We start from the raw sequence: 57,671 nt of genomic DNA on the forward strand, positions 1-57,671 counted from the left end.
GTAACCAACCCGGTTTGGGCTCCTCCCCGTTCGCTCGCCACTACTGGGGGAATCATATGTTATTTTCTTTTCCTCCGGGTACTTAGATGTTTCAGTTCCCCGGGTTTGCCTCTGTCCTCTAAAAGAGCACAGATCCTTGGTCTTCAACCAAGGGGGTTGCCCCATTCGGATATCTACGGATCACCTGGTATGTGCCCATCCCCGTAGCTTTTCGCAGCTTATCACGTCCTTCATCGCCTCTGAGAGCCTAGGCATCCCCCGTGTGCCCTTGTCTACTTCTCGTAGAGGTGCAGTCCGTAGACTACACCGGCTCGGGTGACCAACCATAGGTTAATCACGCGTTTGTTCTCTTCTTTTTCTTAAACTCTGTTTTCCTCTATGTCAAAGAACGTATGCAACCCCAATTGGGCTACAGTGAGAATGATGGAAAAGACGTATTCGGTAAGGAATACAGATTTTAACGAAATCGTGGGAGGAGAGCCCCAACTTGTCAACCGAGTCGAACAAGCTCCAGAAAGGAGGTGATCCAGCCGCACCTTCCGGTACGGCTACCTTGTTACGACTTAGCCCCAGTTACCTGTTCTACCCTAACTGGCTTCGTTGCGGAGCACCAGCTTCAGGTCTACCAGACTTCCATGGCTTGACGGGCGGTGTGTACAAGGCCCGGGAACGTATTCACCGCGTCATTGCTGATACGCGATTACTAGTGATTCCAGCTTCACGAAGTCGAGTTGCAGACTTCGATCCGAACTGAGAACGGCTTTGTGAGATTGGCATCACATCACTGTGTAGCGACCCTCTGTACCGTCCATTGTAGCACGTGTGTAGCCCTAGGCGTAAGGGCCATGATGACCTGACGTCGTCCCCGCCTTCCTCACTGCTTGCGCAGGCAGTCCATCTAGAGTCCCCAGCTTAACCTGATGGCAACTAAATGTAGGGGTTGCGCTCGTTGCGGGACTTAACCCAACACCTCACGGCACGAGCTGACGACGGCCATGCAGCACCTTGCTTTGTGTCCCGAAGGAAAAGTTCATCTCTGAACCGGTCACGCGCATTCTAGCCTAGGTAAGGTTCCTCGCGTATCATCGAATTAAACCACATGCTCCACCACTTGTGCGGGCCCCCGTCAATTCCTTTGAGTTTCACTCTTGCGAGCGTACTCCCCAGGTGGGATACTTACCGCTTTCGCTAAGCCAGTGACTGTCTATCGCCACCAGCGAGTATCCATCGTTTACGGCGTGGACTACCAGGGTATCTAATCCTGTTCGCTCCCCACGCTTTCGTGCCTCAGCGTCAGTACCAGCCTAGTCAGCTGCCTACGCAATCGGGGTTCTGGAAGGTATCTATGCATTTCACCGCTACACCTTCCATTCCGCCAACCTCGTCTGGACTCAAGCCCGCCAGTATCCAGGGCAGTTCCACAGTTGAGCTGTGGGCTTTCACCCCGGACTTAACGGGCCGCCTACGCACCCTTTAAACCCAATAAATCCGGACAACGCTTGCACCCTCCGTATTACCGCGGCTGCTGGCACGGAGTTAGCCGGTGCTTATTCCTCAGGTACCGTCAGTTTAGGACGCATCCTCTTTTTCTTCCCTGAGAAAAGCCGTTTACAACCCAGAAGGCCTTCATCCGGCACGCGGCATGGCTGGGTCAGGCTCTCGCCCATTGCCCAATATTCCCTACTGCTGCCTCCCGTAGGAGTCTGGCCCGTATCTCAGTGCCAGTGTGGGGGATCACCCTCTCAGGTCCCCTAGACATCGTCGCCTTGGTGGGCCGTTACCCCGCCAACTAGCTAATGTCACGCAACCCCATCCTTGACCAATAAATCTTTACCAATTGTGTGATGCCACACTGTTGGTTTATGCGGTATTAATCCGCCTTTCGGCGGGCTATCCCCCAGTCAAGGGCAGGTTGGTTACGCGTTACGCACCCGTGCGCCACTAGTGTATTGCTACACCCGTTCGACTTGCATGTATTAGGCCTGCCGCTAGCGTTCATCCTGAGCCAGGATCAAACTCTCCATTGTAAGAAATTCTCTTCACCAGTTCGAAAACTGGCTGATGTCAAGTGCTGATCCGACCCGGTATATTTGACGAGCTGTTTGTGGGCTCATCCCATGATTCGCTTGAAAACCTGTAATCTCAACTTCTTCCCTGATTGCTCAGAAGCGAAGTTGCTTACCGTTTTTGTCTTTTCCAGTCATTCAAAGAACGTGTGCAGCGCCCCGTTGGACCCTACCGTGTGCCGCTCGTAAGCGGCGAAGTATTCGTGTTGTAAGCCCCTTCCGATCGAAGCGGGTTGCAAAGGTAAGCAGCTTTTTTCATCCTGCAAGCCTTTTCCGAAAAACTTTTTTCGAGGCGTGATTCGAAAGTGATTCGTTTTTCAGCAGCAGCTTCCGGTTGAAGCGGGGTGCAAAGGTAGCACTTTCTCGCTGCCATTTGCAATCCCGCAGGCGAACTTTTTTTCAACTCGCTTTTTCGAAGGAAGGCTGCGAGCTGTAGAAAAGAGCCGGGAGGCAAAGAAGAACTTGCGCGCTGGTGGCCCGAAGATTGGCAGCGGCCCGCTCCGCGTCTCGGATTGGGAGTGCAAAAGTGGGGTATTACGGCAGAACTTCCAAACCCGAGCGCGAAAAACCCGTCTAAGGTCCGTCAAGAATTCTGCTGTCCGCTGTGACACAACTGCTTAGATCGGATAAAAAGTTCGTGAACTCGTTAAAAAAGCTAAGCTTTTCGTTTGAATAGAACAAGAAACCCCACCTACGGAGTTGTAGGTGGGGTTTCTTGTTCTAGTTAGCTGTTTGAAAATATGGTTAGCTCATATGCAACGTGCTCACCCGATCAGGACCGACGCTTACGATACTTACGGGCACTTCCAGATGCTGCTCCAGAAACTGTACGTAGTCTTTCAGTTGCTGGGGCAGGGCCTGCGGATCGGTGATAGATTGCAGGTCGGTGCGCCAACCGGGCAGACTCTTATATATAGGAGTCAATTTCTCCAGGTCGCCGTGGTCAGGCAGATGGTCGGTTTGCTCGCCGTTTGGGAGCTGGTAGTGGGTGCAGACCTGGATTTCATCAAACTCATCCAGCACATCGGCTTTCATGAGGTGAATCTCGGTTACTCCGTTCAACATAATGCTGTAGCGCAGCGCGGGCAAATCAATCCAGCCGCAGCGACGGGGGCGGCCAGTGGTGGAGCCAAACTCGCGGCCGGCCTGGCGGATCTGCTCCCCCACTGCATCGTGCAGTTCAGTGGGAAACGGGCCACTGCCCACCCGCGTGCAATAGGCTTTACTGATGCCGTACACCTTATCGATATGGCGAGGCGCAATGCCGAGGCCTGTGCAGGCTCCGGCTACGATGGTGCTGGAAGAGGTAACGTAGGGATACGTACCGAAATCAATATCCAGCATAGAGCCCTGGGCACCTTCAGCCAGTACGTTTTTGCCTTGGCGCAGCAGATCATTCAGCAGATACTCAGTATCCGTGAGCTTGAGGGTGCGCAGGAACTCAACGGCGGAAAAGAAATCGGCCTCGAATTCTTCAATTTCGAGGCCGCGGCCGTGGAATTCAGCGAGGGTGGTATGGCGGGAAACAGCTTGCTGGTACCGCTCCTGAAAATCGGGCAGTAGAATGTCGCCGACGCGCAGGCCGGTACGGCCGATTTTATCCTGATACGTTGGGCCAATACCTTTCAGAGTAGAGCCAATCTTGCTGCCACCGCGCGCTTCCTCATTGATTCGGTCGAGGGCGCGATGCGAAGGCAGGATAAGTTGGGCCTTGCGGGAGATATAGAGATTCTTCTCCCAGTTAACACCCCGATCCGTGAGTTTCTGCAACTCCTGGCGGAATACCACGGGGTCGAGGACCACGCCATTACCCACCACATTGATGATATGCGGGTGGAAAATACCGGAGGGCACTTGGTGCAGTACGTGCTTGGTACCACCAAAGGTGAGAGTGTGACCGGCATTGGGTCCGCCCTGGAAGCGGGCTACTACATCGTAGGTGGGGGCCAGCACATCGACAATCTTACCTTTGCCTTCATCCCCCCACTGTAATCCTACTAGTACGTCAACAGGCATTAGTTCGCGGCTTTCAGTTGTTGAGCGGCCGACTGTTCATCGTCCGCAATGGAAAAAATAGCGTTCAGTTTGGTTAGCGCCAGCATTTTACGCGGATGGTCGGCCGGGTTAATCAGCACTAGTTCGCCGCCGCGGCTGCGGAATTTGGTCAGCAACGACACCAGTACGCCGATGCCGGTGCTGTTGATGTAGCGGATACCTGACAAATCAACGGCGCAGTGGCGCAGTTCTTCGCCTAGGTGCTGGTCGACGCTTTGCAGGAGCTGCTGGGTATCGGGGCTGCCGATCAGGTCGCCGGAGAGGCGCACGAAGAGGATACCGTCCTGGACGGCAGAATCAGTTTTCATTCGGCTAGAGAGCGGGCGGCGGCTTTAGCACGACAGTCGCCGCACACGCCGTAAAGGTTCAAAGAGTGATGCAAGATATGGAAGTTGAGTAACTCCCCGACCATCGTCTGGATGCCGTGAATCCGCGGGTCGCAGAATTCCACCACTTTGTGGCATTCCGTGCAGATGACGTGGTCGTGCTGGCGGTAGCCGTAGCTTTTCTCGTACTGCGCCAAGTTGCGGCCGAACTGGTGCTTGCTCACCAAGCCGTGCTCTACCAACAGGTCGAGGGTATTGTACACGGTGGCCCGGCTCACCTGCAGGCCCTGTTCCTTCATGCCGGCGTACAGTTCCTCCACATCGAAATGGCCGGTGCGGGAGTAAATTTCCTCCAGAATGGCATACCGCTCGGACGTCTTACGCAGGCCTTTATTTTCGAGGTAAGCGGTGAAGATCTTCTTCACCTCCTCGTACTTTTCTTTATCTAGATGCTTCTCAGGAAGGGGCATTGGATGAGGCCTTATATATAAGGAGTAAAAACTGAAAAAGTCGGCAGAAGTTACTGGCTGAAGTTACCGCTGAAGAGGAGTAGCCGGGGAACTTCTTATGCTGTTTTGTACTGCACCTTTTCAGGAAGACTTTTTAGAGCTACTCAGGAGTCGAACCGCTCCACTAGCAGCACGCCGTTCACCTTCAACAGCCGCTGAATGAGCTTATCGAGGTGTGCGGTGTCGTTGACGAAGACCATGATCTGACCTTCGAACATACCGTCGTTGGAGTCGATGGTAATGGAGCGCATGTTAACCTTTAGGCTGGTGCTAATGATGCGGGTCACATCGTTCACCAGTCCTACCCTATCGGAACCTTTGATGCGGATACCAGCCAGGAAGGCCAGTTCCAACTGCTCCGTCCATTTGGCACGCACAATCCGGTTGCCGTAGTTCGACATCATCTGCACGGCTTTCGGGCAGGACGTGCGGTGAATCTCGATGCCGTGGCCGGTTTCGAAACCGAACACGTCGTCGCCGGGAATGGGGTTGCAGCAGGGCGCAATGGTGTAGTCGAACTTATCGGTCCGCTCCCCAATCACCAGCATATTGGCATTCACCCCGCGTATTTTCTGCACCTCGTGGTCGAAGGCTTTCGGCTCCAGGCGGGAAGGCAGGCGCGGCGCTTCCATGTTCGGGTCGAACAGGTCCTTGAGGATTTCGCGACCGTCGATCTGCCCAATGGCGATGCGGTAGAAAAAATCGGGGGCGTTGCTGGTGTTGAAGTGTGCCAGCAAACGGTTGAGATTATCAGGCGTGTATTCTACGCCCAGAAGCTCCAACCGCTTTTCTACCAAGTAGCGGCCATCCTCGGACTTATTGCGCTTGTCGTCGCGCAGCCAGTCCTTGATGCGGGTGCGGGCCTTGGAGGTGGTTACGTATTGCAGCCATTCTTCCGTGGGCTTTTGCTTCTGCGAGGTCAGGATTTCTACCTGGTCGCCGTTGCGCAACTGGTAGCTCAGGGGCTGCAGCTTCTGGTTGACTTTGGCCCCGAGGCACTGCAGGCCGATATGAGTGTGGATTTCAAAGGCAAAGTCGAGGGCCGTGGCCTTGTCGGGCAGAATCACCAGCTTGCCTTTGGGCGTAAAGGCGTACACCTCCTTCACGAACAGATTCTGGCGGAACTCGTCCATAAACTCCAACGCGCTGGAGTTATTAGATTCGAGCATTTCGCGCACTTTGTTAATCCAGGCTTCCAGCGTTGATTCCGACTGGGCAGTGGCAGCGTCCTTGTACTTCCAGTGGGCGGCGTAGCCCTTCTCGGCAATATCGTCCATGCGGCGGCTGCGGATCTGCACTTCCACCCACTGGCCGGTGCGCGACATGACGGTGGTGTGCAGGCTCTCATAGCCATTGGCTTTGGGCGTGCTCACCCAGTCGCGCAGGCGGTCGGGGTTGGGCTGGTAGAAGTCGGTGACTACGCTGTACACCTGCCAGCAGGCCGCTTTTTCCTGCTCCGGCGGCACATCCAGAATAATGCGGATGGCAAACAGGTCATACACCTCATCGAAGGTAATGTTCTGCTTGCGCATCTTCCGCAGAATAGAATAGATACTCTTGGGCCGCCCCTTCACCTCGTAGTGAAAGCCTTGGGCCTTCAACTCCTCATCTATGGGCTGCACAAACTCCTTGATAAAGCGGTTGCGCGAGGCCCGGCTCTGCCGCACCCGGTTCACCAGTTCGGCGTAGATTTCGGTGTCCGTGTACTTCAGGTACAGATCCTCCAGTTCGGTTTTGATGCTGTACAGACCCAGTCGGTGGGCCAGCGGCGCGTAGAGGTAAATGGTTTCGGACGCAATTTTAAGCTGCTTGTGGCGCGGCATTGAGTCCAGGGTCCGCATGTTGTGCAGGCGGTCGGCGAGCTTGATGAGAATCACGCGCACGTCGTCGCTGAGCGTGAGCAGCATTTTGCGGAAGTTCTCGGCCTGCTCGGAAGTGCCATAGTCGAACACGCCCGAGATTTTGGTGAGCCCGTCCACGATGCGCGCCACCTTGGGACCGAACTCGCGCTCCACGTCGGCCACCTCCCAGGGCGTATCCTCCACCACATCATGCAGCAGGGCCGCCACAATGCTGGTAGTACCCAGCCCGATTTCCTCCACCACAATCTGGGCCACGGCCAGCGGGTGCAGAATGTAGGGCTCCCCCGATTTGCGGCGCATTTCCTTGTGCGCTTCCAGCGAGGTATTGAAGGCCTTTTTGATGAGCTTGGCATCTTCGCCTTTCAGGTACGGCTTGGCCGTGCGAAGCAAGCGGCGGTAGTGACGTAGAATTTCCTGACGCTCTACCTCAGGATCGATGACAGTAGACATGGTACGCGGTGAGTGCCGGCTGGCACCGGAATAGAGATGGCTAAGGTACGGCTTACGGCGCAAGCTTGAACAGGCCCCGGGCGCCTTTCGGCCGCGAAGTCCGCTTTACCATATACAACAACGAGCTGGCAGGGTTGGTGCAGGATAGCTATTGTGTCACGAAAAACCCATCCTGCATCAGCCAAAGCCACTATTCTACGCTTAAAATCCGGCTTCGCCCCGATAAATTGGTAACAAACCTTGGGCTTAGTTGGATAACGCGTTTGTTTTTCCGATTCGCTTCCGTAGTTTTGCGCCCCCGAGGCAGTTGGCTTCGTGACGCGGATGTGGCGAAATTGGTAGACGTGCCAGACTTAGGATCTGGTGCCGCAAGGCGTGTGGGTTCGAGTCCCTCCATCCGCACTTTTTAGGTTTTTGACGATAAAAACCACTTTTAAACCCTCAACCCACCCGTTGGGGGTTTCTTTTTACCCGGGTTTTGGCCCGCTATTTACCCAACGTAGTACCCTTAACCGACCCCCGTTTTGGACATTACCCTCGACAAAAAAGACGACCAGCTCCATGCCATCCTGACAGTGAACCTCACGGAGGCTGATTACGCCCCCACCGTGGAGAGCAAGCTGAAGGAGTACAGCAAAAAAGCGCAGATCAAAGGGTTCCGCCCGGGCAAGGTACCGGTTGGGCTGGTGCGCAAAATGTACGGCAAAGGCATCCTGGTGGAAGAAATCAACGGCCTGCTCAGCAAGTCGGTGGATGAGTACATCAAGGAGAACAACCTGAAAATTCTGGGCGAGCCCCTGCCCGTACCGACCGATATCGACTTCGACAACCAGAAGGACTACTCCTTCCAGTTTGAGCTGGGCCTGCTGCCCGAGTTCGATCTGCCCGCCGATCAGGCCGTGAGCGTTGATCGTCATAAAGTAGAACTCGACGAGAACACCCTGAAAGAAACTTACGAGCAGCTGGAGCGTCAGTTTGGCGAAACGTCGGAGCCCGAGGTTTCAGAAGCCAATGACTTCATCTACGGCAAGCTGAAGAAAGTCGGTGAGGAAGGCGAAGGCCGCGTCGTGTTGCTGCCCACCAACAAGCTGAAGGCCGATGCGGACAAGTTTGTAGGCGTGAAAAGCGGCGACGAAGTAGCCTTCGACCTGAAGAACGCTTTCGGCGGCGATGTAGCAGCTATCCGGGGCTTCTCGGGCCTGAGCAAGGAAGAAGCGGAAGGCGTAGAGGGCGAGTATACCCTGGCCGTGGAGAAAATCCAGCGTTCGGCTCCGGCTGAATTCAACCAGGAGCTGTTCGATAAAGTATTCGGCAAAGACATCGTAACATCGAAGGAAGACTTCGACGAGAAAGTGCGCTCGACGGTACAGGAGAACTACGACCGGGAGTCGGACAATTTGGTGAACCGCCAGATCATCGACAAGATGCTGGAAAACACCACCATCGAGCTGCCAACGGAGTTCTTCAAAAAGTGGCTGGTACGTGCTAACCAGGGCAAACTGACCCAGGAGCAGGTAGAGGAGCACTTCGAGGATTACGCCAAGGAGCTGAAATGGTCGCTGATCCGCAACAAAGTGGTGGAAGCACAGGAGCTGAAGGTATCGAACGAGGAAATCGTGGACCGTACCGTACAGAAAATCCTGGGCCAGTTCAATATGGAGATGACGCCCGAGCTGGAAGAATCGGTACGTGGCTTTGCTGACAACTTCCTGCGTCAGGAGAACGGCAAAAACTACGTGGACGAGTATGAGGCCATTATGGCAGAGAAAGTGCTGGAAAACCTGCGCGGCAAAGTTGTTGTTAACGACAACCCGATTACGGCCGAGGACTTCCGCAATCAGAATGCCGGCTAACCGCTGACATTTTTCGGTTTTCGAACCAACGAAAAAGCCCTTACTTGCCGTAGGGGCTTTTTTGTTTAGTGCCTAGCTGATAGTATCCGGTGACTATATTCCTGTGTATCACCGAGCTATCTGCTAAGCACTACGCCCAAAGCACCAAGCACTAACCCAACTCCTTTTTTCTCCCATGTTGAATAAACAAGAGTTCCGCAAGTTCGCCGTGAAAGGCCAGGGCCTGAGCGGCCTGGGCGTTGACCAATTCATCCAGCACGTAGAAGGCCAGACCCGCAACGGCCTGATTATGCCCACCGGCATGACCCGTTCGGTAATTGAGGAGCGCCCGACGCGCTTTGCTGAAATTGACGTTTTCTCCCGCCTGATCATGGACCGCATCGTGTTCCTGGGCACGGCCGTGGATGACTACGTAGCCAACATTCTGACGGCGCAGATGCTGTTTCTGGAGTCGGTGGATGCCAAGAAGGACATTCTGCTCTACATCAACTCGCCCGGTGGCTCGGTGTATGCCGGCCTGGGTATCTATGACACGATGCAGTACGTGAACCCCGACGTGGCTACCATCTGCACCGGCCTGGCCGCCTCGATGGGCGCCGTACTGCTGGCGGGTGGTGCCAAGGACAAACGTTCGGCCCTCCCCCACGCCCGCGTGATGATTCACCAGCCTTCGGGCGGCGCACAAGGCCAATCGACGGACATTGAAATTACGGCCCGCGAAATCCTGAAGCTGAAGAAGGAGTTGTATGACATTCTGGCTCAGCACACCGGCAAAAGCTACCAGGAAATCTACGACAACTCGGAGCGTGACTACTGGATGCGCGCCGATGAAGCCAAGGAGTACGGCCTCATCGACGAGGTGCTGGAAAAGAAAAAGGCTGCGTAAGCCAGCAGTTTTTTAGCAGTTCGAACGGAGTGAGGTTGCTGAGTCAGCTTCCTGGTTATAAGCTAGATTCCTTACTTCACTCGGAATGACACACAAAAAAGCCCGCTTCGGCGGGCTTTTTTGTTATACTAGAAGCCTGATCGGGCGGCACTTTTTCGGCCGGCCGGGGCGTTAGCCTTTTCGTACCTTTGCGGTGGGTGCGCCTAGCGTTTCCTATCCTCCCCTTTTTCAGCGAGTTCCTTTGGCAATGGCAGATATTACGTGCTCCTTCTGCGGCAAGAGCAAGAAAGACGTTACCGTGATGATTTCGGGCATTAACGCGCACATCTGCGAACGGTGCGTGGGACAGGCCCAGCAGATTCTCAACGAGGAAAATAAGATCCGAGCCAACTCCAAGGCTCCCAAGTTCAACCTCGTGAAGCCCCGCGAGATGAAGGAGTACCTCGACCAGTACGTGGTAGGCCAGGACGAAGCCAAAAAGGTAATGTCGGTGGCCGTGTACAACCACTACAAGCGCCTGATGCAGACGCCGCAGAAAGACGATGTGGTGATTGAGAAGTCGAACATCATTATGGTGGGCGAAACCGGCACGGGTAAAACCTTCCTCACGCGCATGCTGGCCAACATTCTGCAGGTGCCCTTCTGCATTGCCGATGCCACCGTACTCACGGAAGCCGGCTACGTGGGTGAGGACGTGGAAAGCATCCTGACCCGCCTGCTGCAGGCCGCCGACTACAATGTGGAAGCGGCGGAGCGCGGCATCGTGTACATTGACGAAATCGACAAGATTGCCCGCAAGAGCGACAACCCCAGCATCACGCGCGACGTGAGCGGCGAAGGCGTGCAGCAGGCCATGCTGAAGCTGCTGGAAGGCACCACGGTGAACGTGCCCCCGCACGGCGGCCGCAAGCATCCCGAGCAGAAGATGATTACAGTGAACACCGAAAACATCCTGTTCATCTGCGGGGGGGCTTTCGTGGGTATTGAGCGCATCATCAAGAACCGCCTCAACACCAAGCCTATCGGCTTTGCCAAAACGCAGATGGAGGAAAAGGTAGACACCAACAACTTCCTGCGCTACGTGACGGCCCAGGACCTGAAAGCCTTCGGCCTGATTCCGGAGCTGATTGGCCGCCTGCCGGTGCTCACCCACCTCAACCCACTCGACCACGCCACCCTGCGCAAAATCCTAACGGAGCCCAAAAACTCCATCGTGAAGCAGTACCAGCGCCTGTTTGATATGGAGAACATTCAACTCAGCTTCTCGGAAGGCGCGCTGGAATACATTGTGGTACGCGCCGATGAGTACCGCCTCGGGGCCCGGGGCCTGCGCAGCATCTGTGAAGCCATCATGACCGACGCCATGTTCGATATGCCCTCGGAAGAAGGCACCACCGAGCTGGTTATAGACGAGGAATACGCCCGGAGCAAGTTTGAGCAAACGGCTCTTAAGCAACTACGCGCGGCGTAAGTAATTAGTCAAAAGATCAAATAAAAAGGAAGGCTTGCACACGCAGGCCTTCCTTTTTGTTTACGCAGACGCAACTAAAGACAATCAAGACACAGATTCATCTGAATGCCTCCTGCTTATTCTTCAGTAGTACTATCAGCTGTCAAGACAAAATCTGCTTCATCAGCTTCCGAAAATATCACAGCAATTGAGTCACCCTCATGCATTTTTTTGCTAAAATTCATCCTTCTTAGATATATACTATCATCATGATCTATTACAACTTTTCCTATCCAGCCTTTTGTATAATTCACATCTGCTATAATTGCTTTTTTAAAAACTCCGTTTTCCTTAATAAAATTTATTTGCCGCTGAATTTCAGAATACTTCCAAAACCCAAAAGAAATTATACATATCCCTCCGATACATTCTAAAACAATTCTTTTCCTAGTCATAGTAAGTATCTATAAACAAATACTCTACCCTTTTAAATATTCGACCATCAGCCTAGCAGCTTTTTCAGCGGACTTCTGCTGGCCTAGCTTCTCGCGGATTTCAGCGTAGCCGGCTTTCTGCTTGGCAATGAAGGCGTCGTCGGCGGTAACTTTTTTGAGTTCGGTGACGAGGTTACGGGCGTTGAAGTCGCTCTGGATGAGCTCTTTCACGACTTCGCGGCCGGCAATGAGGTTCACCAGGGAGATGTAGGGCACCTTGATAACAGCCTTGCTGATGGCGTACGATACGGAGCTGGTGCGGTAGCACACCACCTGCGGCACATCGAACAGCGCGGTTTCGAGGGTGGCGGTGCCGCTGGTGACCAGCGCGGCGGTGGCGTGGGCCAGCAGGTCGTAGGTCTGATCGAAGAGGATGCGGACGTTGTTGCGCTCGAAGTTGGCGTAGTAGTTCCGGTCGAGGTTATCCACGCCGGCTACGATGAACTGGTAATCGAGGAAAGGCGGCAGAATGGCGACCATTTCGTAGAGCATCTCCTCGATTTCCTGCTTGCGCGAGCCGGGCAGCACCGCAATAATGGGCCGCAGCGGGTCCAGGTTGTTCCGTTCGTAGAAATCGGCTGATTTCGGATGTTCAGCTACGGCGTCGGACGTTGGGTTGCCAATGTAATCGACCTTGTAATCGAAACGTTGGTAAAACTCCTCCTCGAAAGGCAGAATCACGAACATCTTATCCACCCGCTCCTTTACCTGGTGCACGCGGCTCTGGTTCCAGGCCCAGATTTTGGGCGAGATGTAGTAGAATACCTTCAGGCCGTTGGTCTTGGCGAACTTGGCGATGCGCATGTTGAAGCCGGCATAATCAACCAGAATCACCACGTCGGGCTGCCAGGCCAGCAGGTCCTGCTGGGCCTCCTTAAGGTAGCCCCGGAATTTGAGGATGCTGGTGGCCGCTTCCCAGAAGCCCATAATGGCCATTTCCTGGTAGTGGTGCACCAGCTCCCCGCCGGCCGCCTGCATCATGTCGCCGCCCCAGCAGCGGAACTCGGCTGCAGGGTCTTGCTGGCGCAGCTCCCGCATGAGGTTGGCCGCGTGAAAGTCGCCGGACCGCTCGCCCGCTATCAGGTAATACTTCATTTCTTTTTAGTTATGAATGATGAGAGCTGAATGATGAAGTAAACTGAGTCGATGACGACATCAATCCATCATTCAGCTCTCATAACTCAACATTCATTATTCCTCGCCCAAGTATTCCACGAAGTTGCGTGGCGTTTCGTAGAGTTTGATGCTGTGCAGCTTGGCCGCGGAAATCCGCTCGATTTCGGGCTGGAGGATTTTCCAGAAGGCAATGACCAGGTTTTCAGTACTGGCCAGCTGTCCCTGCATGAACGGCACGTCGAGGTTCAGGTTCTTGTGGTCCACTTCGTCCACAACGTAGGTGCGGATGACGGTGCTGAGCTGCTTGAGGTCGATGACGAAGCCGGTTTCAGCGTCGGGGCGGCCTTTGACGGTGACGATGAGGTCGTAGTTGTGGCCGTGCCAGTTGGCATTGGCGCAGGGGCCGAAGACTTCACGGTTGCGCTCTTCGCTCCAGTTGGGGTTGTGAAGCTTGTGGGCCGCGTTGAAGTGTTCCTGTCGGCTGATGTAAACCATTTTGGTAAGGGACTTAGGGACTTGGGAATTTCGGAACCTGGCTGGCGGCTATGGAAGACGCCCCGCACGACCACATGTCCCGCTGGATTTCGACCAAGTTCCGCAGTGCCGGAGGCCCTACGTTCCCTGTTTTCGCAGCAAATATACAAAGAACGGTACGCCAAACAGGGCTGTAACCAAGCCCACGGGCAAGCCGGCCGGCGGATACAGCAAACGGGCCAGCAGGTCGCAGAACACCAGGAACGTACCGCCCAGCAGCGCGCAGAACACCAGATTGCCCCGGCCCACGGCCCCCAGCAGCCAGCGCGTGATGTGCGGCACCACCAGCCCCACAAACCCTACCGGGCCGCACAGGGCCACCACCGTGCCCGTAAGGCCCGAGGCAATGAGCAGCAGCAGCCACCGCGTGCGGGCCACCGGCAGCCCCAAGGCCGTGGCCCGTTCCTCGCCCAGCAGCAGCAGATTGAGGTTGTTGCGCAGCAGCAATACTGCCAGCAACCCCAACAACACCGCCGCCGCCGGGTACGGCAGCACCGCCCAGCTGGCACGCTCGAAGCCGCCCAGTGCCCAGAACGTGATGGTGCGCAGCTTTTCCTCAGTAGCTGCCAGAAACGTGAGCAGCCCGCTCAGGGCTGTGGTGAGCGAGCCCACGGCCACCCCGGCCAGCAGCAGCTGCGCCGGAACGACCCGCCCGCGCCGGCTCCCGATAACCACCACCACCAGCGTAGTGCCCAGGGCTCCGGCCAAAGCGGCCAGCGGCGGCAGATACAAGCCCCCCAACACCAGCACCGGTACAAAGGCAAACGTGACACTGGCCCCCAGCGCGCCCCCCGAAGCCATGCCCAGCAGGTAGGGGTCGGCCAGCGGGTTGTTTACCATGAGCTGCATGAGGTAGCCACTCAGGGCCAGCGCCGCCCCGGCCAGCAAGGCCAGCAGCAGGCGCGGCAGGCGCAGTTCCACCAGCACCAGTTGGGCAGGGTCCTGAGGATTGTAGTGCAGCAGCGTGCGGCCCAGCAGGGCGAAGTCGGTTTCGTAGCTGCCCACGCGCATACCTACCACCAGCAGCCCCAGCAGCAGTAGCAGGCAGGCCAGAATCCAGGGCAGGGCAGAACGGGTCATGGGCGGCGGAAACGCGGCTATTTGGAATTTAACAGCTGTTTCAGCTCCCGCACCGAGGCCACCACCCGGGGACTAGGGCGCGACATCAGGTCATCGGTGGCGGCGTACACCCGGTGGTTCCGGTAGGCGTTGATGCGCTTGAGCTCGGGGTAAAGCCTGAAAAAGGTGCTGTCCATTTTCCCGAAGCTGCCCCCAATCAGCACATCAGGATTGAGCTTGAGGATATACTCGCGGGTGAGGGCCGGATAGGGCTGGGCGAATTTCTCCACCACGGCGTTCTGGCCGCCGGCCAGCAGAATCTTGTTGGTGAACAAAGTATTCTGCCCGTACACGTAAATCGGGTCGGTCCAGGTGATGGCCAGCACGCGGGGCAGCGGCTGGGGAGGCACCTGGGCCGTAATCCGGACTAGCTCGGTACGGAGGGAATCTACTACCCTTTTGGCCGGAACCGGACGGTCCAGCAGCCGGCCCAGGTCAGTAAGGCCCCGAAAAATATCCTCCATTTTCTGATAGCGCTGGTAGTACACCGGAATACCCAGCTCTTGTAGCCGCTGCGCATCGGCTGGGGTGGTCATGCCTTCGGTAGTGAAAACAATATCGGGCTTGAGGGCTACCAGCCGCTCCAGATCCAGCGGGTAGCTGTTGATAACGGGCTTGCGCAGGGCTGCCGCTGGGTAGTCGCAGACCTGGGTGCGGGCCACAATCGTACTGGTATCAGCCACGGCATACAGCATTTCCGTCATCGAGGGGGCCAGTGCCATAATGCGGCGCGGGTGGGTGGGCACCGTCAACTGGCGGCCCAGGTCGTCGCGCACTTGGTGGGTAGCATCGGTTTCAGTGGTGGCAGGCTTATCGGGCTGGCAGGCAGTCAGCAGGGACAGAATCGGCAGCGCAAACCGCAGGCGGCGAATAAAAGGCGGGCAGAACATGCGACAAAGGTAAACGCGGAATCTACCCAGCCCGCCTGCTCATCGGATTTTGCCCCGGCCTTTGTGAGCAGGGGACAACGACGCAACCCCTAGGGCTATAAACAGGTTGTAAGAACCCAATCGGCCAGCGGCGCGGAAAGAAATCCGGGCCAACGGCTGAATACGCACCGCGTAGGTTACTTTTGACCAAATTTCTGTCTTATGATCGTCGTTACCGGAGCCGCCGGCTTTATTGCCAGCTGTCTTGTCACCCGCCTCAATGCCGCCAACTTCAACGATATCGTGGTGGTGGATAATTTCAACGTCGAGCGCAAGCTGGCCAATCTGAAAGGCAAGCACCTGCGCGAATACGTGGACCGCGAGGAGTTTTTTGAGTGGCTGGATACCCACCACGAGCAGGTGGAATTCATTTTCCACCTTGGGGCCCGCACCGATACCACCGAGCAGAACCGCGACGTGCTGAACGTGCTGAACCTAGAGTACTCCCAGAAAATGTGGCAGGCCTGCTGCCGCTACCAGCTCCCGTTAGTATACGCCTCCTCGGCCGCCACCTACGGCTCGGGCACGTTGGGCTACGCTGATGACGACGCGCTGCTGCCGCTGCTCAAGCCCCTGAACCCCTACGGCGACTCCAAGAACGACTTCGATAACTGGGCAGTGCAGCAGCCCGAGAAACCGTTTTTCTGGGCGGGCCTGAAGTTCTTCAACGTGTACGGCCCTAACGAGTATCACAAGAACCGCATGGCTTCTGTGATTCTACACGCCTTCCGCCAGATTCAGGAAACCGGCTCCATGACGCTGTTCCGCTCCCATAACCCCGAGTACGCCGACGGCGAACAGCAGCGCGACTTCGTGTACGTGAAGGACGTGGTGGAAGTGTGCCTGTTCCTGATGCAGACGCGCCGCGACTCGGGTATCTATAACCTGGGTACCGGCGAGGCTCGCACTTTCCTCGACCTGACCCTGGGCACTTTTGCGGCCCTCAACCGCACCGCCGACATCCGCTTCCGCGATACGCCCGAGGACATTCGGGACACGTACCAGTACTTCACCCAGGCCGATATGAGCAAGCTGCGCCGCATCGGTTACGACCGGCCCTTCACCTCCCTGGAGGCCGGCATAGACGATTATGTGCGCAATTATCTTGTACCGGGCCACTACTACTAGGGTCGTTTCGTAGCCAGATTCCTGTTTTTTTATAAGCCCGACTGTATGTTTTGCCCTGGCGGCAGGACCCGCAGTCGGGCTTTCTGCTAGTCAGGCAGTTAGTTTATCAAACAGACAGAACAGTAGTAAAACGCCAGTCAGCTTTCCGACTAGAGGATGAATTTATATTGCAGAAATTAATTTTTATATCATTTTTTCCAGAGTAATTTACCCCATACTTTCCCACTAACTCAGGCTGGTGCAACGTAAAAGCATAACGATTATCGGCGGTGGATTTTCGGGCTCGATGCTGGCCGTACAGCTGGCCCGGCTGGCCGGCAACCACCCCTACCCCTGCGACGTGCATCTGGTAGAACCGCGCCCCGTACCAGGCCCGGGTCTGGCCTATACCGCCCGGCGGCCCGAATATCTGCTGAATGTACGCAGCCAGTTTCTGAGTGCTTTTCCTGACCAGCCCGACCATTTTCAGAACTGGCTCCGTGTCACCAGCCAGGAAGTATGTGAGCACGGATTTTGCTCCCGGCAGAGCTACGGCCGGTACCTGCAGCAGCTGGTGAGCCAGCTACTGGAATGGCCTTCTATGAACGGCATCCGGTGCTACTGGCACAATCAGGCTGCGCGCGCCGTGGAGGTTTCCCCCAGCGGCTCGTCGGCCACGGTACGGCTGATGGATGGCACCGAACTGCCCAGCACCTATGTAGTTCTGGCGTTAGGCAACTTTCCGCCCCCCTATCCTACCACCAGCAGCACCGAGTATCGGGCGTACCCGAACTACCACGGCAACCCCTGGGCGCAGGGCGCGTTGCGCAATATCGGTACCGACGACACAGTGCTCCTAATTGGAACCGGCCTCACCGCCGTAGATATCCTTCTGGGCTTGCAGGCCGATGGCCATCAAGGCCTAGTGACTACTGTTTCGGGCCACGGCCGCTGGCCGGCAGCTCATCAATTTGAAGGAGCCACTTATCCTGATTTTTACGCGGCTGACCTGGCCGGAGTCGATACAGTACTGGACGTGCTACGTGTTCTGCGCCGTCACGTTCGGGAGGCGCAAAAGCAGGGCATCGACTGGCGCATGGTGGTGGATACCTTACGGCCGCATCTGGGGCAAATATGGGCGACCTGGCCGCAACCGGAGCAGGCGCGGTTTCTGCGGCATTTAGCGGGAATCTGGTCGGTACTGCGGCACCGCAGCCCCCCCCGCAACGCGGCTATTGTGGCCGCCATGTTTGCAGAAGGCCAGGTACAGCAGGCTATAGGGCGGGTAAAGAACATTGAGCCGGCGGCCAACGGACTGGTAGTTACCGTGCAGAAGGGCCAGCAGCCAGTACAACAACTGACGGCCCAGCACGTCATCACCTGCACCGGTCCGCTGCTGGATTACAGCCGGATTCAGGAATCAGTGGTGGTGGGCCTACGGGAGACAGGACACTTACAACCGGACGCCCTGCATCTGGGAATTGAAACCGATGCTCACGGCGCACTGCTGAACGCGACGGGGCAGGCCTCAGGGGTGCTTTTCACGCTGGGACCCAGTCGGCGGCCTGCTTATTTTGAGTCAACGGCAGTACCGGAACTGCGGAATCAGGCCGTTGCCCTGGCCCAGGAGCTCGGCCAGCGGCTACGAGTGACGGTTGACGCGGGAATATAAAAACAGCCTGATTTCATCCATAAAAAAAGCCGCTCCAACACGTGTTGGAGCGGCTTTTTGCGTATCATTCTGAGTATAGCCGCGCAGGCTGCGGTATTCTATGCCGCCAGTTCGTCGGGTGAATACAACGGTAGCACCGGCGTTTCGGGCGTATTGGCAGGCAGGGCTTGCATAGCGGGGTACTGCTTACCGCTGCGGCGCACCGCCCGCATCAGCAGGTACTTGTATTTTTCGGCATCGGCCAAGGCAGCTTCAATGGCTTGCAGCGCATCGTTGTAGGCTACTACCGGCACTGAATCGATAGACTCGCCAGTGGGATAGGTCAGCTCAAAAACCGGACAGTTGAGGTATTCAGCGGGCGTCTTCATAAGGGCAGCAAGTTACTCGTTCGTTCGTTAATCAGCTAACGATATTAGCACGATTTTAATTCCGAATACAGCTGCATTTTCCCTGCTTTCTACGCAGATAAACGCATAAATACTACGCCTTTATTTTTAGCACCAACTTCCCAAACTGCAGCCCTTCCGCCATCTTCTTCAGGGCTTTTTCACCTTCCGCCAGCGGAAACACTTCGTCGATAACCGGTTGCAGAGCGTACTGCTCAACTAGGCTGACCATAGCCGCAAAATCCTGGGGCGTGCCCATGGTTGAGCCCAGTACCGACAGTTGCTTCCAGAAGATTTTGCGGGCAGCCACGTCAGGTATATCCCCCTGCGTAGCCCCATAGAACACAATGCGGCCACCGGGGTTGGCGGCGTCTACCAAATCGTTGAAGCCGGGACCGGCCGCGCTATCCACCAGCACATCGAAGCCTCCACCGGCTTGTTTGAGGAGGGAGGCAGGCCATTTTTCGGTCTTGTAGCTAATACCACCTTTGGCCCCGAGTGCTACGGCGCGGGCAATTTTCTCCTCGGAGCCGGAAGTTACCCAGACTTCTGCGCCCACCGCCACCGCCATCTGCAGGGCCAGCAGCGCCACGCCACCCCCTACGCCGCTGATGAGCACCCGCTCACCGGGCTGCAGGTTGGCCCGCGTGAAGGTGGCACGGTACGCCGTAACGCCGCCCAGGGGCAGGGAGGCGGCTTCCTCAAAGCTTAGGTGCGCGGGCTTGGCGCGCACGTACTCAGCGGGCACGCACACGTACTCCGCAAACGTACCGTCCTGGGGCAGCCCCAGAATTTGGAACTCGCGGCCCTGCGCGGCAGGGTTGGGGCCCCAGTTGCTGCCGGGATTGATGATAACGGCCTGTTCGAGCAAGCTGGCATCCACGCCGGCACCCAGGGCTGTTACAACGCCGGCCCCATCGGAACCGAGGATGATGGGGAATTTCAGGCCGGCGTACTGGCCCTTCTGAATCCAGACGTCGCGGTGGTTGAGGGCGGCAGCGTGGAGGAGCACCTGCACCTGACCGGGGCCGGGCTGGGGCGTGAGAACTTCCTGCAGGCCGGCGGGCTGCTCGATGCCGGTCAATACCAAAGCTTGCATGGTAATACGGGGGGAAAGAGTGGGGAGAAAACGGAATTTCAGATAAACCGGGCTCGTAGCTCGGGGGTAGGTAGCCAGCAGGCATCCTGCCGGCCAAACCAACGGTAGCGGTGCCGGGCAATGAAGCGGTAGGCCGCGTCGCGCAAAGGGCGAGGCACCCACAGCCCCACTTGCGCCAGCCACCGCCAGCCGCCGGCTAAACCGCGCAGAATATGCAGGGCTGCCGCCGAATGGATATACGCCTGCCCCTCCATCAGCAGCACTACCGAATCCGGCTCGGTGGGGGCCGGCAGTTGATGCTGCCGCAACAACTCCTGCCCCGCTGCCGACTGCAAGGCCGCAAACCGAAAACGGCCGGCGGCATCATGCTGAATTACGAACTGGACGAAGCCGTTGCACAGGTTGCACACCCCGTCGAAGAGAATAATGGCCGGCGCGTTGGACATGAGGAGTAAAACAGGGGTGAAACGATATAGGGACTGTGGATCCGCGCTAAATGTTTCAGCTCAATGAATCGGGAACCGGCAGCAGGTCGCAGTACCAGAAGCCCGTGGCAAACGGATCGGGAGCCGGCTCCGTGGTAGTGGTGGTTGAGCACGCGGTGGTACTGGGAGGAGCCGAATAGGTGCGCCGCACAATTTCGCCGCGCTCGAACGGAACAGGGCTGCTGAAATAGGGCGCGTCAAACACGAAGCTATGGTACTCGCCGTTTTCGCCGCAACTATCCACACCGGGCGGCAGGTCGCGCAGAAAATCGGCGTTCAGCTCCCGCCCGCAGAAGCTTTGGTCGAGGTACTTTTCGTTGACGCAGACCACCACGGCCCGAAAGCCCAGTTCCAGGTATTCGCGTAACAGCTCCGCATTCGGGCGCTGCCAAAGTGGGAATACAGCCTCCAGCCCAATGCGGGCCAGTTGCTCTTCACGGTAGCGGCGCAGGTCTTCCAGGTAAATATCTCCGAAAACAGCCCGCCGGATACCTTTGGCCTGCAAGGGTGCCAGGGTAGCGCGCATCTGCTCCTCATACTGGGCCATGTCCGGCATTTCGGGTAGCTCCAGCCGGGTGAGCGGCAGCCCGATTCGGCGTACCTGCTCTTCCAGCAGACGCACGCGCACCCCGTGCATGGATACGCGGCCGTAATGGGCATTCACGCTGGTGAGGAGGTCGGTCACATGGAGCGTGGGGTCGCGCAGGGCATAGTAGAGGGCCAAAGCGGAATCTTTACCGCCGCTCCAGTTCACAAGAGAGGGTATTGCCATGCGGTAAAGGTAGAACGGACCCGCAGGCTGGCAAGCCTGGTGCAACCGCAGCCGCAGCCACCACGTTTGCCAAACACCAGCCACCTCATGCCGTATTACGTACGCTACCTGTGCCTGTTGATGGGCCTGAACCTTGCCTGCCGCGAAAATGCTCGTTTGGCCGAAGCGCGGGAAGCAGCAGATGCCTCCGCTGTTTGCTACTGCTACCTCAGGCGCTATGCAGCAGTAGCAAACAGTGCAGAACTCCGTACCAGCGGCATCCGGACCGGGGCCGGCCACTAACCACTTTTCTAATTCTCCAATTTCCACTTGCTCATGAAACGTCTTCTTCCTCTCCTACTGGCTGGTGCCTTCGCCGCTACCCTCACGGCCTGCGACTACAACAAAACTCCCGGCAAAGACCAACAGGCCAGCCAGGATTTCAGCGACGCGCCCAAAGCCCGCGCTACTGAAACCGACCTCGACAGCATCAGCGGCGAACAGGTAGTGAAGGCCCCCATCGGTACCGGCTCGGCGGCTGACCAGAAAACTTCCGCCGATGCCGCGCTGGACGCCGCCCCCGGAAGCCCTGCTTCGCCTACCAGCTCTATGCCGCAAAGCTCGCCCGAGGCCCAAAGCACTACCCGCGAGGAATAAAGGCTGCCTTGGTTTCCGACAACAAAAAGCCCCCACAGACTAACTGTGGGGGCTTTTTGTTGTCGGAAACCAGAATATTAACGGCTCACAGTGCCCAGCGGCGCGACTCCGGCTCGCCAGCGTGGGTGCCTTTGGTAAGAGCCAGGCCAGAGCCCACCGTCAGGAGGTCCTCCAGGCCACCCACCAATCCGCCGGGCAGCCCTGAGCCCTCGGTAGCTTTCTTGCGCAGGAAGAAGCTCAGGTAAGAGCCTGCAATGGCAGCCACACCGCCCAGCAGCGCACCACGCCACTGGCTGTCATGGTTGATTTTGTAGAGCGTAGCACCAACCAACGCCCCGGCCCCGGCCCGGCCCAACAGGGCCGTGGGCGTGATGCGGTCGGGCATCTGGGGTAGCTTATCGGCGGTCATTTCGCCGGCGGCCAGCAGTTTGAGGCCGTGCGCCACCAGGGGCGTTTGCAGATAGCGCAGCGGCGAGCCGGCTAGGGCATGTGGCCGGTAGGTGAGCAGGTTGCTGCTCAATAGGGCCGGAGCCGTCATGCTCCGAAAACCGGCCAGAGTGCCCAGGCCCAGGGTTTGCCAACGATGTTTGCTCATGATAAAAGAACGGAAAGGAGAAGCAGATTGATTCGGGAAGTGTAACGCAACTCCGCCGCCAACGGCTACATCGGGCGGGCATTTTCCATAGCTCCACCATTTCCACTACACAGGTATAATCCTATTTTACCAGACTATTTTTAGTCTTCTGCAACAGGGTCGGGCGGAGGTGGCGCGGAATATACGCAAGCTCGGCACTATTCCTACCAATCACATTGGCCCTTAATATTAGATAAAATCTATATATTTAATAGCCTACTATCAATCAGCACTATACTTTAAAATGTCTTCAAATTGTTACCAAATTGTTATGCAAGCATAATTCACAAATACTTCATCTACTTTTGCAGCGAAATTCCGGAAACGTGTCCTGGATAAACAAAAAAGCTCTCTTATGAAAAACAGATTTATACTGTTTTTACTACTCGGCTTTGTGCTTTTCACGAGTAGCAATCTGGTGCTGGCGCAGGGCGTCACTACTTCCGCCATGAAAGGGCTGGTGCTCGACAGCAAAGGCGAGCCGCTGCCCGGGGCTACCGTGGTGGCCACCCACATTCCCTCGGGGACGCAGTACGGCACTGCTACCCGCGACAATGGCCAATACGACCTGCTAAACATGCGGGTAGGTGGCCCTTACGAGTTGAAAATATCATTTGTGGGAGCGCAGACGTACTCGGCTACCGGTATTCAGCTGGCGCTGGGCAAAACGTTTGAAAGCCGCGTGCAGCTCTCCGACGGCTCGCAGGCCCTGGGCGAAGTGGTAGTGAAAGGCAACCGCGACGGGCAGATCAACAAGGACCGCACGGGGGCCTCGACCAACGTGAACAACACGGCCATCCGTACGCTGCCTACCATCAGCCGCTCGCAGGAGGACTTTACCCGCCTCACGCCCCAGAGCAGCGGCCTGAGCTTCGGGGGGCGCAATACGCTCTACAACAACTTCTCGCTCGACGGCTCCATCTTCAACAACTCCTTCGGGCTGGATGCCCCCACCCCGGGCGGCCAGACGAACTCGCAGCCGGTGAGCCTCGACGCCATTGAGCAGTTGGAAGTAAGCTTGGCTCCCTACGACGTGCGCCAAGGCGGCTTTACTGGCGCCGGCATCAACGCCGTGACCAAGAGCGGCACTAACTCCTTCAAGGGCACGGTATACACGTATCTGCGCAATGAGAAGCTCATTGGCGAAAAGGTAGACGACGCCAAAGTCACCAACCCCGACCTGAAGTTCAACCAGACCGGCTTTGCACTGGGTGGGCCGATCATCCAGAACAAGCTGTTCTTCTTTACCAACGCCGAAATTACCCGCCGCGACGATCCGGCCCTGACGTTCCGGCCCGCCGCCAGCGCCGCTGAGGCCCAGGCCGCCCTCAACGGCCAGGCCCCGGGCGTGAGCCGGGTGCTGGAAAGCGACCTGCTGGCCATCCGCCAGCGCCTGCAGGACGTGTACGGCTACGACCCCGGCACCTACCGCGACTACACCTACCGCACCAGCAGCGACAAATTTCTGGTGAAGTTGGACTGGAACATCAACCCCAAGAACACCTTCTCGCTGCGCTATAACTACCTGAGCAGCTTCCGCGAGCAGGGCCCCCACCCCATTGCCATTGCGCCGTCGTCGCGGGTGCAGGGCGTGAACACGCTGCAGTATTCCAACTCGGGCTACACCATCAACAACAACCTCAACTCGGTGGTGGGTGAGCTGAACTCGCGCATCGGGGAGAAATTCAGCAACAAGGCCCAGTTGAGCTTCTCGGCCTTCCGCGACTTCCGCGAACTGCCCGACGCCAAGCTGTTCCCGCAGATTGACATCACCAAAAACGGCACGACGTACGTGAGCGTAGGTACGGAGCAGTTTTCGGCCGAAAACCGCCTCGACCAGAACATCACCCAGTTTACGGATAACCTGAGCTATTTTGCCGGGGCCCACGTACTTACGGCCGGCCTCACGTATGAGCGGTTTGCCTTCGTGAACGACTTCAACCTGCAGCGCTACGGCTACCCCTTCTTCGGGGGGCTGGATGTGGACCGGTTCTTCCAGGTGACGGACCGCTCGAACCCCGCTTTCGTGGACCTGAACGCCATTGCCACCACTGGCGCAACCCGCCGCATCAAGTCGGTGGATGTGGACGTGGCCCAGCTGGGCCTGTACGCTCAGGACGAGTGGACCGTGACGCCGGCCTTCAAGCTGACGCTGGGCGTGCGCGCTGATATGCCCATCTACAACACCGAGGTGGCCCAGAACGAGCAGATTGCCAACGCCTCCTTCCTCAATGCCGACGGCCAGCCTGTGCAGGTAGACGTGACGAAGTTTCCCAGCAGCAAGCCGCTGTGGTCGCCGCGCCTGGGCTTCAACTACTCGGTGGAAGGCAGCGAGTACACCACGCAGCTGCGCGGCGGAACCGGCATTTTCACCGGCCGCATCCCGTTCGTGTGGATCAGCAACCAGGCCTCTAACTCTCAGTTCGACCCCGGCTACACGTTCCAGATCAACGGCACGGCCCGCAACTTCAAATTCCCGCAGGTGTGGCGCTCCAACCTGGCCGTGGACCAGCAGCTACCCGGCGGCGTAACGGCTACGCTGGAAGCCATCTACTCCAAGGACGTCAATGCCGCCATTCACCGCAACTACAACTTAGTGACGCCTACGGAGCGCGCTGCCGGTGCCGATAACCGGGAGCTGTACCCCACGGCCGGCCCGCGCATCAACCCCGGCTTTACCGGCCCCGACGGCCAGTTCAGCTTCCTCGATGCAGGCGTTATTGTGCTCGAAAACACCAAGAAAGGCTACCAGTACTCCCTGACCGGCCAACTGAAAAAGGACTTCGCCAACGGCCTGTACCTGACCACAGCCTACACCTACTCGCGGGCCAAGGACGTAACCTCGAACCCCGGCGAAATTGCCGCCGACGCCTTCCAGCGCAACCCAGTGGTGGGCAACGCCAACAACCCCCAACTAGCTTACAGCGACTTTGGCCTGCAGCACCGCATCATCGGGGCCGCCGGCAAGCGGTTTGCCTACGCCAACGACCGGCTGGCTACCACGCTGAGCTTCTTCTTCGAGGCCGCCCAGGGTAACCGCTTCACCTACACCTACGCCGGCGACATGAACCGTGACGGGATTCCCGGCAACGACCTGATTTTCGTGCCGGCTTCCCAGGACCAGATCCGGCTGGTGGACATCACCAACGGCCAGGGCGCAGTGCTGGTATCGGCGGCCCAGCAGTGGCAGCAGCTGGCCGCCTACATCCGGCAGGACGACTACCTGAATGAGCGCCGCGGCCAGTATGCCGAGCGCAACGGCAACCTGAGCCCCTGGTATACCCAGCTCGACGCCAAGCTGCTGCAGGATTTCTCGCTGAAGCTGGGTGAGAAGAAGCACACCTTCCAGCTCAGCCTCGATATTCAGAACCTGGGTAACCTGATTAGCTCCGATTGGGGCGTGCGGAAGCTGGTGGCCAACAACCGGCCGATTGAGTTTGTGGGCTACCAGGGCACGACCAACGTGCCCACCTACCAGTTCCGCGGCGGCAGCCAGACCTTCCTGAACAACACTGACCTAAACAGCCGCTGGCGTGCTCAGGTGGGCCTGCGCTACATCCTTGACTAACCGCTCTTCTCCCGTTGCCCCACCCGCCGGATCTGCCCCGGCGGTCGGGAACACCAACAAAAAACGCCCGAAGCACTGTGCTTCGGGCGTTTTTTGTTGGTACAAAACCGCGACTTGCAGGAGCTTACTGCGGATTGCGGGCCCAGTTGTCCATTTTGCGTTCCAGCACGGCCAGCGGCATCACACCATCCTTCAGCAGTTCGTCGTGGAAGTCGCTGATGCGGAAGTGGCTGCGGTTCTGGCCGGCGTACTTCTCGCGCAGCTTATCGGAGTGTGCCCCCAGCTGCTGCTCGTACTTGCGGCGTAATTCCCGGATTTGCAGCGCCCCGATTTTGTAGCTCAACGCTTGGCCCGGAATGGCCATGTACCGCTCAATTTCGGCGGTGGCACCCTCCTCGCTGATGGCTTCGTTGGCCAGCATGTACTGGATGGCCTGTTCGCGGGTCATGTTTTTGGAGTGCATGGCCACATCTACCACCAGGCGCACGGCGCGGTGCATCTCGTCGCCGAGGGCGCCCATGTACTGATAGGGGTCGGTGTAGAGGCCCAGTTCCTTGCCCAGGCTTTCGGTGTAGAGGGCCCAGCCTTCGCCCATGGCTCCGTACCAGGCAAAGCGCCGGAACTTGGGCAGAGCCTCATTTTCCTGCTGCAACGAAATCTGGTAGTGGTGGCCCGGAATGGCCTCGTGCAAGAACAACGACTCCATACCCGACGTCACGTTGAACGTGGTGGCGTCCAGAATCGGAATATAGAAGATGCCAGGGCGGGAGCCATCGGGGCTGCCCTGGTTGTACTCGGCCGAAGCCGAGGCAGCGCGGAAAGCCTCCGTCTGCCGAATCTCGAACGGCGTTTTGGGCGTTCGGCCGAACATCTTTTTCAGGTTGGGCTGCATTTTGGTCTGAATGGCCCGGAACGCACCCAGCACCTGCTCAGGCGTTTTGTAGGGCATCAGCTTGGGGTCGGTTTTGAGCGAGGCGAAGAAAGCCGGCAATTCCCCTTTGAAGCCCACCTGCGCTTTCACTTTCTCCATTTCTCCACGAATACGCGCGACTTCCTGCAACCCGGTCTGGTAGATTTCCTCCGGCGTTTTGTCGGTAGTCGTCCACGTTTTCACGTAGTATTTATAGATGTCGGCCCCACCGGGAATGGCGGCAATGCCGGTGCTGGGCCGGGATTTGGGCAGGTATTCCTTTTCCAGAAAGTCACCGAGCTTTTTGTAGGTAGGCACCAGCTCTTCCGCAATGGCCTTTTTGTAGGCCGCTGTGATACGCTCCTTCTCGGCGGCACTCAGGCTGGCTGGCAGCTTATTGATGGGGCCATAGAACAGGCTCTGGGTGGCGTCCGGGGTTTCCATGGCCCGCATCTGCGGAATCATCTTCTGCACCAGCGTCCGGGGCAGCACCACGCCCGTCTTCATGCCCTGGCGGAAGTTGCTGATAGCCGTATCGGCCCACACCGAAAAGCCCTTGATGCGGCCCAGCCAGTTGTCGTAGTCCTGGGCCGTTTTAAAGGGCTGCACGCCTTCACCGGAGCCGTACTGGCCCATCGAAATCGGCAGGCCCCAGAACTGCTGAAACGGAATCATCCAGGTGTTCAGCTTCAGGCCCTCCAGCTTGTTCTGGACGTCGTACTCGAAGATATCGTAGCTGATTTTGTCGTTGGCCGACAGCTCCTCGCGGTTGAATTTGTGCAGGCCGTCAAGGTACTTCTGGTAGAAGTTCTGGAGTTGCCGCCGGAACGCCCGGGTGCCGTCGTTGGGCAGCTGGTCGTTGTAGCGGTTGTCGCCCTGGGTGGTGGCCTCCAGCGGGAACAGCCGGGCGTTTTCCTCCCAGTAGGCATCGAACAGCGTGGGCAGATCCTTCATGTCGGCCAGCGTGGTTTCAGCGGCTGTGGCAGATTCGGCGGCGTTTTTCTGCTGGTTGCAGCCAGCCAGCAGCGCCCCGGCCAGCAGACCGGTAAGGGCAATTTTCTTCATACAAAGCAGGAAAGAAGTACGGGGGAGAAAGATAAGCAGGTTTTGCGCGCGGCTGTTATCCTGCGCTCGCGAAGGGCATTTGCGTGTCAGGTATGGGCGGGCGTTGGTTCCCGCAGAGGGCACAGAAGATTGCGCGGAGGGCGCAGAGGTTGTTCTGGCAGCATGTACTGCTTTGTGTAGGCCGGCCTAACCTTTCGGCCGCAATGCAGTTATACCCGTTCTCCCAATTCAACTCAATCCAACTCATGGAAAATCTGACTGGCAAAACGGCCCTGGTGACGGGCGCCGGTAAAGGCATCGGCCGGGCCGTGGCCGTGGCTCTGGCCAAAGAAGGCGTGCGCGTGGCCCTGCTGGCCCGCACCGAAACGCAACTGCAGGAAGTAGCCCGCGAAATTGAGGCCCTGGGCGGCCAGGCCATAGTGGTAGCCGCCAGCGTAGCCGACCGCGCCGCCGTGGATACGGCCGTAGCCCAAGCCCTGGCCCAGCTCGGCACCATCGATATTCTCATCAACAACGCCGGCATCGGCACTTTTGCCAAGGTGGTGGATATGGCCCCCGAGGAGTGGGAGAATATCATCCGGGTGAACCTACTAGGCGCTTATTACGTGACGCGCGCCGTACTACCCCAGATGATAGAGCGCCAGACCGGCGACATCATCAACGTGGCCAGTACCGCCGGCCAGCGCGGAGCCGCCACCACCAGCGCCTACAGCGCCTCGAAGTTCGGTTTGCTGGGCTTTACCGAGTCCTTGATGCAGGAGGTGCGCAAGCAGAACATCCGCGTTTCGGCCCTCACGCCCAGCACCGTGGCCACCGAGCTGGCCGTCAGCAACAACCTCACCGACGGCAACCCCGATAAGGTGATGCAGCCCGAAGACATTGCCGAAATCATCATCAGCCAACTCAAACTCAACCGCCGCATCTTTATTAAGGAAGCCGGCATGTGGAGCACGAATCCGTAGTTCAGAGCTTAGATTACTAGAACAAAGAGCTTAGACATAGTGCCTGACCCCAGCTGTCATCCTGAGCGGAGCGAAAGACTTATTCACTGTAGAACGATAACCGCAACAACGGCTCGTGCTAACGTGAGAAGGTCCTTCTCTCCGCTCAGGATAACGGCCGGGGTCAGGCACTATGTCTAAGCTCTTTGTTCTAGTAATCTAAGCTCTCTTACTCTTTCTGCACTCGTTCCAACACCAGCTGGTTCATGGGGTTGGGCGTGAGGCCCAGCACATTGTTCTGGGTGAGGCGCACGACTTCGTCGTAGTACACGGCAATGACAGGACATTCGGCTATTACCAGACGGTCCATTTCCTGGTAGAGGGCGTAGCGGCGGGCGGCGTCCTGCTCCAGCTTGGCCTGCTGGTAGAGTTGGTCGTAGCGGGTGTTGCGGAAGTGGGTTTTGTTGGGGCCGGCCGGGGCGAAGTTGGGGCTGTAGAACAGGGCCAGGTAGTTTTCGGCGTCGGGGTAGTCGCCCAGCCAGCTGCGGGTGAAGAAGGCGGCGCGACCGTTGTCCACCATTTCGCCGTGGGCCGCGCCTTGGTTCACGTCAATTTCGACCTGCACGCCCACGTCGGCCCACTTTTTCTGGTAATACTCGCAGAACTCCTTGCTCTCAGCCACCGTGTTCAGGCGCAGGCGCAGCGGCTTGCCGGGGCCGTAACCGGCGGCGCGCAGCAGCTGCCGGGCCTTCTCGGGCTGGTAGTCGTAGCCAGGCACTTTCTTAGCATCAAACGAAGGCAGGGAGGCCGGCACGAAGCCCGAGTTGCCGGGCTTACCCACGTTGTTGAGGAAGTAGGCCAGAAACTCGGGCTTGTTGAGCGCATAGTTCAGGGCTTGGCGCACGCGCTTGTCCTGCAAAGCCCTGCCGGTGGTTAGGTTGTCGCCGCGTAGGTTGGTGAGGTCCTGCTGCATGCCCAGGTACTCGGTGTTGAGGTAGGGCACTTTCTGGAGGCGGAATTTGCCCTGAAAATCTTCCCGCACCGCGCCATCGGGGTACATAATCAAGTCTCGGGAGCCGCTGCGGATACCACTCAGAAAGTCCAGCTTGCCCTGCATAAACGTGAGAAACTCGGTTTTGCGGTCCTGAATGAAGCTGATCTGCACGGCATCGAGGTAAGGCAGCTGCTTTCCTTTGGCGTCCTTTTTCCAGTAGGTGGGGTTGCGGTGGTAGATGATGGCGTTGCCCTCATCCCACTCCTTGAACCGGAACGGCCCCGTACCCACCGGATGCGCCCGGAAGTCCTTACCCCACTTCTGCACCGCCTCCTGCGGCACCACGTAGGCGTAGGGCATGGTCAGAATCCCGAGAAACGGAATGAACGGCTCCTGTAAGTGAATACGCAGCGTAGAATCATTCACGGCCACAAAGCAGGTATCCGACGGCTCCCCATCGGCTTTCGCCAACACTTTGCCCCGGAAAATCCAGCCGCCGGGGCTGGCCGTGGCCCCGTCCAGCAGCCGCCGGAACGAGTACACGAAGTCGCGGGCCGTCACGCGCCGGCCTTGGCCGCCCGCAAACACGGCATCATCGTGGAAGCGCACGTCGGGGCGCAGCCAGAAGGTGTAGCGGCGGCCGTCGGGGCTGATTTCGTAGCGGCGGGCCAGCGCCGGACCGGGCTTGAGACTGTCGTCGAGCTCCACCAACCCGTTGTAGAGCTGGGTCACGGCCCAAGTATTGGCTTGGTTGCGGGCGAAGGCCGGGTCCAGCGACGTCAGGCTTTCGGGCTGGTTGTAGCGGAACACCCGGCGGGTATCCGTAATGGCCGTCGGCTCGGAGCAGGCTGCCAGCAAACCAAGCAGTAACGGGGCAAAACCAACAGCACGGCGCGAAAACGGGGACATGGGAACGGCGAAACAGTGTATATTTGCAAAGGTATCCCATCCTGGGTTTGCGGCCCTATTGCCGCTCTGCCTGCCCTTTCTTCCTATGAACCTGACTTACTACGGCCACTCCTGCTTCCTGCTCGAAGCCGGCGGCAGCAAAATCCTGTTCGACCCCTTCATTCGGCCCAATCCGCTGGCGAAAGACGTGGCCGTTGACCAAATCGAAGCCGATTTCATTTTGCTCAGCCACGGCCACGGCGACCATGTGGCTGACGTGGAGGAGATTGGCAAACGTACCGGCGCGCAGCTGGTAGGCATGTTTGAGGTCTTGGCCTGGTTTGAGGCCAAGGGGCTGAAAGCAGACATCAAAATGAACCTGGGTGGTACCGTGCAGCTGCCCTTCGGCACCGTGCAGATGGTGGCCGCCGCCCACTCCAGCTCCATGCCTGACGGCTCCTACGGCGGACTGGCGGCGGGCTTTGTGGTGACAACGGAAGGTAAAACCTTCTACTTCGCCGGCGACTCGGCCCTGACCTACGACATGAAGCTCATTGGCGAACGGCACACGCTCGACTTTGCCATCCTGCCTATCGGCGACCATTTCACGATGGGCGTGGACGACGCGCTGGTAGCCGCCGACTGGACTGGAGCCGATAAGGTTATCGGTATGCACTTCGACACCTTCCCCCCTATTGCCATCAACCACGACGAAGCCCGCGCCAAAGCCACGGCCGCCGGCAAGGAGCTGGTGCTGCTGGCCGTGGGTGAAACAATCACTATCTGAGTTACCAGTTGCCAGTTGCCAGTTGTCAGTCTTCGGAATGCAGCTCGCACTACCTGGCAACTGATAACTGACAACTGACAACTGACTCATGGGCAAAATCATTGCGGTAGCCAACCAGAAGGGCGGGGTGGGCAAAACCACTTCCTCGATTAACCTCGCGGCCTCCCTGGCGGCGCTGGAGTATCGGACCCTGCTTGTAGACGCCGACCCGCAGGCCAACGCCACCTCCGGCGTGGGCTTCGACCCGAAAGACATTCAGAACAGCATCTATGAGTGCATGGTGGATGGCATCAACGCCCAGGATATCATCCTGCAAACCACGTTGCTCCCTCATCTCGACCTGATGCCCTCCCACATCGACCTGGTAGGGGCTGAGGTGGAGATGATCAACCTGCCCAACCGGGAGGAAAAGATGAAAGACGCGCTCCGGCCTTTGGCCGATCAGTACGATTTCATCATCATCGACTGCTCGCCTTCCTTGGGCCTGATTACGGTGAATGCCCTCACGGCCGCGCACTCCGTTATCATTCCGGTGCAGTGCGAGTACTTCGCTCTCGAAGGGCTGGGCAAACTGCTCAATACCGTCAAAATCATCCAGAGCCGCCTGAACGAGGATCTGGAGATTGAGGGCATCCTGCTCACAATGTACGACGTGCGCCTGCGCCTGAGCAATCAAGTAGTGGAAGAGGTAAAGCTGCACTTCCAGCAGCTGGTGTTCGATACCATCATTCCGCGCAACGTGAAACTGTCGGAGTCGCCGAGCTTTGGCATTCCGGTTATCCTGCACGATGCCGAGAGTAAGGGCAGCCTGAGCTACCTCAACCTGGCCCGCGAAATCGTGGAAAAGAACATTGAGGCCGCCGACGAGCCGGAAGAAGCCACCGAGGACACGGCTGCGTAAACGCTTCTGTCGGCGGTAAGGCCGGCAGCCGAATGCCGCATTTGTGCTTGAAAAATCGTCATCTTCAGATTGAACAGAACGAAAGCTGGTCAGCGACTTAAGTCACTGACCAGCTTTCTTTTTAGCCCTGTGTTTCACGATTTTCGTGGACCGTGGAACAAATTTCCCGCGCATCCCGGGCGTTTGTGTATTTTTGAATCCGGCTTTTGCTCCGTGCTATTGGGCAAAGGCTGACTGCAGGTATGTCAGAGAAAAACGAAGACAAGAATATTCCGGCCGCCGCCGCCGGGCCCAAGCGCCGGATCGGAGGCCTGGGCCGGGGCCTGAACGCCCTGATTGAGGGCAGCTACGAAAAAAAGAGCGAGCGGCTGGGCCTGGTGCCTCACCCCGTCAACTCCGTCGGGCTGATTCCGGTAGGTCATATTCAGGCCAATCCTTACCAGCCCCGCACTCACTTTGACCAGGCCGCGTTGCAGGAACTGGCCGAAAGCATCCGGATTCAGGGCATTATTCAGCCCGTGACGGTACGGCAGGTGGGTACCAACTCCTACCAGCTTATTTCCGGGGAACGACGCCTCCAGGCCTCTAAACTGGCCGACTTAGATGCCATTCCGGCCTACATCCGGAAGGCCGATGACCAGCAGATGCTGGAAATGGCCCTGATTGAGAATATTCAGCGCGAAAACCTCAACGCCATTGAAATTGCCCTCAGCTACCAACGGCTGGTGAGCGAGTGTAACCTCAAGCAGGAGGAACTGGGCGACCGGGTGGGCAAAAACCGCTCGACGGTGACCAACTACCTGCGCCTGCTCAAGTTGCCGCCCGATATACAGATCGGCCTGCGCGACAACGTTATCAGCATGGGCCATGCCCGCGCGCTGGTGAACGTGGAAAATACCGACCAGCAGCTGGGCCTGTTCCGCCGCATTGTGGATGAGGACCTCTCGGTCCGCCGCGTGGAGCAGCTGGTGCGTACCGGAGCCAGTGCCACTACTGACGACGCAACGCAACTTGCTCAGCCCGCCACGCCCGTGGTACCAACTGCCGAGCTGAAGCGCGCCGAACGGCACCTTTCAGAGCGGTTCGGTAGCCGGGTTCTGGTAAAACCCGGCCCCCAGGGCAAAGGCGAAATCAAGATTGCCTTTGATTCGGTGGAGGATATGCAGCGCATCCTGCACATTCTGCAACCCGCCTAAATACGACTTCAGATACTACTAAAGGGCGGAACTTCGTTCCGCCTCTTTCGCTCCGCCATTATGCGCTTCCTCCGCTTTTCTGCTCTGCTTGGAGTTCTGCTGGGAAGCCTTAGCCTGAGCAAAACGGTACAGGCCCAGCGCAGCCCGGTACCGGCCGACTCGGCCAGGCGCACTGAGCGGCTGCTGGGCCAGGCCGTCACGCGTCCTCGCAAAGCGGTGGTGCTGGCGCTACTGCTGCCGGGCGCGGGCCAGGTGTACAACCGTCGGTGGTGGAAGCTGCCGCTGGTGTACGGCGCCCTGGGTGGCGTGGGCTACGGCTTGCACCACTACCAGACGCTGTATAGGGAATACGCCACTGGCAGTCGGGAGTTAGACAAGGGCAAGACGCTTCCGAATCTGAGCGGCAGCAATGTTAGCCGGGAGCTGACTACACAGGCGGTAGACGTCGGTCTGTCCCGCTACCGTACGCAGCGGGACACGTTTATTGGCTACTCTGGCATTGTGTACGGCGTAATTGTACTGGATGCGCTGGTAGATGCGCACCTGCACGATTTTGACGTTAGCGAAAACCTCGCCCTGCAACTTCGGCCCACGCTGCTGCCGGCCGCCACGGCCGGCGTTACGCCCGGGATACAGCTCCGTATGGCCCTTAAAGCCTCGGGGCAGCCTAAAACTACTTTGTAAATGATGTCTTTGGTTGTCCGTTTTGGTTGGGGTGCCGGTCTGGCCGGCCTGCTCCTGCTGCCGGTCTTCACCAGTCAGGCCCAAACCGTCACGGCCGGCCCCGATTCGGTGCAGGTAACGACAAAAGCGGCACCTGATACGGCTCGTATGACCGAGCGGCTGTTCGGCATGCGCATGACTCGCCCCAAGAAAGCAACCCTGCTGGCCCTGGTCCTGCCCGGTGCCGGCCAGGTGTACAACCGCCGCTGGTGGAAGCTGCCCTTGGTATATGGTGGGCTGGGCGGTGTGGGCTACGGCCTGTTCTTCTACCAGACCAGGTACCGCGAATACGCGGACGGCAAGGATGAATACCTCAATAGCAACCCGCGCAAAGCCTTCGGCGACCTGAAAGGCGAAAACGTTAGCCAGGAAACCAGCATTGAGAACATTCAGCGGGGTATCGTCTTCTACCGTCGTAACCGCGACACGTTCATTGCTTACACGGCCCTGGTGTATGGCATTACGGTGCTTGATGCGCTGGTAGATGCTCACCTGCGCGACTTCGACATCAGCGACGATTTAAGCCTGCGCGTTGAGCCAACACTGCTGCCCAGCCAGACAGTAGCTCCCGGAGCCGGACTGGCCCTTTCCTTACACTTTAAATAACCGGTGGAGGCATTCGTCCGGGCATGCTGTCTGGCTGTCCGGTTTGTCATCCTCCGCTGAAGTACCAGAAATTTCTCTTCTATGAAGCTCCTGCTGATCGGTTACGGCAAAATGGGCCGGGCCATCGAAGCCCAGGCTATTGCCCGCGGCCACCAGATTGTCGGCATTGTGGACCCTTCGCGGCCTGATGTGCGCATCTCCGATTTTACTGCCGTTCAGGTTGACGCGGCCATTGAGTTCACCCACCCCGACGCGGCGTTTCAGAATGTAGTGGCCTGCCTCCGGCAGGGCATTCCGGTAGTGTGCGGCTCCACGGGCTGGCTGCATCACTTCGCCGAGGCCCAGACCCTGAGCCAGGAAACCGGCACGCCGCTGTTCTACGCCTCCAACTACAGCGTGGGCGTGAATCTGTTCTTCCACTTCAACGAGTACATTGCGGCCAAAATGCACCAGTTTGGCGGCTACGATGTGCAGGTGCGGGAAATCCACCACACCCAGAAGGTAGACCAGCCCAGCGGCACGGCCCTCACGGCCGCCGAAGGCATCCTACGCCACTTCCCTGCTAAAACCACCTGGCGCAACGAAGCCACCGACACGGCGTCGGAACTGGCTATCCTCTCGGAGCGCGAAGGCGCGGTGGTGGGCACCCACATCATCACCTACTCCTCCCCCGCCGACTCCATCGAACTCAAGCACGAAGCCCACACCCGCGAAGGGTTTGTGCAGGGCGCGCTGCTGGCCGCCGAGTGGCTGCCCGGCCGCCAGGGCGTATTCGGCATGAAAGATCTGCTGGGCCTCTGAAATGTGAAGTTGTGAAGGGTGAAATTGTGAAGTGGCCGAATTGCACCTCTTCACAATTTCACCCTTCACAACTTCACCTTTCCTCGCATTATTTCGCATCTTCCGTCGTTCAAACTGAAGACGTGCCGGCAACGGCCGACAGTTCGTTTTTTTGGCCCCTGACTTATTATGGCAGTACAATCCTGGGAGAAATACCTCGAGAAAAACCCATCGGCCCCGGTTACGCCCGGAAAGGAGCCGAAGAAGCGCAAAAGTGCCGTCCGGGAGTGGGGTGACGCCATTCTGTTTGCGGTAGTAGCGGCAACGCTAATCCGGTGGGCCACCTTTGAGGCGTACACCATCCCGACGCCTTCTATGGAGCACTCCCTGCTGGTAGGCGACTACCTGTTTGTGAGCAAGCTGCACTACGGCCCGCGCACGCCCCAGACGCCGCTGCAGGTGCCGCTCACGCACCAGACCATCTGGGGCAGCAGCATCAGAAGCTATTCCGACCTGATTCAGCTGCCCAGCTACCGGCTGCCCGGCTTTTCGGAGGTGAAGAACAACGACGTGGTAGTGTTCAACGTGCCCTTCGAAGCCGAACACCCCGCCGACCTGCGCACAAACTACATTAAGCGGTGCATTGCTGTTGCCGGCGACGTGCTGGAGGTTAAGCAGGGGCAGGTATTCATCAATGGTAAGCCCGCCAAGAACTACCCGGAAATGCAGAGCAGCTACTTCCTGCAGGTGCCCGGAAACGACGACTTGGCAGCGGACTTCCGACAGTACGGCGTAGTGAACTACGATACGCCCGAGGGCACTCCCTACCAAGCGGATACTGAGTTGTACGGCCGGGGCTACGAAGTACACATGACCCAGGCGGCGTACGAGTTCTTCAAAAAGCAGCCCTACGTGAAAGGCATTGTGGATCTGAAGACGCCGCCAAACCAGCCGGAGCGGCAGCAGGTGTTCCCCAACAACCCTGATTCACCCTATAGTCAGCCCCTGGCCAACCCACCCTTCCCCACCTGGAATAAGGACAACTACGGTCCCCTCCAGATTCCGAAGGAAGGCCAAACGGTGCAGCTCACCCCCCAGAACTCGCCCCAGTATCAGAAAATCATTCTGCGCTACGAGCACAACGAAGGCATGAGCGTGGATGCCAACGGTCAGATTCTGCAGAACGGTCAGCCTTTGAAGAGCTACACCTTCAAGCAGGATTACTACTTCATGATGGGCGACAACCGCCATAACTCCCTCGATTCGCGTTTCTGGGGCTTCGTGCCCGCCGACCACATCGTGGGCAAGGCCGTGCTCATCTGGCTGTCGGTTGATCCGCACGCCTCCTTCTTCCAGAAAGTCCGCTGGAACCGCCTGTTTAACTTGGTAGATTAACCGTCATTGCGAGGAGGCACGACGAAGCAATCTGTCCTTAACGCAGCCCAACGCCCTGACCTATTCGAAAGCCCCTAACGTCCGTGCTGGCGTCAGGGGCTTTCTTTTTTTCAGGGTTTAGCACGTCGTGAAGGACAGATTGCTTCGTCGTGCCTCCTCGCGCTTTACCACGTAATCGGCTGCTCGTGGTGCTGCTGCAAGTAGGTGTTGGTTTGGCTGAAAGGGCGGCTGCCGAAGAAGCCTCGGTCGGCGGCGTAGGGCGAGGGGTGGGCGGCTTTCAGCACCAAGTGCTTGCGGGCATCAATAATTTCGCCCTTTTTCTGCGCGTACGCGCCCCACAGGATAAACACCACATGCTCCTTCTGGTCGGAAATCTGCTGAATAACGGCGTCGGTGAACTGCTCCCAGCCTTTCTTCTGGTGACTGCCGGGGTCGGCGGCCCGCACGGTGAGCGTGGCGTTAAGCAGCAAAACGCCCTGCTCGGCCCACCGGTCGAGGTTGCCATTCGGGGCCGGCGGGGTTTCGGGCAGATCGGCCTGCAGTTCCTTAAAGATATTCTGCAACGAGGGCGGCGTGCGCACGCCCTCGGCCACCGAGAAGCTCAGGCCGTGCGCCTGGCCTTTGCCATGGTAGGGGTCCTGCCCTAAAATGACTACTTTAACCTGCTCAAAGGGGCAGGCCTCGAAGGCATGAAAAATCTGGGGACCGGGCGGATACACGGTGGTAGTGGCGTACTCACCCTTCACGAAGGCAATCAGGTGCTGGAAGTACGGCTTTTCAAATTCTGGAGCTAGCACCTTGCGCCAGCTTTCTTCTATCTTTACAGACATACGGGAAAGGATTATTTTTCAGTTGGGTGGACCGTTGTGGGTGCCGGCTGCGTAGATAAACCAAATTCCGCACACGGCTGTTAGCTTTTCTCTCCTTCGGAACTCCAACGTTATGAATACGACCACCACCCAGGGCGTAACCGTTAGTGTTACCACCAATTACCTGCCCGACTACTCCAGCCCGGGTCAGGAACACTACGTCTTTGCCTACAAAATTGATATCCGCAACAATAGCGAGTACACGGTGAAGCTGCTGCGTCGCCACTGGTACATTTACGACGCCAACGGCGTCGTGCGCGAAGTGGAGGGCGAAGGCGTGGTAGGACAGCAGCCTACCCTGGAACCCGGCGAAGCGCACCAATACGTATCGGGGTGCAACCTGAAATCGGGTCTGGGCAAGATGCGGGGTACGTACCAGATGGAGCGGGTGATGGATGGCAGCGAGTTTGCCGTTGACATTCCAGAATTTACGCTCGTGGTGCCGTATCGTTTGAACTGAAACGCTGCCCTTGATGACGCTTCTCAGCCGCTCCGGTTCTTGCCGGAGCGGCTTTTTTTGCGCGTTCGGTATCTTGCAGCCCTCCGGATGAGTTTTGCCTTTCTGCTTTCCTCAGTCAGCGCAGGTGTCTTTGTCTTTTTTTGTTGATCAAGAGTTGGCCTAGCCTGCTCATACCTACTCCCGCCGTTGTTTTTTCAGATTTTCAGCTACCTCCGGTTTCTGCTCAGTTCGGGCAACGCCCACGGCTTGCACTCGCCTTTCGTCTTTGGCCTATACGCGCATGTAGTGAACCACTACGGCCATTTCGCGGCCTATGATGCAGTAGAAAACCGGCGTACCGAACTCCTGCACGATGCGACAACTATTCAGGTCCGGGATTTTGGCGCCGGCTCCCACACCAAGGCCGGCCGCGTCCGGCAGCTGCGCGACATTGCCCGCACGGCCGCCAAGCCGCCCAAGCTGGGTAAGCTGCTGTTCCGGCTGGTCAACCACTTCCAGCCCCGCACCATTGTGGAGTTGGGCACTTCGCTGGGCCTCACCACAGCCTACCTGGCCGCCGCCGACTCGCGGGCGCACGTCCTCACCTTTGAAGGCTGCCCGGCCACGGCGGAAGTAGCTCGCGCCACTTTCAAGGCTACGAGAGTACATAACGTAGAGGTCATTGAAGGCAACCTCGACGACACCCTGGGCCCTGGCCTAGTGGCTCTCCCCGCTCCCGTCGATTTTGCCTTTTTCGATGGTAACCACCGCTATGAGCCCACTCTGCGGTATTTCGAGCAGATGAACCAGCACCGCACCGAACACAGCGTGTTCGTGCTGGATGATATTCACTGGTCAGAAGAAATGGAGCGGGCCTGGGCCGTCATCCAGCAACACCCTGACGTGACGCTGACTATCGACCTGTTTTTTATCGGCTTGGTATTCTTCCGCCGCAACCAGCCCAAGCAGCATTTCGCGTTGCGTTTCGATAACCTGATAGACAAATTACTGGAACGCACCCGCCGGCTATCAGCTTAGCGTTTCTGTCATTGCGAGGCTGGAGGCTGGAGGCCGAAGCAATCCGTCCTTTTCCGTGTTCTGAACCCTGAGAAGCAGAAAGCCCCTAACGTCCGTGCTGGCGTCAGGGGCTTTCTGCTTCTCAGGGTTTAGCGCGTCGTGAAGTACAGATTGCTTCGGCCTCCAGCCTCGCAATGACAACTGCTACCGAACGGCTTCGCGCACGCGGGTCAGCTTGCGCAGCAGGTCTTCGAGGCCATCCAGCGCTAGCATGTTGGCCCCGTCGGATTTGGCGGTGGCGGGCGTGGGGTGGGTTTCGATGAACAAGCCGTCGGCCCCGACGGCAATGGCGGCTTTGGCAATGGTTTCGATCAGGCGGGGCTGGCCGCCGGTTATGCCGCTGCTCTGGTTGGGCTGCTGCAACGAGTGGGTCACGTCCATCACCACGGGCACACCAAACTCGCGCATGGCCGGCAGGTTGCGGAAATCCACTACCAGGTCGGAGTAGCCGAACGAGTTACCCCGGTCCGTCAGAATCACGTTCGGGTTGCCCGACTGGCGCACCTTGTCCACCGCAAACTGCATCGACTCGCCGCTCAGGAACTGGCCTTTCTTCACGTTCACCACCTTGCCGGTTTTGGCGGCGGCAATCAACAAATCGGTCTGGCGGCACAGAAAAGCCGGAATTTGCAGCACGTCTACGTACTCGGCGGCCATAGACGCTTCTTCTGACTCGTGGATATCCGTCACGGTAGGTACGCCTATTTCCCGGCTCACCTTCTGCAGAATCCGCAGCGCCTTCTCGTCGCCGATGCCCGTGTAGGAATCGAGGCGGCTGCGGTTGGCTTTGCGGTAAGAACCTTTAAAAATAAACGGAATCTGCAGGCGGTCGGTAATGGTGCGCACCTGTTCGGCAATGCGCAGGGCCATATCCTCGCCCTCAATCACGCAGGGCCCGGCCATCAGGAAAAACTGACCGGAATTCGTATTGCGGAAATGCGGCAGAACGTTGGCGAGTTGGTGGATCATGTAGCACACGCTTTAGCTTGTATTGTAACAACGCAAGCAGATGAAAAAGGAAATTACGATGTGGGGCTAAGCCCTGATGCGGCACAAGCTGAAGCCTGTGCTACTTCTTTTTCAGACAAATAAACAGCTCCCGGCCGTGGCGGGGTCCCAGAGAATTGGTGGCGGTTGCAAAGTGCCGGAATTCGAAGTACGGCTCGAAGTACGGGCGGTATTCGGCGCGGGAGCCCCCGAACGGCGGACCGGGCTGGCTAAACTCGGTATCGAAGAGCAGGCCCATGAGCGTGCCCCCGGGCCGGAGCAAGTGGGCGCACTGCCGGGCGTAGGCGGGGCGCAGGGCCGGGTCGAGGGCGCAGAAAAAGGTTTGCTCCACGAGAAGGTCGAAGGCCAGGGCGGGCTCCAGCTGAAAAAAATCCGCCAACAACAGGTGCTCGGCGGGAAAGTCAGGCACGCGCTGCTGCAGGTCGTGCAACGGCTCCGGGGCGAGGTCAGCCACCCACACGTTGGGCCAGCCCTGGCGGTGCAGGTACTCGGCCTCGTAGGCGCGGCCGGCCCCCGGAATGAGGATGCGACGGGCACCTGGCGGCCCCAGTTGGGCAAAATATTCCTGCAGCGGCGGCGTTATCCGACCCGCATCCCAGCCCGTTTGGCCATTTGCGTAGCGCTGCTGCCAATACGTGGCATCAAGAGACAGATCTGGGAGCATATTGCGGCAGGGTTGTACCTTCGGCACTTGCCAGGGTACGGAACTCCGTTATTTTTGCCCTAAAGGTACTACCTGCGCCCGGACTCTCCGGGCTTCACTTAACCCCACTCGCAATGGAACAAGACCAGAGCCCCGAGCCGAAGAACAACAACCGCGTCCTGCTGATTGTGGCCCTGATTCTGGTGCTGCTGGGCATCAATGGCGTGCTGTTTTACATGAACCAGCAGAAGAGCAAGCAGAACGAGCAGCTCCAGGCTGATGTGGTAACCAAGGACGCCAAGCTGGAAGAGCAAATCAAGCAGTACGAAGCCCTGAAGGCCGATTTCGAGCGCCAGAGCCAGGAAGTACAGGGCATGGGCCTAGCCAATGATTCGCTGGAAGCCAAACTGGCCCAGATCAACGCCGATCTGCTGAAACTCCGCTCGTTCCGGGCCAGCAGCTTCAGTGTAGCCGAGCAGCGACGCTTCAAGCAGCGCGCCTCCAACTTCGAGGCTCAGCTTCGCAAAAAGGACGAGGAAATTGCTCAGCTGAAAGCCGATAACGAGGCCCTCTACACCGAAACCACCACCCTGAAAGAGCGGCAGAACAAGCTCACGGACACTATTTCAACGGTAGTGCGCTCCAACCAGGAGTTGAGTGAGAAAGTGGCCGTGGCCTCCCGCCTGCAGGCCGAGAATATTCGCATTGGCGTAGTGAACAGCCGCGAAAAGGAAAAAGCCGACGACGACAACGAGTTCAAAGCCCGGCGCGTCGAGAAAATCAAGGTAACCTTCAACCTGGGCCGCAACGACGTGTCGCCGAAGGAAACCAAGCAGATCATGATGCGCCTGATTGAGCCCGATGGCGCGGCCCTCTACAACCTGAGCACCGGCGGTGGCACGTTCATGATTGATGGCGCCGAGGCTTTCTACACGGCCAAGCAGGACGTGGTGTTCGACAATACCCGCCAGCCCGTGCAGTTCCTGTACGCCAAAGGCGCAGGCTACAAAACCGGCCTTCATACTGTAGAACTCTACGAAGGCGGTGTGATGATCGGCAAAACCACTTTCACGCTGAAATAGGCAGCTACAAGCAGCTACCACGCGTTTTTTTTCAAAAGCGCCGGTCTACGGGCCGGCGCTTTTTTATTTCAAGCAGTATCCTTATTCAGCAGACGGCAACTTGCCGTCTGCAAAACTGAGTCAAACAGCATACGCCTATACGTTGCCCCATGATACCCCCCTTTTCCCTACAACCCACGTTGGAAACCAACACAATTCGGCTACTTCCGTTGCAGGCTGCTGATTTCGCCGAGTTGTACGCCGTTGCCGCTGACCCCAAGGTGTGGGAGCAGCACCCCAACAAAGACCGATGGCAACGGCCGGTATTCTTTAACTTCTTCGAAGGTGCTATCCAGAGTCAGGGAGCTTTCAAAATCGTGGATAAGGCCACCAATGTCACTCTGGGCAGCACCCGCCTCTACGACTATAGCACCGAAGACAACAGTATCCTCATCGGTTATACCTTTTATGGAACCCAGTCTTGGGGCAAGGGCGTCAATCTGGCCGTGAAAAGGCTGCTTCTGAACTATGCGTTTCAATTTGTGGACGCCGTCCGCTTTCACATAGGGGCCGAAAACATACGCTCTCAGATTGCCATCCAGCGCCTAGGGGCCCGCAAAGTTGCCGAGCAGGAAGTGGCATATTACGGCGAGCCTTCCAAGCTAAACTTTGTATTTGAAATAACGAAACAAGACTGGACAGCTCATCCAGTCAGTTCTTAACACCAGTCATTGAAGCTGTTGACAACGGCTGTTCGCCAGCATATAGCCGCATTCCTATATCTTGTCGCCATTCTGCTTACTCTCTAAAGCCGCGGCATCAGATATATTTTTCCACATCTGCCCATATAAAAGAATAGAGCGCCGACCTGATGGTCGACGCTCTATTCTTTTATATGGGCAGAGGCAAAATGAGCAGTGAAAGTTATTGCGCCAGAGAGGCCTCGAAGTCGTCGAGCTTTTTCAGCGTGGCTTTGATGTTTTCCGTGAACATCACGATAACGGAGCCGGCCTTAGCAGTAGCAAGCACGTGGTCAATGGCATCCATCTCGTTTTCGATGTAGGTGATGGGCAAATCGCGGTTATCCAGGCGGAGGCCCCGCTCCATGATTTCCTTGAGCTGCTCGGCAGTTTTGCCGCGCAAATCCCGGTCCTGACGCAGTATTATTTCATCGAAAATAGTGCCGGCAATGCGGGAAAAGCCCAACGTATCCTCGTCGCGCCGGTCACCCAGACCCGATATCACACCTACTTTGTGCGTGGCTTCGGTGGCGTTCAGAAACTGAGCAAATTTCTCGATGCCGTGGGTATTGTGTGCGTAATCCACAATCACCTCGAATTGCGGGAACTTGTACACGTTCATGCGGCCAGGCGTTTTGGCTGCCGAAGGCACAAACGTGCGCAACGCCTGCTTGATTTCGTCCTTATCGAACCCGTAGCAGTAGCAGGCCAGGGCCGCCGCCAGCGAGTTTTCGATGTTGAAGGTAGCCCGCCCCCCAAACGTAATCGGGAATTCTGCCGCCCGGTCAATGCGCAGCTTGTAGCTATTCTTGTAGATGGTTATGTAACCTTCCTCATATACAGCCGCCAAGCCGCCGTTTTCGGCGTGCTCCCGGATGCGGGGGTTGTGCTCATCCATGCTGAACAACGCCACCCGGCACTCCAGCTTCTCGCGCATGGCGTACACTAGGTCGTCGTCGGCATTGAGGACGGCCCAGCCGTTTTTGCGCACGGTACGTGGCAGTACGCCCTTCACGGCCGCCATTTCCTCCACCGTATAAATATCGCGCATCCCTAGGTGGTCGGCGGCTACGTTGGTCACGATGGCCACGTCGCAAGTATGGAAACCTAGCCCCGAGCGGAGCATCCCGCCCCGGGCTGTTTCCAGCACCGCGAAGTTTACAGTCGGGTCTTTTAGCACGAACTCGGCGCTCTGGCCGCCGGTGCAGTCACCGCTCTGTAGCTGCACGCCCTGGATGTAGATGCCGTTGGTGGTAGTGAAGCCAACCTTGTAGCCTTTGCTGGCCACGATGTGCGCCAGCAGCTGCGAGGTAGTGGTTTTGCCGTTGGTACCGGTTACCGCAAAAATCGGAATACGGGCGGTGCTGCCGGTCGGGAACAGCATATCCACCACTGGCGCAGCCACGTTGCGCGGCAGGCCCTCGGTTGGTGAAATGTGCATCCGGAAACCCGGCGCGGCATTCACCTCAATAACGGCTCCGCGCGTCTCGTTTAGCGGAATGGCAATATCGGATGTGAGCAGGTCAATACCGCAGATATCGAGGCCCACGATGCCAGCCACGCGCTCAGCCAGCAGCAGGTTATAGGGGTGTACCAAGTCAGTTACATCAGTGGCAGTACCGCCGGTGCTAATGTTGGCGGTACTTTTCAGGTACAGCTCCCTACCAGCCGGCAGCACCGACTCCAGCGTCAGGTCCTGCTTGCTTAGCAGGTCGATGGTGTGTTGATCGGCCTTGATGCTGGTTAGGACCTTCTCATGGCCCACGCCCCGGCGCGAATCGGTATTTACTTCATCAATAAGCTGCTGGATGGTTTTGGTACCGTTGCCCTTTACGGCAGCGGGCGTACGTTTAGCGGCGGCAATGAGCTTGCCGTTCACCACCAGCATGCGGTAATCGTCGCCCTCAATGAACTGCTCCACAATGACGGCCCGGGAATACTTCTGAGCGGCTTTCAGACCTTCCACAGCATCTTCCCAGTTGGTGATGCGGATGGTGGCACCTTTGCCGTGGTTACCGTCGAGCGGCTTGGTCACGATGGGGAAGCCCAACTCCTCCACCGCGTCGCGCAGGCCGTCCTCCGAGTACACCGTGGTGCCATTGGGCACGGGCACGCCCGAATCCTTGAGCATGGCCTTGGTACGGTTCTTATTGCCGGCCACTTCCACGCCCGCGTGCGAGGTATAGCTGGTGGTGGTGGCCCAGATACGCTTCTGGTTTACCCCGTAGCCCAACTGGATGATGCTGCTGTTCTTGAGCTGGATGTACGGGATATTGCGCGAGGCCGCCTCAGAAACAATACTCCAAGTGCTGGGCCCAAAAAACTCCTCCTCCCGGATTTCGTGCAGCTCGTCGATAATCGGCTTCACGTTCACTTCCCGGCCGTGGCACAGGTCATCCACTAACTGCACGGCAGCCTCGGCGGCCATGCGGCCAGCGCGCTCCTCCTGGTAGCTGAACACCACAAACTCCACGCCTTCCTGGTGCGCCGGATACGATTTACCCCAGTACACAGGCATGCCTGCCATCCGTTGCAACGCCAACGCGACGTGCTGGATAACGTGGCCCAAAGGCTCGCCATCGGCCAGCTGCTCATCGGTGAGGGGTGGGTGTTTCTGCGCCGACTTTTCGGACTCGGCGGGCTGGGGCTGGCCCAGCTCAGGCAGCAGCATAGGCAGCCGCTCGGCCAATACCGGCATAGCATTCGACCACACATCAGCCAGGTCCTGCAGGTCCACTTTCATTACAATCAGCTTGTAATGCTTCACGGACCAATAGCTGGGGCCGCGCATCGTGCGGAGGTCAATAATCTTCATACGGGAGAGAAGTGGAAGGAATGGTTGCGTGCGCGCTTCTACGCAGAAATGAAATGTAGGGATTATGCCGCAGGAAACCGATTTTCCGTTTTCCGGCTCCCCCACCCCATAGGCGTATCATTCTCAGCCGGAAAGCGTTGCTATCTTTTTTTCAGACCGAACCCAGTAGACGCAAAAAACCCCGGTCGGGGCTAGTCAACCGGGGCAATGGTACGCTGAAAACAGGAACTGTAGAAGAGGTGACGAGCGGATTCGAACCGCTGTAGGAGGTTTTGCAGACCTCTACCTAGCCACTCGGTCACGTCACCAGGGCTTTGAGGATGCAAACATACAGCTTAATCCTACGTCGGCCAAGCCGGAAGTTGGTTTTTCCCAGTCGGGCGTAGTAAGTAGCTGGCATTGTGCGGGAAAAATTACGACAAAAAAAAGACCCCGACTTACGCCGGGGCCTCTCTTATAGGCTAAAAGCGGTTGGCTGATTACTCAGCGCCCTGCTCGTTGCCCAGCATCTTGTCGCGCAGAGCCGACAGAGCGTCCAGGTCGCCTAGGGTCGACTTCTCAGCCGGCTGGGTTTTCTTCAGGTCGCTCAGTTTGCCTTCGCCCTGAGCAGCGGCAGCACCAGCGGCCGGCTTCTTCTTAGCGAATTTTGAAGCGCGGGTATCTTCTTCGGCCTGTTGGTTGTACACGGCCGAGTGCGACAGAACTACGCGACGGTCATCTTTCGAGAACTCAATCACGCGGAAGTCGAGGGTTTCGCCGTTTTCAGCCTGCGAGCCATCCTCTTTCGAGAGCGACTTGGGATACGCGAAGCCTTCGATGCCGTACGGCAATTCGAGCACTGCACCACGGTCGTTCTTGTCGGTGATGGTAGCCTTGTGCACTGAGCCGGGGGTGAACACCGTCTGGAACGTATCCCAGGGATTTTCTTCCAGTTGCTTGTGGCCCAGGGCCAGACGACGGTTAGCCACGTCGAGTTCGAGAACTACCACGTCCAGACGGTCACCCACCTTCACTACTTCCGAAGGATGCTTGATCTTCTTGGTCCACGACAGGTCCGAAACGTGTACGAGGCCGTCCACACCTTCTTCCAGCTCAACAAACAGGCCGAAGTTGGTCAGGTTGCGCACCAGACCGTTGTGGTTGGTACCTACGGCGTACTTCGTGCCGAAGTCGCCACGGGTCCATGGGTCTTCGCTCAGTTGCTTGATGCCGAGGCTCATCTTGCGGTCGTCGCGGTCCAGGGTCAGGATCTGAGCCTCTACCACGTCGCCCTGCTTGATGAAGTCCTGCGGGTTACGCAGGTGCTGGCTCCAGCTCATTTCTGAAACGTGGATCAGGCCTTCTACGCCGGGGATGATTTCCATGAACGCGCCGTAGTCGGCAACATTCACGATGCGGCCTTTCACCTTCGAGCCTACGCCCATATCGGCGGGCAGCGAATCCCATGGGTGAGGAGTCAGCTGCTTCAGACCGAGGCTGATACGCTTCTTGGCTTCGTCGAAGTCCAGAACTACGATGTTCAGTTTCTGGTCGAGCTGCAGTACTTCGCTCGGGTGAGCGATGCGGCCCCACGAGATGTCCGTGATGTGCAGCAGACCGTCTACGCCACCGAGGTCGATGAACACACCGAAGTTGGTCATGTTCTTGATAACGCCCTCCAGGATCTGGCCTTTCTCTAGGTTGTTGAGGATGGCTTCGCGCTGCTTCTCGAGGTCTTTCTCGATCAGGACTTTGTGCGAAACTACCACGTTGTCGAAAGCGGCGTTGATTTTCACCACTTTCACTTCCATGCGGCGACCCACATAGATGTCGAAGTCACGGATGGGCTTCACGTCGATCTGCGAGCCGGGCAGGAAGGCTTCTACGCCGTCCAAGTCCATGATCAGACCGCCTTTGGTGCGACGCTTCACTACGCCTTCCAGAACGGTGTCGTTCTCCAGAGCGTCGTAAATAGCTTTCCACGCTTGCTTGATTTTGGCCTTCTTACGGGACAGGATCAGCTGACCGTTCTGGTCTTCCTGGTCTTCGATGAATACCTCTACCTCGTCACCAACCTTCAGGTCGGGCAGGTCGCGGAATTCGGAAAGCGGCACCAGACCATCGGATTTGAAGCCGATGTTCAGGATTACGTCGCGGTCAGTGATGCCCACAACGGTACCTTTAATTACTTCTTCTTCCTGAACAGTGGTCAGCGTTTCGCTGTACATCTGCTCCATTTCGGCGCGCTGCTCAGCGGAATAGTTTCCACCGAAGCCGCTGGCTCCAACGTTGTCCCAGTCGAAGTTGTCTACTACTTCTGCCATGATATTAGCAATGGCCCTCGTGTACACGTCCGGCGCAGGGCCCGCCTCCGGAACGCGTTTTTGTTTGATACACAGCGCAGTTGCACCGGCCTCGCCACCCTGGCGGGGCCGCAAAGATACGGAGTTTGATGAGAGGAAACGCACTTCTAATCATAGGAATGCTTACTTGGGTAAAATGCTACCGCTTATGAAGACAATGTCAATGCGTCACACTATAATTCTGAGTCTCGTTTCGTTGCTACTTGCTTCCTGTAACCAAGATCAAGTGGACGTAACTCTGTATGGCTCTGTATATGATCAAAGCACGAGGCAGCCTATTTCCAATGCTGTGATAAAAATTGAAAATGCCTCCTATGCAGGAGGCGACTATGATAGCTATAACAACTATGAGTATTATTCACTCAAGAGTGATTCTAGTGGCCAATTCTCTCTAGATGTAGGTAAGAGTGCCTACATAGTTGCGCGGGTTTCTAAGGCAGGATATAAGAAGGAAATTGTAACAGAAGATGTCGTTTCCAGGAAGACAGAATTGATAATCTGCTTGAGGAAATAGACAGCATTGGTGAATAAATGAAGAAGCCCCCTGTAGCAATCTACAGGGGGCTTCTTCATTTATTCACCAATGCTGTTACGCCCGGCCCAACTCGCGCAGATGCGCGACGTGGGAGGCTACGGCGTAGCGCATCTTGGGGTACTCGTTGTACTCGATGTTGAACTCCTCGCACATCTGGCGGATGATTTTGTTCAGGGCCGGATAGTGTACGTGGGAGATGTTGGGGAACAGGTGGTGCTCAACCTGGAAGTTGAGGCCGCCCACCAGCCAACTGATGACTTTGTTATCGGTGGCGAAGTTGGCGGTGGTTTTAATTTGGTGGATGGCCCACTCGTCCTCAATCTTGCGGGTGGTTTCGTGGGGCACCACGAAGCTGGTGTGCTCCACGGTATGCGCCAGCTGGAACACGATGCTCAGGGTGAAACCGGCCACGGCGGCAAACGCCAGAAAGCCGACCAGCCAGCCCAGGAAGCCCACCGTGTAGATGGGCAGGCCCACAAACAAGCCCAGGTGCAGGGCCTTGAAGCCCCAGAACACGCCCTGGTCGGAGGCGGTCATCTTCTTGATGGGCATTTCGCCGATTTTGCCTTTGAAATACTTCTGGTAATCCATGAAGAAAATCCAGGCGATGAACAGCAGGGCGTAGAAAAACCAGAAGTACAGGTGCTGGAAGCGGTGGAGCTTGCGGCGGGGCTGCTCGGGGCTGAGGCGCAGCCAGGGCTGGGCGTCGAGGTCGTCGTCCACGCCTTCCACGTTGGTGTACATGTGGTGGATGAGGTTGTGCTTGGCGTTCCACATGTAGGAGTTACCGCCCATCACGTTGAGGGTAAAGGCCGCAAACTGGTTCATCCATTTCTTCTTGCTGAACGAGCCGTGGGCCCCATCATGCATGACGTTGAAGCCGATGGCGGCCCCAATGAGCCCCAGCAAGGCACATTCGGCTACGCCCACCCAGGCCGAAGGCGTCCAGAATACGAGGTGCAGGTATACGGCCACGAAGGCGGCCGTGAGCAGCACAGCTTTGAAGAACAGGGTTTTGCCGCCAGTGGTGGATTTACCGGCTTCCGCGAAATACGCGTTGGTGCGGCGCTTCAATTCTTGGTGGAAGGAACGCGAGGCCGCGAATTTGGGTGCGAGCATGGGAAGTGATGAAGAGAAACTTAACCAAAGGTACCGCTTCTGCTTCCGAAGCTGCGGCAGGGCTAGTAAAAGCCCGGGATTTTATACATCCTTGACTCTTGCTGTTCTTTTAACCCCATTACTAACCAATAAAGGTCCGGCCCGCCGCAGAATACTCCAGGTTACTGGAAATATTCCGCGACGGGCCGGACCTTTATTGGTGTGCTTTTGCCTGGTCGGCTACGCTAGTTGCGGGCTACCGCCTGGCCGCTGCTGATGGGCAGGCCCGGCTTCAATACCGCCTGCAATGCGGAATACGGTACAAACACGCTGATTTCGCCCTGGGCGTAGGAGGCTACCTCGTAGGGCAGGTACACGAATACCGCGCCGCCGCTGGTCAGGTACACGTTGCGGGTGGCGGGCAGCGAGTTTTTGAACAGCTTGCCAGCCATGGAGGCACCATCTTTCAGGCCCAGGGCCGGCCGGGCGTAGCGGCCCAGAATGCCTTCCAGCTGCGGCCGCGTGCCGGGCTTGAAGATGTCGTTGTAACCGAGGGCGCGGCCGGTGCGGGTATCGTAGCTGCGCACGTAGGTGCCATAGATGCCGTGGGCACCGCCCGAGAAATCGTAGCCGAAGTAGCCAATGCTCAACAGGTCGCCCTCGTTCCAGAGGACGTAGGTGTTGGCTTCCTGCTCGTAGCTGAGCGTGGCCAGGGGCTGGTAGTCGTCAGTGCTATCGGCCAGCACTTTGCTGACCATTGGGGCCACTTCCTTGCGGTATTCCTTGGTGAAATAGGCCAGTTGCTCGTCCCACAAAGCATCCAACGACAGCGCGGGCTTCGATTCCAGGGAGTCGCCACGCAGGCCCCGGGCCAGGTTGGCCGCCAACTTATCCTTGCTCGCCCCCGATTCGGGAACCAGCGCAAACATGGAAAGCTGCCCGAACACGCTGTCCTGCGGACTTTCGGGGCGGGGCAGCACGGCGGCGGCGAAGGTCCGGGTGCTGAAGCGCACACCTACCGGCTGGCGCAACAGGCGCAGGCGCACCGGCTGGCCGGCCCGGGTGCCTACCAGGGCGCTTCCCTCCTGCTTAAGCAGCCACTGCGGCCCTACGTTCTGGTCGTTGAGCAGTTCGTGGCTGGTATCGCGCAGGCGCAGGCTGTCGGTGGTGGGACTCACGTCGCCGGTCAGCTCATACGGATGACCATCGGCAGCGGCGTAGAAGCCGACGAGACGACCCAGCGTGTTTTCGCCGGGCACTTCGTTTACGCGCTGCAGGTGCACCGTAATGCTATCAGTAGAGCCGGGCAGCACGCCCCGGAACTGCTGGTACCAAGAGGCGCTATCGGTCAGGGCTACCACCGGAGCGGCGGTTACAGCCGCGTCGGAAGTGTCGGCGGCTGATTTGTCGGAGCCGGAATTACAGGCCGTTAGCAGCAGGCCAAGGGCCAGAGGGGCGGGCAGCAGGCGAAGCAGCCGGGCCGGGCGAGATTGGGAAAGGAAGCTCATCGGCCCAAATAACGCAGAATTTGGCTACGCGTTCAAACTCGTGCAATTTCTTGGCATTCGATTATCCATGGCTAAGGCCCGGCGTATGTAGATACCTGAATCCATTTTCTGACTCTTTCTAACCATCTTTTCCTTCTTTCCCATGAGCTACATCAAAGCCGGTCAGGATGCCAACGGCAACGACGTAAAACTGCACTATACCGACCAGGGCCAGGGTAACCCCATTGTCCTGATTCACGGCTGGCCCGCTTCCTACGAAATGTGGGAATACCAACTGGCTGAACTACCCAAGCACGGCAACCGCGTAGTTGCCTACACCCGCCGGGGCTTTGGTAACTCCACTAAAACCTGGGAAGGCAACGACTACGACACTTTCGCCGACGATTTAAAGGCGGTACTCGACACGCTGGATTTGCAGAATGTGACGCTGGTGGGCTTCTCGATGGGCGGCGGCGAAGTAGCCCGCTACATGAGCCGTCACGGCGGTGCCCGCGTGAGCAAAGTGGTATTCGTATCGGCCGTGACACCGTTTTTGCTCCAGACCGACGATAACCCTGACGGCGCGCCAAAAGAGAACTTCGACAAGATGGTGGAAGGCATCAACAAGGACCGGTTCGATTTCCTGGCCACGTTCGGCAAGCAGTTCTTCGGCGTAGGCATGGTGAGCCACCCGGTTAGCCAGCCTACCCTCGACTGGATGCAGGCTATGTGCCAGATTGCCTCGCCCCGCGCCACCGAGCAGTGCGTGTACGCCTTTGCCGCCACCGACTTCCGCCGCGACCTAGCCGCCCTGAAAGTACCCACCCTGGTTATCCACGGCAGCGACGACGCCACCGTACCCGCTAAAGTAAGCGGGGAGCGGATGACGCAGTTTGTACCTCACGCGCAATACGTGGAATACGCTGGTGCCCCGCACGGCCTGTTCATCACCGAAAAGGACCGCCTCAACCGTGACCTTGCAGCTTTTACTGCCGGCACTACTGTAGAAGGTACAACTGACCGTTACTAACGTCTCCCGTACAAAGCACAGAGGCCCCGCATCACACAATGCGGGGCCTCTGTGCTTTGTACGGGAGACGTTAGCTAGTCCTCTTCCAGGATGAGGCTCAGGCGGCCGGCGGCCAAGTCACTGACTCCTACCTCATATGTGTATTTGCCGGGCTCCAGAGGCGTTTCGCCTACGTAATCAGTGGGCTGCAGTACCAATTCCCGGCCATCTATTTTCACTTTTATATAGGCATAGTTGTAGGCCTGAGTGTAGGCGGCATAATCGGTTTTCTTTCCGGCATTTAGGCTGTTATAGTCGTTGCTGCCCCCGGAGGTATCAACGTGTACACTCTCGAACTGGTAACTACTGGTGTTTTTCACTCTGATAAGAACGCCATCCATGGCGGTTTTCTTTTGGCAGGCTACCTGCAGCAGACTGCCTAGGCTCAGGAAGAAGAGTAGAATAGCTTGTTTCATGGCTGGTAAAAGCGGGGTTGTTTTGTATAAAAGAGCTGCTTGTGCCATGGAAAGGTTGCATGCATCGGCGTGGAGGTGAATAGCACCGCCCAGAGCCAACAAAAAAACCGGTCAGCCACGGAGGCTGCCGGTTTTAGTGCAAATACGGGTGCCAATTCTGGTCGAGGGTACCGGCGCTGAGTTTGAGGAAGCCGGTGAGAGTTGGTTTCTTAGGCTGCTGGCGGATGATAAGGCCAGCCTCCTGGGGGGTACGGTGGCCTTTGGAATGGTTGCACCGAGCACAGGCCGTAAGCAGGTTGGCCCAACTGGAGTCACCGCCTCTACTTCGAGGCAGGACGTGGTCGAGCGTAAGGTTTTTCGTGGAGCCACAGTACTGGCACTCGAAATGGTCCCGCTTCATAATGTTATGCCGACTGAGGGCAATGCCTTTGTAGGGCACGCGCACATACCGCTGCAGCCGGATGATACTGGGTTTGGGAAACGCCTTGCTCACGGTGCGCAATACCCCATGATCCGACTTCGCAATTAATTCTGCCTTTTCCAGAAACAGCAGCACGAAGGCTTTCTGTACACTGCACAGCGTAATAGCCGTGTAGTCGCCGTTTAACACAAGCACTTTTTGGTCCATATTACGCTAAGAAAAAAGAATCTGGTCTGCCAGAAAGCTAGATGATTCTTAGCGTATTAACAATAGCCAAAGGCTTTAGTTCGACGGCAGATGAGCTACTTCCGGGCCGTCATTTAGAGCTTGCCGGGAAGCTCTAAATGACGTTCTGGTGGCAACTGACAACTGACGCAACTCAGTCCTCGGGTAGGATGCGCTTGATGAGGCGGAGCTTGTGGGAGTATTTTTGCTGGTCGCGGCGGAAGATGCCGTTGTGGTCGAGGGGGTCGATGCGGACTTCGCCGCTGGCGTGCAGAATCTGCTGGTCTTCCAGCAGCAGGCCGACGTGAATGATGCGGCCCTCGGCGTTATCGAAGAAGGCCAGGTCGCCGGGACGGGTCTGGGCCACGAAGTGCACCGGCTGGCCCAGATGAATCTGCTGGTGCGCATCACGTGGGAGCTGCACCCCAATCAGACCATACAACTGCTGCATCAGGCCCGAGCAGTCGATACCGAACAGGGTTTTGCCACCCCAGAGGTAAGGCGCTTTCAGGAAAGACTGGGCCATTTTCTGGAGCAGGCGCAGGCGTACATCGGCCGGGCCGTGGGGTCCGTGGCCGTTCTGGGGGTTGGTGGCGGCTCCGTTGTAGAACATCTGCCGCTCACCTAGGCGTAGCGTCATGCCATCGAAAAACGGGAGGCGCGTACCCATTGTAACCGGTATACGGGTGGTCGGGTCACTCACCATCTGCACCACATCGAGGGTGCGGGGATGGTCCTGCTGCTGCCACTGGTGGAAATACGCGGCCGTCACGGGCAGGTGCTGCTTCACATCAAACCAGCCCTCGTACCCATCAGCAGCCAGCCGGATTTGCCGCCACTGGTTCTGGACCCGCAGCACGGAATAGCACTCTCCAAAAACGAGCTGCGTGACAATTTCGGCTTTATCGGAGGGCTCGGCCCGCACCGGCACGGCGCTCAGCGCGCAGATTCCGTATTCCAAAATGGTGAGATAGTGAGGTGGTGGGATGGTGAAATGGTGAGTTTAACGTTCACCTTGCGTAAGTAGACGTTGCTTGTTTAAGCACACTACTCAATAGTTCTGCGAAGCTCCCGCTTAAAATGTAACTCACCAAAAATCAACGTAAAAACTCACCATTTCACCACCTCACTATCTCACCTAGTAGTCCCGGGCGCGGTCCATTTCGCGCTTCTGGTCTTTGGCCTTGAGGTCGTCGCGCTTGTCGTAGAGCTTCTTGCCTTTGGCCAACGCAATTTCCAGCTTGGCAAAGCCCCGGTCGCTGACGAACATGCGCACCGGAATGATGGTGAGGCCCTGCTCCTGGGCTTTGCCGGCCAGCTGCTTCAGCTCCTTTTTGTTGAGCAGCAGTTTGCGGGCGCGGGTGGGCTCGTGGTTGTTGTAGGTGCCCTCGGTGTACTGGGCAATGGTGATGTTGTGGGCCCACAGGCTACCATCCTGGTGGAAGGTGCAAAAGCCATCCTGGAGCTGCACGCTGCCCTCCCGGATACTCTTGATTTCAGTACCCTGCAGCATCATGCCAGCCTCATACTGCACCAGAAACGCGTACTCGTGGCGGGCCCGGCGGTTCTGGATGTTGATATTCTTGGGTTTGTCGTCTTTCTTGCTCACGGTGGTTTCGGGCAGTGGCGCGCGGTGGATAGCGCGGGGGGTTGCAGTGGAAGGTGTACGCAGCCGACAGTAGCAGGGCTGTTTCCGGGCCGAAAATAACGGTTGCAGCACGGATGCAGCGACGCGACCCTGCGCGTTTCGGTACCTAGTGGTGGCAGGGGTTAAGCAACTTCGGACGCTTCGCCTTCTGAAAAGGAGTAGCTGCGCTGTCCTTTGGGTGCTTCGCGCTGCTCACAATGACAGCCTACGCCAGCTTCAGGCGCGGGTCGGAGCTGACTAGTTGGTCGGCGAAGTCGCCGGCTTTATACTGGAACTGGGCGGTTATGGCCACCATGCCGGCATTATCGGTGCAGTACTGAAAGGCGGGGATGAATACTTCCCAGCCCTGCGCGGCAGCCTCGTCCTGCAACGCCTGGCGCAGCCCGCTGTTGGCGGCCACGCCGCCGGCCAGAGCAACCTGGGTGAGGCCTTGGTCGTGGGCGGCGCGGCGCAGCTGGCGCAGCAGCGTCTGGATGATGGTGTGCTGGATGCTGGCGCAGAGGTCCGGCAGGTTTTCCTGGATGAAGTCGGGGTTCTTGGCCGTTTCCTTTTTCAGGAAGTAGAGCACGGCCGTCTTCAGCCCGCTGAACGAGAAGTCATAGCCGGGCATGGTGCCCACCGGCAGCGGGAAGCGGGTGGGGTTGCCCTGGCGGGCCAGCTTATCGAGGTGCGGACCGGCCGGGTACGGCAGGCCCAGCAGTTTGCCGGTTTTGTCGAAGGCCTCGCCGGCCGCGTCGTCGGTGGTCTGCCCGATGATCTGCATATCCAGGGCCGAGCGCACGACTACCAGCTGGGTGTGGCCGCCGCTCACGGTCAGGCACAGGAACGGGAACCGGGGCTTGGGGTCCTCAATGAAGTGGGCCAGAATGTGGGCCCGCATGTGGTTTACGGCTATCAAAGGCTTATTCAGGGCCAGGGCCAGGGTTTTGGCAAACATACCGCCCACCAGCAAAGAGCCCAGCAGGCCCGGCCCCTGGGTGAAGGCTATGGCATCGAGGTCGGCTTTGCTGACGCCGGCTTTCTGCAGGGCCGCTTCCACCACCGGAATCAGGTGCTGCTGGTGGGCCCGGGAGGCCAATTCGGGCACCACGCCGCCGTACTGCTCGTGCACCTGTTGGGTGGCCACCACATTGGAGCGGATTTCCCCGTTCACCAATACAGCGGCCGAGGTATCGTCACAGGAAGACTCAATGGCGAGAATGGTCATTTGAAGAGCAGTTGAGTAACGGAGTAAATGAGTGAAAGGCTGTCATCCTGAGCTTGCGAAGGACCTTATTCCATCAGATCAACCATCAGAACAAGTCATTCAGGCGTGGTCAGGTCCTTCGCAAGCTCAGGATGACAGATACTCTTTCTCCGCACAAAGGTCGGGGCAAAACACCAGATTGTCGCTTCGGGCGTTTTCTTTAACCTTACGCGGCAGGTAAACGTTTTTGCCGGCAGCCAGCCTCCCAGGCAACGGTCGGGGGTAAGTGCCTATCTTTGTTGTTGCCCCGTTTCAGCCCCTCTTCTCCGTGCCCCGGTTTCTGTCCGTCCTCCTGAAAGTCGTGTTTGCCCTGCTGCTGCTGGTAGTACTGGCCGTAGTGGGGGCGCTGGTGGCGTTGCGGATTCCGAGCGTGCAGACCAATGTAGCGCAACGCGCGGCCCGCATCCTGACCGACAAGCTGGGCCAGAAAGTGCTGGTGAACCGGGTGGATATTCGGCCGTTTTCGCGGGTGCTGCTGGAAGGCGTGCGGGTGCTGGACCGGCGCGGCAATGAGCTGTTCAACATCGGGCGGGCCGATGCCGACATCCGGCTGTTCACCGTGTTCGACCCCAGCCATCTGCACGTGGGCAAGCTCACGCTGGAGGAGCCGCGCTTTAACCTGGTCACTTACAAAGACCAGCCTGATTCCACCACCCTCGACCAGTTCATCAGCTCCGTGAAGCGGCTGCTGGGCCCGTCCGATACCACCAAAGTCAGCAAGCCCTTCGATTTTAAGATTGAGGCCCTGGGCCTGCGCAACGGCCGTTTCGTGCTGGACCGCCAGAACGTGCCGCGCATTCCGGAATATGGCCGCACCATGGATTACGCCCACATGTACCTGGACAGCATCTACGCCGATGCCGACCAACTGTGGTTCAAGGGCGACACCATTCACGCCAACATCCAGGGCCTGCGCACCGTGGACCAGCCCTCGGGTACCCGCCTGCGGGAACTGACCTCGAACATGACCTACGCGGGTAAGTTCTGGGAGTTTGATAAGCTGATGCTGCGCGTGCAGAACAGCCAGCTGCACGATTATCTGCGCTTCGAGTACCAGCACTTCCTGAACTTCACCAGTTTCAACGACTCGGTGAAAGTCATTGCCCGCCTCCAGCCCAGCCGCGTGTACTCCGACGACATTGCCAAGTTTGCGCCCCAGCCCTTCATGCGTGAGCTGAAGGAAAGCGTCCTGATTTCGGGGCAGGCTAAGGGCTACGTACGCAACTTCACCACCAAAAACCTCGACATCACCTACGGGCGCAATACCCGGGTGAAAGGCGACATCAACGTGGAAGGTCTGCCGAATATAAAGGAAAGCTTCATTGAGATGCGGCTGCA

Annotated in this window: 49 protein-coding genes, 2 tRNA genes and 2 rRNA genes (2 of these 53 cut by a window edge); 22 read left to right on the top strand and 31 right to left on the bottom strand. The window is 57.8% G+C overall.

The genetic code is table 11. The features are described from left to right. From HSW_RS15985 to HSW_RS16010, 6 genes are all read right to left on the bottom strand, one after another. Window positions 1-282, bottom strand: a 23S ribosomal RNA gene (locus HSW_RS15985); it reaches 2,625 nt to the left of the window's first position. 232 nt (window positions 283-514) lie between these two features. Then, window positions 515-2,027: ribosomal RNA gene (locus tag HSW_RS15990) — 16S ribosomal RNA — on the bottom strand. The 16S and 23S rRNA genes sit together here, the layout of an rRNA operon. A gap of 783 nt (window positions 2,028-2,810) precedes the next feature. Further along, window positions 2,811-4,082 (bottom strand): adenylosuccinate synthase, encoded by a 1,272-nt coding sequence (locus tag HSW_RS15995; protein ID WP_044002736.1) that lies wholly within the window; start codon window positions 4,080-4,082, stop codon window positions 2,811-2,813. Then, the gene (locus tag HSW_RS16000; RefSeq protein ID WP_044002737.1) at window positions 4,082-4,429 is read right to left on the bottom strand and encodes an STAS domain-containing protein; all 348 of its coding nucleotides are present in this window, start codon (window positions 4,427-4,429) and stop codon (window positions 4,082-4,084) included. Before HSW_RS16000 ends, HSW_RS15995 begins: the two co-directional genes overlap by 1 nt. Continuing rightward, window positions 4,426-4,917: a Fur family transcriptional regulator gene (locus HSW_RS16005; protein ID WP_044002738.1), complete on the bottom strand. Its 492-nt coding sequence runs from the start codon at window positions 4,915-4,917 to the stop codon at window positions 4,426-4,428. Before HSW_RS16005 ends, HSW_RS16000 begins: the two co-directional genes overlap by 4 nt. A 143-nt stretch (window positions 4,918-5,060) precedes the next feature. Then, window positions 5,061-7,268, bottom strand: coding sequence for a RelA/SpoT family protein (locus HSW_RS16010; RefSeq protein WP_044002739.1), 2,208 nt, complete (start codon window positions 7,266-7,268; stop codon window positions 5,061-5,063). A 320-nt stretch (window positions 7,269-7,588) separates the two neighbouring features. Here HSW_RS16010 and HSW_RS16015 point away from each other — a divergent pair. The 4 genes from HSW_RS16015 (at window position 7,589) to clpX (ending at window position 11,478) form a co-directional block, all read left to right on the top strand. After that, window positions 7,589-7,670: transfer RNA gene (locus HSW_RS16015), tRNA-Leu, on the top strand. A gap of 122 nt (window positions 7,671-7,792) precedes the next feature. Continuing rightward, window positions 7,793-9,121 (top strand): trigger factor, encoded by a 1,329-nt coding sequence (gene tig / locus HSW_RS16020; protein ID WP_044002740.1) that lies wholly within the window; start codon window positions 7,793-7,795, stop codon window positions 9,119-9,121. Between the two features lie 175 nt (window positions 9,122-9,296). Next, window positions 9,297-10,007 carry a ClpP family protease gene (locus HSW_RS16025; protein ID WP_044002742.1) on the top strand — a complete coding sequence of 237 codons (711 nt, stop codon included), beginning with the start codon at window positions 9,297-9,299 and terminating at the stop codon, window positions 10,005-10,007. Between the two features lie 247 nt (window positions 10,008-10,254). Next, the gene (gene clpX / locus HSW_RS16030) at window positions 10,255-11,478 is read left to right on the top strand and encodes an ATP-dependent Clp protease ATP-binding subunit ClpX (protein ID WP_044002743.1); all 1,224 of its coding nucleotides are present in this window, start codon (window positions 10,255-10,257) and stop codon (window positions 11,476-11,478) included. 116 nt (window positions 11,479-11,594) lie between these two features. On the opposite strand, the gene HSW_RS24335 is transcribed toward clpX, so the two are convergent. The 5 genes from HSW_RS24335 to HSW_RS16050 all read right to left on the bottom strand — a co-directional run bounded on the left by HSW_RS24335 (window position 11,595) and on the right by HSW_RS16050 (window position 15,610). Beyond that, complete coding sequence (locus HSW_RS24335) at window positions 11,595-11,912, bottom strand: hypothetical protein (protein ID WP_155833008.1); 318 nt, start codon at window positions 11,910-11,912, stop codon at window positions 11,595-11,597. A gap of 24 nt (window positions 11,913-11,936) precedes the next feature. Beyond that, window positions 11,937-13,046: a lipid-A-disaccharide synthase gene (gene lpxB, locus HSW_RS16035; protein ID WP_044002745.1), complete on the bottom strand. Its 1,110-nt coding sequence runs from the start codon at window positions 13,044-13,046 to the stop codon at window positions 11,937-11,939. 96 nt (window positions 13,047-13,142) lie between these two features. Beyond that, window positions 13,143-13,562, bottom strand: coding sequence for a 6-pyruvoyl trahydropterin synthase family protein (locus HSW_RS16040; protein ID WP_044002746.1), 420 nt, complete (start codon window positions 13,560-13,562; stop codon window positions 13,143-13,145). Between the two features lie 117 nt (window positions 13,563-13,679). After that, a complete protein-coding gene (locus HSW_RS16045; RefSeq protein WP_044002748.1) occupies window positions 13,680-14,681 on the bottom strand; it encodes a FecCD family ABC transporter permease in 1,002 nt (333 codons plus the stop codon). A 17-nt stretch (window positions 14,682-14,698) separates the two neighbouring features. Next, entirely contained in the window at window positions 14,699-15,610 is a 912-nt protein-coding gene (locus tag HSW_RS16050) for an ABC transporter substrate-binding protein (RefSeq protein ID WP_044002749.1), read from the bottom strand. Window positions 15,611-15,811: 201 nt separating this feature from the next. On the opposite strand from HSW_RS16050, the gene rfaD reads away from it, so the two are divergent. Together rfaD and HSW_RS16060 are read left to right on the top strand one after the other, a co-directional pair. After that, window positions 15,812-16,777 (top strand): ADP-glyceromanno-heptose 6-epimerase, encoded by a 966-nt coding sequence (gene rfaD, locus HSW_RS16055; RefSeq protein WP_044002750.1) that lies wholly within the window; start codon window positions 15,812-15,814, stop codon window positions 16,775-16,777. A 238-nt stretch (window positions 16,778-17,015) separates the two neighbouring features. Continuing rightward, a complete protein-coding gene (locus HSW_RS16060; RefSeq protein ID WP_155833009.1) occupies window positions 17,016-18,428 on the top strand; it encodes an FAD/NAD(P)-binding protein in 1,413 nt (470 codons plus the stop codon). 98 nt (window positions 18,429-18,526) lie between these two features. Here the strand turns inward: HSW_RS16060 and HSW_RS16065 are convergent, their stop codons facing one another. From HSW_RS16065 to HSW_RS16080, 4 genes are all read right to left on the bottom strand, one after another. Further along, window positions 18,527-18,796 carry a hypothetical protein gene (locus tag HSW_RS16065; RefSeq protein WP_044002754.1) on the bottom strand — a complete coding sequence of 90 codons (270 nt, stop codon included), beginning with the start codon at window positions 18,794-18,796 and terminating at the stop codon, window positions 18,527-18,529. A gap of 112 nt (window positions 18,797-18,908) precedes the next feature. Then, the gene (locus HSW_RS16070) at window positions 18,909-19,913 is read right to left on the bottom strand and encodes a zinc-binding dehydrogenase (RefSeq protein WP_044002755.1); all 1,005 of its coding nucleotides are present in this window, start codon (window positions 19,911-19,913) and stop codon (window positions 18,909-18,911) included. Window positions 19,914-19,951: 38 nt separating this feature from the next. After that, entirely contained in the window at window positions 19,952-20,359 is a 408-nt protein-coding gene (locus tag HSW_RS16075) for a thiol-disulfide oxidoreductase DCC family protein (RefSeq protein WP_044002756.1), read from the bottom strand. A 55-nt stretch (window positions 20,360-20,414) separates the two neighbouring features. Then, window positions 20,415-21,170 carry a Dph6-related ATP pyrophosphatase gene (locus HSW_RS16080; protein ID WP_044002757.1) on the bottom strand — a complete coding sequence of 252 codons (756 nt, stop codon included), beginning with the start codon at window positions 21,168-21,170 and terminating at the stop codon, window positions 20,415-20,417. A gap of 315 nt (window positions 21,171-21,485) precedes the next feature. On the opposite strand from HSW_RS16080, the gene HSW_RS24585 reads away from it, so the two are divergent. Continuing rightward, window positions 21,486-21,806, top strand: coding sequence for a hypothetical protein (locus HSW_RS24585; protein WP_044002758.1), 321 nt, complete (start codon window positions 21,486-21,488; stop codon window positions 21,804-21,806). An 85-nt stretch (window positions 21,807-21,891) separates the two neighbouring features. Here HSW_RS24585 and HSW_RS16090 read toward each other — a convergent pair whose 3' ends face one another. Then, a complete protein-coding gene (locus tag HSW_RS16090; RefSeq protein ID WP_052346526.1) occupies window positions 21,892-22,401 on the bottom strand; it encodes a DUF4126 family protein in 510 nt (169 codons plus the stop codon). Between the two features lie 433 nt (window positions 22,402-22,834). Between HSW_RS16090 and HSW_RS16095 the strand changes: the two genes are divergently transcribed. Continuing rightward, window positions 22,835-26,008: a TonB-dependent receptor gene (locus tag HSW_RS16095; RefSeq protein WP_197031891.1), complete on the top strand. Its 3,174-nt coding sequence runs from the start codon at window positions 22,835-22,837 to the stop codon at window positions 26,006-26,008. Between the two features lie 124 nt (window positions 26,009-26,132). On the opposite strand, the gene HSW_RS16100 is transcribed toward HSW_RS16095, so the two are convergent. Beyond that, entirely contained in the window at window positions 26,133-27,983 is a 1,851-nt protein-coding gene (locus HSW_RS16100) for a DUF885 domain-containing protein (protein ID WP_044002760.1), read from the bottom strand. A 245-nt stretch (window positions 27,984-28,228) separates the two neighbouring features. Here HSW_RS16100 and HSW_RS16105 point away from each other — a divergent pair, with 245 nt between their 5' ends. Beyond that, a complete protein-coding gene (locus HSW_RS16105) occupies window positions 28,229-28,945 on the top strand; it encodes a 3-ketoacyl-ACP reductase (protein WP_044004907.1) in 717 nt (238 codons plus the stop codon). Window positions 28,946-29,153: 208 nt separating this feature from the next. Here HSW_RS16105 and HSW_RS16110 read toward each other — a convergent pair whose 3' ends face one another. Then, window positions 29,154-30,827, bottom strand: a complete 1,674-nt coding sequence (locus tag HSW_RS16110) for an ABC transporter substrate-binding protein (protein WP_044002762.1) — start codon at window positions 30,825-30,827, stop codon at window positions 29,154-29,156. A gap of 85 nt (window positions 30,828-30,912) precedes the next feature. Here HSW_RS16110 and HSW_RS16115 point away from each other — a divergent pair, with 85 nt between their 5' ends. The 7 genes from HSW_RS16115 to lepB all read left to right on the top strand — a co-directional run bounded on the left by HSW_RS16115 (window position 30,913) and on the right by lepB (window position 37,194). Next, a complete protein-coding gene (locus HSW_RS16115) occupies window positions 30,913-31,593 on the top strand; it encodes a metal-dependent hydrolase (RefSeq protein WP_044002764.1) in 681 nt (226 codons plus the stop codon). 88 nt (window positions 31,594-31,681) lie between these two features. After that, window positions 31,682-32,494: a ParA family protein gene (locus HSW_RS16120; protein WP_044002766.1), complete on the top strand. Its 813-nt coding sequence runs from the start codon at window positions 31,682-31,684 to the stop codon at window positions 32,492-32,494. A 242-nt stretch (window positions 32,495-32,736) separates the two neighbouring features. Next, complete coding sequence (locus HSW_RS16125; protein WP_081768453.1) at window positions 32,737-33,690, top strand: ParB/RepB/Spo0J family partition protein; 954 nt, start codon at window positions 32,737-32,739, stop codon at window positions 33,688-33,690. A gap of 60 nt (window positions 33,691-33,750) precedes the next feature. After that, window positions 33,751-34,374, top strand: a complete 624-nt coding sequence (locus HSW_RS16130) for a DUF5683 domain-containing protein (RefSeq protein ID WP_044002767.1) — start codon at window positions 33,751-33,753, stop codon at window positions 34,372-34,374. A gap of 3 nt (window positions 34,375-34,377) precedes the next feature. Then, window positions 34,378-35,019 (top strand): DUF5683 domain-containing protein, encoded by a 642-nt coding sequence (locus HSW_RS16135; protein ID WP_155833010.1) that lies wholly within the window; start codon window positions 34,378-34,380, stop codon window positions 35,017-35,019. A gap of 81 nt (window positions 35,020-35,100) precedes the next feature. Next, complete coding sequence (dapB, locus tag HSW_RS16140; protein ID WP_044002769.1) at window positions 35,101-35,820, top strand: 4-hydroxy-tetrahydrodipicolinate reductase; 720 nt, start codon at window positions 35,101-35,103, stop codon at window positions 35,818-35,820. 168 nt (window positions 35,821-35,988) lie between these two features. Continuing rightward, window positions 35,989-37,194 carry a signal peptidase I gene (lepB, locus tag HSW_RS16145; protein WP_044002770.1) on the top strand — a complete coding sequence of 402 codons (1,206 nt, stop codon included), beginning with the start codon at window positions 35,989-35,991 and terminating at the stop codon, window positions 37,192-37,194. Between the two features lie 164 nt (window positions 37,195-37,358). Here lepB and HSW_RS16150 read toward each other — a convergent pair whose 3' ends face one another. Beyond that, window positions 37,359-38,024, bottom strand: coding sequence for a uracil-DNA glycosylase (locus tag HSW_RS16150; RefSeq protein WP_044002772.1), 666 nt, complete (start codon window positions 38,022-38,024; stop codon window positions 37,359-37,361). A gap of 112 nt (window positions 38,025-38,136) precedes the next feature. On the opposite strand from HSW_RS16150, the gene apaG reads away from it, so the two are divergent. Further along, window positions 38,137-38,523, top strand: a complete 387-nt coding sequence (gene apaG, locus HSW_RS16155) for a Co2+/Mg2+ efflux protein ApaG (RefSeq protein WP_044002773.1) — start codon at window positions 38,137-38,139, stop codon at window positions 38,521-38,523. Between the two features lie 186 nt (window positions 38,524-38,709). Further along, window positions 38,710-39,540, top strand: coding sequence for an O-methyltransferase (locus HSW_RS16160; protein ID WP_044002774.1), 831 nt, complete (start codon window positions 38,710-38,712; stop codon window positions 39,538-39,540). 183 nt (window positions 39,541-39,723) lie between these two features. Here HSW_RS16160 and kdsA read toward each other — a convergent pair whose 3' ends face one another. Then, on the bottom strand, window positions 39,724-40,548 hold the full coding sequence (gene kdsA, locus HSW_RS16165; RefSeq protein WP_044002775.1) for a 3-deoxy-8-phosphooctulonate synthase: 825 nt from the start codon (window positions 40,546-40,548) through the stop codon (window positions 39,724-39,726). Window positions 40,549-40,648: 100 nt separating this feature from the next. Beyond that, complete coding sequence (locus HSW_RS16170; protein WP_044002776.1) at window positions 40,649-41,251, bottom strand: methyltransferase domain-containing protein; 603 nt, start codon at window positions 41,249-41,251, stop codon at window positions 40,649-40,651. 113 nt (window positions 41,252-41,364) lie between these two features. On the opposite strand from HSW_RS16170, the gene HSW_RS16175 reads away from it, so the two are divergent. Next, window positions 41,365-42,312, top strand: coding sequence for a hypothetical protein (locus HSW_RS16175; protein WP_044002777.1), 948 nt, complete (start codon window positions 41,365-41,367; stop codon window positions 42,310-42,312). A 149-nt stretch (window positions 42,313-42,461) separates the two neighbouring features. Beyond that, complete coding sequence (locus HSW_RS16180) at window positions 42,462-43,013, top strand: GNAT family N-acetyltransferase (RefSeq protein ID WP_044002779.1); 552 nt, start codon at window positions 42,462-42,464, stop codon at window positions 43,011-43,013. A 202-nt stretch (window positions 43,014-43,215) separates the two neighbouring features. Here HSW_RS16180 and cphA read toward each other — a convergent pair whose 3' ends face one another. From cphA to HSW_RS16210, 5 genes are all read right to left on the bottom strand, one after another. Continuing rightward, entirely contained in the window at window positions 43,216-45,846 is a 2,631-nt protein-coding gene (cphA, locus tag HSW_RS16185) for a cyanophycin synthetase (RefSeq protein ID WP_044002780.1), read from the bottom strand. A 237-nt stretch (window positions 45,847-46,083) separates the two neighbouring features. After that, window positions 46,084-46,154, bottom strand: a tRNA-Cys gene (locus HSW_RS16190). 171 nt (window positions 46,155-46,325) lie between these two features. Further along, window positions 46,326-48,149, bottom strand: a complete 1,824-nt coding sequence (rpsA, locus tag HSW_RS16195) for a 30S ribosomal protein S1 (RefSeq protein ID WP_044002781.1) — start codon at window positions 48,147-48,149, stop codon at window positions 46,326-46,328. 628 nt (window positions 48,150-48,777) lie between these two features. Next, on the bottom strand, window positions 48,778-49,842 hold the full coding sequence (locus HSW_RS16205) for a fatty acid desaturase family protein (protein ID WP_044002784.1): 1,065 nt from the start codon (window positions 49,840-49,842) through the stop codon (window positions 48,778-48,780). A gap of 224 nt (window positions 49,843-50,066) precedes the next feature. Further along, window positions 50,067-51,329 (bottom strand): DUF3298 and DUF4163 domain-containing protein, encoded by a 1,263-nt coding sequence (locus tag HSW_RS16210; RefSeq protein ID WP_044002785.1) that lies wholly within the window; start codon window positions 51,327-51,329, stop codon window positions 50,067-50,069. A gap of 142 nt (window positions 51,330-51,471) precedes the next feature. On the opposite strand from HSW_RS16210, the gene HSW_RS16215 reads away from it, so the two are divergent. After that, window positions 51,472-52,338, top strand: coding sequence for an alpha/beta fold hydrolase (locus tag HSW_RS16215; RefSeq protein ID WP_044002786.1), 867 nt, complete (start codon window positions 51,472-51,474; stop codon window positions 52,336-52,338). Between the two features lie 74 nt (window positions 52,339-52,412). On the opposite strand, the gene HSW_RS16220 is transcribed toward HSW_RS16215, so the two are convergent. The 5 genes from HSW_RS16220 to tsaD form a co-directional block, all read right to left on the bottom strand. Then, window positions 52,413-52,793, bottom strand: a complete 381-nt coding sequence (locus HSW_RS16220) for a hypothetical protein (RefSeq protein WP_044002787.1) — start codon at window positions 52,791-52,793, stop codon at window positions 52,413-52,415. 133 nt (window positions 52,794-52,926) lie between these two features. Next, window positions 52,927-53,421: an HNH endonuclease gene (locus HSW_RS16225; RefSeq protein ID WP_044002789.1), complete on the bottom strand. Its 495-nt coding sequence runs from the start codon at window positions 53,419-53,421 to the stop codon at window positions 52,927-52,929. A gap of 172 nt (window positions 53,422-53,593) precedes the next feature. Then, window positions 53,594-54,400 carry a C40 family peptidase gene (locus HSW_RS16230; RefSeq protein WP_044002790.1) on the bottom strand — a complete coding sequence of 269 codons (807 nt, stop codon included), beginning with the start codon at window positions 54,398-54,400 and terminating at the stop codon, window positions 53,594-53,596. 177 nt (window positions 54,401-54,577) lie between these two features. Then, window positions 54,578-55,048 carry an SsrA-binding protein SmpB gene (gene smpB, locus HSW_RS16235; protein WP_044004913.1) on the bottom strand — a complete coding sequence of 157 codons (471 nt, stop codon included), beginning with the start codon at window positions 55,046-55,048 and terminating at the stop codon, window positions 54,578-54,580. A 244-nt stretch (window positions 55,049-55,292) separates the two neighbouring features. Further along, on the bottom strand, window positions 55,293-56,294 hold the full coding sequence (gene tsaD, locus HSW_RS16240; RefSeq protein ID WP_044002792.1) for a tRNA (adenosine(37)-N6)-threonylcarbamoyltransferase complex transferase subunit TsaD: 1,002 nt from the start codon (window positions 56,292-56,294) through the stop codon (window positions 55,293-55,295). A 307-nt stretch (window positions 56,295-56,601) separates the two neighbouring features. On the opposite strand from tsaD, the gene HSW_RS16245 reads away from it, so the two are divergent. Beyond that, window positions 56,602-57,671: the 5' portion of a translocation/assembly module TamB domain-containing protein gene (locus tag HSW_RS16245; protein ID WP_044002793.1), read on the top strand. Its footprint extends 3,502 nt past the window's final position; 1,070 of the gene's 4,572 nt are visible here — the first part of the coding sequence; its start codon is at window positions 56,602-56,604; its stop codon lies off the right edge, out of view.

Origin of the sequence: Hymenobacter swuensis DY53, assembly GCF_000576555.1 — a bacterium.
GTDB classification, from domain to species: Bacteria; Bacteroidota; Bacteroidia; order Cytophagales; family Hymenobacteraceae; genus Hymenobacter; species Hymenobacter swuensis.

Bases quoted from the DNA above. Each gene is read 5' to 3' on its own strand.
- HSW_RS15995 (WP_044002736.1), bottom strand. From the start codon at position 4,082: ATGCCTGTTGACGTACTAGTAGGATTACAGTGGGGGGATGAAGGCAAA.
- HSW_RS16000 (WP_044002737.1), bottom strand. From the start codon at position 4,429: ATGAAAACTGATTCTGCCGTCCAGGACGGTATCCTCTTCGTGCGCCTC.
- HSW_RS16005 (WP_044002738.1), bottom strand. From the start codon at position 4,917: ATGCCCCTTCCTGAGAAGCATCTAGATAAAGAAAAGTACGAGGAGGTG.
- HSW_RS16010 (WP_044002739.1), bottom strand. From the start codon at position 7,268: ATGTCTACTGTCATCGATCCTGAGGTAGAGCGTCAGGAAATTCTACGT.
- HSW_RS16025 (WP_044002742.1), top strand. From the start codon at position 9,297: ATGTTGAATAAACAAGAGTTCCGCAAGTTCGCCGTGAAAGGCCAGGGC.
- clpX (WP_044002743.1), top strand. From the start codon at position 10,255: ATGGCAGATATTACGTGCTCCTTCTGCGGCAAGAGCAAGAAAGACGTT.
- HSW_RS24335 (WP_155833008.1), bottom strand. From the start codon at position 11,912: ATGACTAGGAAAAGAATTGTTTTAGAATGTATCGGAGGGATATGTATA.
- lpxB (WP_044002745.1), bottom strand. From the start codon at position 13,046: ATGAAGTATTACCTGATAGCGGGCGAGCGGTCCGGCGACTTTCACGCG.
- HSW_RS16040 (WP_044002746.1), bottom strand. From the start codon at position 13,562: ATGGTTTACATCAGCCGACAGGAACACTTCAACGCGGCCCACAAGCTT.
- HSW_RS16045 (WP_044002748.1), bottom strand. From the start codon at position 14,681: ATGACCCGTTCTGCCCTGCCCTGGATTCTGGCCTGCCTGCTACTGCTG.
- HSW_RS16050 (WP_044002749.1), bottom strand. From the start codon at position 15,610: ATGTTCTGCCCGCCTTTTATTCGCCGCCTGCGGTTTGCGCTGCCGATT.
- rfaD (WP_044002750.1), top strand. From the start codon at position 15,812: ATGATCGTCGTTACCGGAGCCGCCGGCTTTATTGCCAGCTGTCTTGTC.
- HSW_RS16065 (WP_044002754.1), bottom strand. From the start codon at position 18,796: ATGAAGACGCCCGCTGAATACCTCAACTGTCCGGTTTTTGAGCTGACC.
- HSW_RS16070 (WP_044002755.1), bottom strand. From the start codon at position 19,913: ATGCAAGCTTTGGTATTGACCGGCATCGAGCAGCCCGCCGGCCTGCAG.
- HSW_RS16075 (WP_044002756.1), bottom strand. From the start codon at position 20,359: ATGTCCAACGCGCCGGCCATTATTCTCTTCGACGGGGTGTGCAACCTG.
- HSW_RS16080 (WP_044002757.1), bottom strand. From the start codon at position 21,170: ATGGCAATACCCTCTCTTGTGAACTGGAGCGGCGGTAAAGATTCCGCT.
- HSW_RS24585 (WP_044002758.1), top strand. From the start codon at position 21,486: ATGAAACGTCTTCTTCCTCTCCTACTGGCTGGTGCCTTCGCCGCTACC.
- HSW_RS16090 (WP_052346526.1), bottom strand. From the start codon at position 22,401: ATGAGCAAACATCGTTGGCAAACCCTGGGCCTGGGCACTCTGGCCGGT.
- HSW_RS16100 (WP_044002760.1), bottom strand. From the start codon at position 27,983: ATGAAGAAAATTGCCCTTACCGGTCTGCTGGCCGGGGCGCTGCTGGCT.
- HSW_RS16105 (WP_044004907.1), top strand. From the start codon at position 28,229: ATGGAAAATCTGACTGGCAAAACGGCCCTGGTGACGGGCGCCGGTAAA.
- HSW_RS16110 (WP_044002762.1), bottom strand. From the start codon at position 30,827: ATGTCCCCGTTTTCGCGCCGTGCTGTTGGTTTTGCCCCGTTACTGCTT.
- HSW_RS16115 (WP_044002764.1), top strand. From the start codon at position 30,913: ATGAACCTGACTTACTACGGCCACTCCTGCTTCCTGCTCGAAGCCGGC.
- HSW_RS16120 (WP_044002766.1), top strand. From the start codon at position 31,682: ATGGGCAAAATCATTGCGGTAGCCAACCAGAAGGGCGGGGTGGGCAAA.
- HSW_RS16125 (WP_081768453.1), top strand. From the start codon at position 32,737: ATGTCAGAGAAAAACGAAGACAAGAATATTCCGGCCGCCGCCGCCGGG.
- HSW_RS16130 (WP_044002767.1), top strand. From the start codon at position 33,751: ATGCGCTTCCTCCGCTTTTCTGCTCTGCTTGGAGTTCTGCTGGGAAGC.
- HSW_RS16135 (WP_155833010.1), top strand. From the start codon at position 34,378: ATGTCTTTGGTTGTCCGTTTTGGTTGGGGTGCCGGTCTGGCCGGCCTG.
- dapB (WP_044002769.1), top strand. From the start codon at position 35,101: ATGAAGCTCCTGCTGATCGGTTACGGCAAAATGGGCCGGGCCATCGAA.
- lepB (WP_044002770.1), top strand. From the start codon at position 35,989: ATGGCAGTACAATCCTGGGAGAAATACCTCGAGAAAAACCCATCGGCC.
- HSW_RS16150 (WP_044002772.1), bottom strand. From the start codon at position 38,024: ATGTCTGTAAAGATAGAAGAAAGCTGGCGCAAGGTGCTAGCTCCAGAA.
- apaG (WP_044002773.1), top strand. From the start codon at position 38,137: ATGAATACGACCACCACCCAGGGCGTAACCGTTAGTGTTACCACCAAT.
- kdsA (WP_044002775.1), bottom strand. From the start codon at position 40,548: ATGATCCACCAACTCGCCAACGTTCTGCCGCATTTCCGCAATACGAAT.
- HSW_RS16170 (WP_044002776.1), bottom strand. From the start codon at position 41,251: ATGCTCCCAGATCTGTCTCTTGATGCCACGTATTGGCAGCAGCGCTAC.
- HSW_RS16175 (WP_044002777.1), top strand. From the start codon at position 41,365: ATGGAACAAGACCAGAGCCCCGAGCCGAAGAACAACAACCGCGTCCTG.
- HSW_RS16180 (WP_044002779.1), top strand. From the start codon at position 42,462: ATGATACCCCCCTTTTCCCTACAACCCACGTTGGAAACCAACACAATT.
- cphA (WP_044002780.1), bottom strand. From the start codon at position 45,846: ATGAAGATTATTGACCTCCGCACGATGCGCGGCCCCAGCTATTGGTCC.
- rpsA (WP_044002781.1), bottom strand. From the start codon at position 48,149: ATGGCAGAAGTAGTAGACAACTTCGACTGGGACAACGTTGGAGCCAGC.
- HSW_RS16205 (WP_044002784.1), bottom strand. From the start codon at position 49,842: ATGCTCGCACCCAAATTCGCGGCCTCGCGTTCCTTCCACCAAGAATTG.
- HSW_RS16210 (WP_044002785.1), bottom strand. From the start codon at position 51,329: ATGAGCTTCCTTTCCCAATCTCGCCCGGCCCGGCTGCTTCGCCTGCTG.
- HSW_RS16215 (WP_044002786.1), top strand. From the start codon at position 51,472: ATGAGCTACATCAAAGCCGGTCAGGATGCCAACGGCAACGACGTAAAA.
- HSW_RS16220 (WP_044002787.1), bottom strand. From the start codon at position 52,793: ATGAAACAAGCTATTCTACTCTTCTTCCTGAGCCTAGGCAGTCTGCTG.
- HSW_RS16225 (WP_044002789.1), bottom strand. From the start codon at position 53,421: ATGGACCAAAAAGTGCTTGTGTTAAACGGCGACTACACGGCTATTACG.
- tsaD (WP_044002792.1), bottom strand. From the start codon at position 56,294: ATGACCATTCTCGCCATTGAGTCTTCCTGTGACGATACCTCGGCCGCT.